64 protein-coding genes and 1 rRNA gene (1 of these 65 only partly in view) are annotated in these 54390 nt (G+C 67.0%); 22 read left to right on the forward strand and 43 right to left on the reverse strand.

Annotated elements, in window-relative coordinates; all coding sequences use genetic code 11:
- The 6 genes from E7773_RS10645 to hisS form a co-directional block, all read right to left on the reverse strand.
- Positions 1–360, reverse strand: a 16S ribosomal RNA gene (locus tag E7773_RS10645); the annotation flags it as partial.
- A 579-nt stretch (positions 361–939) separates the two neighbouring features.
- A complete protein-coding gene (locus tag E7773_RS10650) occupies positions 940–1368 on the reverse strand; it encodes a CBS domain-containing protein (RefSeq protein WP_293990978.1) in 429 nt (142 codons plus the stop codon).
- A gap of 129 nt (positions 1369–1497) precedes the next feature.
- Positions 1498–2223 (reverse strand): DUF4167 domain-containing protein, encoded by a 726-nt coding sequence (locus E7773_RS10655; protein WP_363130270.1) that lies wholly within the window; start codon positions 2221–2223, stop codon positions 1498–1500.
- 262 nt (positions 2224–2485) lie between these two features.
- Complete coding sequence (gene prmC / locus E7773_RS10660) at positions 2486–3307, reverse strand: peptide chain release factor N(5)-glutamine methyltransferase (RefSeq protein WP_293990980.1); 822 nt, start codon at positions 3305–3307, stop codon at positions 2486–2488.
- Positions 3300–4382 carry a peptide chain release factor 1 gene (gene prfA, locus E7773_RS10665; protein WP_293990982.1) on the reverse strand — a complete coding sequence of 361 codons (1083 nt, stop codon included), beginning with the start codon at positions 4380–4382 and terminating at the stop codon, positions 3300–3302. Before prfA ends, prmC begins: the two co-directional genes overlap by 8 nt.
- The gene (hisS, locus tag E7773_RS10670) at positions 4379–5698 is read right to left on the reverse strand and encodes a histidine--tRNA ligase (RefSeq protein ID WP_293990984.1); all 1320 of its coding nucleotides are present in this window, start codon (positions 5696–5698) and stop codon (positions 4379–4381) included. Before hisS ends, prfA begins: the two co-directional genes overlap by 4 nt.
- Positions 5699–5750: 52 nt before the next feature.
- Here hisS and E7773_RS10675 point away from each other — a divergent pair, with 52 nt between their 5' ends.
- From E7773_RS10675 to E7773_RS10690, 4 genes are all read left to right on the forward strand, one after another.
- Positions 5751–6407: a DUF1345 domain-containing protein gene (locus E7773_RS10675; protein ID WP_293990986.1), complete on the forward strand. Its 657-nt coding sequence runs from the start codon at positions 5751–5753 to the stop codon at positions 6405–6407.
- 69 nt (positions 6408–6476) lie between these two features.
- Positions 6477–8393: a peptidase M61 gene (locus E7773_RS10680; protein ID WP_293990988.1), complete on the forward strand. Its 1917-nt coding sequence runs from the start codon at positions 6477–6479 to the stop codon at positions 8391–8393.
- Positions 8394–8445: 52 nt separating this feature from the next.
- A complete protein-coding gene (gene ppa, locus E7773_RS10685; protein ID WP_293990990.1) occupies positions 8446–8976 on the forward strand; it encodes an inorganic diphosphatase in 531 nt (176 codons plus the stop codon).
- 120 nt (positions 8977–9096) lie between these two features.
- Entirely contained in the window at positions 9097–10500 is a 1404-nt protein-coding gene (locus tag E7773_RS10690) for a peroxidase family protein (protein WP_293990993.1), read from the forward strand.
- Between the two features lie 22 nt (positions 10501–10522).
- Here the strand turns inward: E7773_RS10690 and E7773_RS10695 are convergent, their stop codons facing one another.
- From E7773_RS10695 to ispG, 8 genes are all read right to left on the reverse strand, one after another.
- Positions 10523–10966: a hypothetical protein gene (locus E7773_RS10695; protein WP_293990995.1), complete on the reverse strand. Its 444-nt coding sequence runs from the start codon at positions 10964–10966 to the stop codon at positions 10523–10525.
- Between the two features lie 40 nt (positions 10967–11006).
- Entirely contained in the window at positions 11007–12143 is a 1137-nt protein-coding gene (locus tag E7773_RS10700) for a radical SAM protein (protein ID WP_293990997.1), read from the reverse strand.
- 202 nt (positions 12144–12345) lie between these two features.
- Positions 12346–12702 (reverse strand): TfoX/Sxy family protein, encoded by a 357-nt coding sequence (locus E7773_RS10705; RefSeq protein ID WP_293991000.1) that lies wholly within the window; start codon positions 12700–12702, stop codon positions 12346–12348.
- A complete protein-coding gene (locus E7773_RS10710) occupies positions 12702–13181 on the reverse strand; it encodes a GNAT family N-acetyltransferase (RefSeq protein WP_293991002.1) in 480 nt (159 codons plus the stop codon). Before E7773_RS10710 ends, E7773_RS10705 begins: the two co-directional genes overlap by 1 nt.
- On the reverse strand, positions 13178–14071 hold the full coding sequence (locus E7773_RS10715; RefSeq protein ID WP_293991004.1) for a DMT family transporter: 894 nt from the start codon (positions 14069–14071) through the stop codon (positions 13178–13180). The genes E7773_RS10710 and E7773_RS10715 overlap by 4 nt, the downstream gene beginning before the upstream one ends.
- A 79-nt stretch (positions 14072–14150) precedes the next feature.
- Positions 14151–14624, reverse strand: coding sequence for a TIGR02281 family clan AA aspartic protease (locus E7773_RS10720; RefSeq protein WP_293991006.1), 474 nt, complete (start codon positions 14622–14624; stop codon positions 14151–14153).
- A gap of 59 nt (positions 14625–14683) precedes the next feature.
- Positions 14684–15190: a thioredoxin family protein gene (locus tag E7773_RS10725; protein WP_293991008.1), complete on the reverse strand. Its 507-nt coding sequence runs from the start codon at positions 15188–15190 to the stop codon at positions 14684–14686.
- Between the two features lie 14 nt (positions 15191–15204).
- On the reverse strand, positions 15205–16320 hold the full coding sequence (gene ispG, locus E7773_RS10730) for a flavodoxin-dependent (E)-4-hydroxy-3-methylbut-2-enyl-diphosphate synthase (protein WP_293991010.1): 1116 nt from the start codon (positions 16318–16320) through the stop codon (positions 15205–15207).
- An 85-nt stretch (positions 16321–16405) separates the two neighbouring features.
- Between ispG and E7773_RS10735 the strand changes: the two genes are divergently transcribed.
- Genes E7773_RS10735 through E7773_RS10755 form a run of 5 tightly spaced genes read left to right on the forward strand, consistent with a single transcriptional unit; the run spans position 16406 to position 21331 of the window.
- Complete coding sequence (locus tag E7773_RS10735) at positions 16406–17587, forward strand: acyltransferase family protein (RefSeq protein WP_293991012.1); 1182 nt, start codon at positions 16406–16408, stop codon at positions 17585–17587.
- Between the two features lie 42 nt (positions 17588–17629).
- Positions 17630–18850 (forward strand): acyltransferase, encoded by a 1221-nt coding sequence (locus tag E7773_RS10740; RefSeq protein ID WP_293991014.1) that lies wholly within the window; start codon positions 17630–17632, stop codon positions 18848–18850.
- Entirely contained in the window at positions 18771–19703 is a 933-nt protein-coding gene (locus tag E7773_RS10745; RefSeq protein ID WP_293991016.1) for an isoaspartyl peptidase/L-asparaginase, read from the forward strand. The genes E7773_RS10740 and E7773_RS10745 overlap by 80 nt, the downstream gene beginning before the upstream one ends.
- A 31-nt stretch (positions 19704–19734) precedes the next feature.
- A complete protein-coding gene (locus tag E7773_RS10750; protein ID WP_293991017.1) occupies positions 19735–20595 on the forward strand; it encodes a S1/P1 nuclease in 861 nt (286 codons plus the stop codon).
- Position 20596: 1 nt separating this feature from the next.
- Positions 20597–21331 carry a Stf0 family sulfotransferase gene (locus E7773_RS10755; RefSeq protein WP_293991019.1) on the forward strand — a complete coding sequence of 245 codons (735 nt, stop codon included), beginning with the start codon at positions 20597–20599 and terminating at the stop codon, positions 21329–21331.
- Here E7773_RS10755 and E7773_RS10760 read toward each other — a convergent pair.
- The 10 genes from E7773_RS10760 to ybgC form a co-directional block, all read right to left on the reverse strand.
- Positions 21328–21576, reverse strand: coding sequence for a hypothetical protein (locus tag E7773_RS10760; protein ID WP_293991021.1), 249 nt, complete (start codon positions 21574–21576; stop codon positions 21328–21330). The two genes, E7773_RS10755 and E7773_RS10760, sit on opposite strands and share 4 nt — an antisense overlap.
- Positions 21573–22520, reverse strand: a complete 948-nt coding sequence (locus tag E7773_RS10765; protein ID WP_293991023.1) for an alpha/beta fold hydrolase — start codon at positions 22518–22520, stop codon at positions 21573–21575. The genes E7773_RS10760 and E7773_RS10765 overlap by 4 nt, the downstream gene beginning before the upstream one ends.
- Entirely contained in the window at positions 22517–22726 is a 210-nt protein-coding gene (locus E7773_RS10770; protein ID WP_293991025.1) for a toxin-antitoxin system HicB family antitoxin, read from the reverse strand. The genes E7773_RS10765 and E7773_RS10770 overlap by 4 nt, the downstream gene beginning before the upstream one ends.
- Positions 22727–22736: 10 nt before the next feature.
- A complete protein-coding gene (locus E7773_RS10775; protein WP_293991028.1) occupies positions 22737–23651 on the reverse strand; it encodes an SPFH domain-containing protein in 915 nt (304 codons plus the stop codon).
- Between the two features lie 200 nt (positions 23652–23851).
- Positions 23852–24373: a peptidoglycan-associated lipoprotein Pal gene (gene pal / locus E7773_RS10780; protein WP_293991030.1), complete on the reverse strand. Its 522-nt coding sequence runs from the start codon at positions 24371–24373 to the stop codon at positions 23852–23854.
- Between the two features lie 29 nt (positions 24374–24402).
- Complete coding sequence (gene tolB / locus E7773_RS10785; RefSeq protein ID WP_293991032.1) at positions 24403–25770, reverse strand: Tol-Pal system beta propeller repeat protein TolB; 1368 nt, start codon at positions 25768–25770, stop codon at positions 24403–24405.
- Positions 25771–25775: 5 nt separating this feature from the next.
- Positions 25776–26669 carry a cell envelope biogenesis protein TolA gene (locus E7773_RS10790; protein WP_293991034.1) on the reverse strand — a complete coding sequence of 298 codons (894 nt, stop codon included), beginning with the start codon at positions 26667–26669 and terminating at the stop codon, positions 25776–25778.
- On the reverse strand, positions 26666–27106 hold the full coding sequence (gene tolR / locus E7773_RS10795) for a protein TolR (RefSeq protein ID WP_293991036.1): 441 nt from the start codon (positions 27104–27106) through the stop codon (positions 26666–26668). Before tolR ends, E7773_RS10790 begins: the two co-directional genes overlap by 4 nt.
- Positions 27107–27108: 2 nt before the next feature.
- Positions 27109–27801: a protein TolQ gene (tolQ, locus tag E7773_RS10800; RefSeq protein WP_293991038.1), complete on the reverse strand. Its 693-nt coding sequence runs from the start codon at positions 27799–27801 to the stop codon at positions 27109–27111.
- A 19-nt stretch (positions 27802–27820) separates the two neighbouring features.
- Positions 27821–28279 (reverse strand): tol-pal system-associated acyl-CoA thioesterase, encoded by a 459-nt coding sequence (gene ybgC, locus E7773_RS10805; RefSeq protein ID WP_293991040.1) that lies wholly within the window; start codon positions 28277–28279, stop codon positions 27821–27823.
- A 124-nt stretch (positions 28280–28403) separates the two neighbouring features.
- Here ybgC and E7773_RS10810 point away from each other — a divergent pair, with 124 nt between their 5' ends.
- Genes E7773_RS10810 through E7773_RS10830 form a run of 5 tightly spaced genes read left to right on the forward strand, consistent with a single transcriptional unit; the run spans position 28404 to position 31686 of the window.
- On the forward strand, positions 28404–28853 hold the full coding sequence (locus E7773_RS10810) for a hypothetical protein (RefSeq protein ID WP_293991042.1): 450 nt from the start codon (positions 28404–28406) through the stop codon (positions 28851–28853).
- Entirely contained in the window at positions 28846–29058 is a 213-nt protein-coding gene (locus tag E7773_RS10815; protein ID WP_293991044.1) for a helix-turn-helix transcriptional regulator, read from the forward strand. The genes E7773_RS10810 and E7773_RS10815 overlap by 8 nt, the downstream gene beginning before the upstream one ends.
- Complete coding sequence (locus tag E7773_RS10820; RefSeq protein WP_293991046.1) at positions 29055–29477, forward strand: hypothetical protein; 423 nt, start codon at positions 29055–29057, stop codon at positions 29475–29477. The genes E7773_RS10815 and E7773_RS10820 overlap by 4 nt, the downstream gene beginning before the upstream one ends.
- A 47-nt stretch (positions 29478–29524) precedes the next feature.
- A complete protein-coding gene (locus E7773_RS10825; RefSeq protein WP_293991048.1) occupies positions 29525–30256 on the forward strand; it encodes an ABC transporter ATP-binding protein in 732 nt (243 codons plus the stop codon).
- Positions 30253–31686, forward strand: a complete 1434-nt coding sequence (locus E7773_RS10830; protein WP_293991050.1) for a hypothetical protein — start codon at positions 30253–30255, stop codon at positions 31684–31686. The genes E7773_RS10825 and E7773_RS10830 overlap by 4 nt, the downstream gene beginning before the upstream one ends.
- Here the strand turns inward: E7773_RS10830 and ruvB are convergent.
- The 9 genes from ruvB to E7773_RS10875 all read right to left on the reverse strand — a co-directional run bounded on the left by ruvB (position 31668) and on the right by E7773_RS10875 (position 37737).
- Positions 31668–32705 carry a Holliday junction branch migration DNA helicase RuvB gene (gene ruvB / locus E7773_RS10835; protein ID WP_293991052.1) on the reverse strand — a complete coding sequence of 346 codons (1038 nt, stop codon included), beginning with the start codon at positions 32703–32705 and terminating at the stop codon, positions 31668–31670. The genes E7773_RS10830 and ruvB overlap by 19 nt on opposite strands.
- Positions 32705–33103, reverse strand: a complete 399-nt coding sequence (locus tag E7773_RS10840) for a GFA family protein (RefSeq protein ID WP_293991054.1) — start codon at positions 33101–33103, stop codon at positions 32705–32707. Before E7773_RS10840 ends, ruvB begins: the two co-directional genes overlap by 1 nt.
- The gene (locus E7773_RS10845) at positions 33100–33699 is read right to left on the reverse strand and encodes a hypothetical protein (protein ID WP_293991056.1); all 600 of its coding nucleotides are present in this window, start codon (positions 33697–33699) and stop codon (positions 33100–33102) included. The genes E7773_RS10840 and E7773_RS10845 overlap by 4 nt, the downstream gene beginning before the upstream one ends.
- On the reverse strand, positions 33696–34289 hold the full coding sequence (gene ruvA, locus E7773_RS10850; protein ID WP_293991058.1) for a Holliday junction branch migration protein RuvA: 594 nt from the start codon (positions 34287–34289) through the stop codon (positions 33696–33698). Before ruvA ends, E7773_RS10845 begins: the two co-directional genes overlap by 4 nt.
- Before the next feature lie 159 nt (positions 34290–34448).
- The gene (ruvC, locus tag E7773_RS10855; protein WP_293991060.1) at positions 34449–34934 is read right to left on the reverse strand and encodes a crossover junction endodeoxyribonuclease RuvC; all 486 of its coding nucleotides are present in this window, start codon (positions 34932–34934) and stop codon (positions 34449–34451) included.
- A gap of 139 nt (positions 34935–35073) precedes the next feature.
- Positions 35074–35817: a YebC/PmpR family DNA-binding transcriptional regulator gene (locus E7773_RS10860; protein ID WP_293991062.1), complete on the reverse strand. Its 744-nt coding sequence runs from the start codon at positions 35815–35817 to the stop codon at positions 35074–35076.
- Positions 35818–35868: 51 nt separating this feature from the next.
- Complete coding sequence (locus E7773_RS10865) at positions 35869–37050, reverse strand: NAD(P)/FAD-dependent oxidoreductase (protein WP_293991220.1); 1182 nt, start codon at positions 37048–37050, stop codon at positions 35869–35871.
- Positions 37051–37146: 96 nt separating this feature from the next.
- Positions 37147–37386: a DUF2312 domain-containing protein gene (locus E7773_RS10870; protein ID WP_293991064.1), complete on the reverse strand. Its 240-nt coding sequence runs from the start codon at positions 37384–37386 to the stop codon at positions 37147–37149.
- 60 nt (positions 37387–37446) lie between these two features.
- Positions 37447–37737 carry a DUF1244 domain-containing protein gene (locus E7773_RS10875; protein WP_293991066.1) on the reverse strand — a complete coding sequence of 97 codons (291 nt, stop codon included), beginning with the start codon at positions 37735–37737 and terminating at the stop codon, positions 37447–37449.
- A gap of 69 nt (positions 37738–37806) precedes the next feature.
- Here E7773_RS10875 and pyk point away from each other — a divergent pair, with 69 nt between their 5' ends.
- Positions 37807–39261, forward strand: coding sequence for a pyruvate kinase (gene pyk, locus E7773_RS10880; protein ID WP_293991069.1), 1455 nt, complete (start codon positions 37807–37809; stop codon positions 39259–39261).
- On the opposite strand, the gene E7773_RS10885 is transcribed toward pyk, so the two are convergent.
- The 4 genes from E7773_RS10885 to ykgO all read right to left on the reverse strand — a co-directional run bounded on the left by E7773_RS10885 (position 39252) and on the right by ykgO (position 40797).
- On the reverse strand, positions 39252–39647 hold the full coding sequence (locus E7773_RS10885; RefSeq protein ID WP_363130286.1) for a type II toxin-antitoxin system VapC family toxin: 396 nt from the start codon (positions 39645–39647) through the stop codon (positions 39252–39254). The two genes, pyk and E7773_RS10885, sit on opposite strands and share 10 nt — an antisense overlap.
- Positions 39644–39901, reverse strand: a complete 258-nt coding sequence (locus tag E7773_RS10890) for a type II toxin-antitoxin system prevent-host-death family antitoxin (RefSeq protein WP_293991073.1) — start codon at positions 39899–39901, stop codon at positions 39644–39646. The genes E7773_RS10885 and E7773_RS10890 overlap by 4 nt, the downstream gene beginning before the upstream one ends.
- A gap of 42 nt (positions 39902–39943) precedes the next feature.
- A complete protein-coding gene (locus tag E7773_RS10895) occupies positions 39944–40558 on the reverse strand; it encodes an HAD family phosphatase (RefSeq protein ID WP_293991075.1) in 615 nt (204 codons plus the stop codon).
- A gap of 113 nt (positions 40559–40671) precedes the next feature.
- Positions 40672–40797: a type B 50S ribosomal protein L36 gene (gene ykgO, locus E7773_RS10900; protein WP_003046794.1), complete on the reverse strand. Its 126-nt coding sequence runs from the start codon at positions 40795–40797 to the stop codon at positions 40672–40674.
- Between the two features lie 142 nt (positions 40798–40939).
- Between ykgO and E7773_RS10905 the strand changes: the two genes are divergently transcribed.
- The 3 genes from E7773_RS10905 to E7773_RS10915 are packed head-to-tail and all read left to right on the forward strand — an operon-like array spanning position 40940 to position 43821.
- Positions 40940–41527, forward strand: coding sequence for a hypothetical protein (locus E7773_RS10905; protein WP_293991077.1), 588 nt, complete (start codon positions 40940–40942; stop codon positions 41525–41527).
- A complete protein-coding gene (locus E7773_RS10910) occupies positions 41524–42636 on the forward strand; it encodes a M14-type cytosolic carboxypeptidase (protein ID WP_293991079.1) in 1113 nt (370 codons plus the stop codon). The genes E7773_RS10905 and E7773_RS10910 overlap by 4 nt, the downstream gene beginning before the upstream one ends.
- 21 nt (positions 42637–42657) lie before the next feature.
- A complete protein-coding gene (locus E7773_RS10915) occupies positions 42658–43821 on the forward strand; it encodes a cytochrome c peroxidase (RefSeq protein ID WP_293991081.1) in 1164 nt (387 codons plus the stop codon).
- A gap of 3 nt (positions 43822–43824) precedes the next feature.
- Here the strand turns inward: E7773_RS10915 and E7773_RS10920 are convergent, their stop codons facing one another.
- Positions 43825–45450 carry a hypothetical protein gene (locus E7773_RS10920; protein ID WP_293991083.1) on the reverse strand — a complete coding sequence of 542 codons (1626 nt, stop codon included), beginning with the start codon at positions 45448–45450 and terminating at the stop codon, positions 43825–43827.
- 108 nt (positions 45451–45558) lie between these two features.
- Positions 45559–46290, reverse strand: coding sequence for a dienelactone hydrolase family protein (locus E7773_RS10925; protein WP_293991085.1), 732 nt, complete (start codon positions 46288–46290; stop codon positions 45559–45561).
- A gap of 74 nt (positions 46291–46364) precedes the next feature.
- On the opposite strand from E7773_RS10925, the gene gpmA reads away from it, so the two are divergent.
- Positions 46365–47051, forward strand: a complete 687-nt coding sequence (gene gpmA / locus E7773_RS10930) for a 2,3-diphosphoglycerate-dependent phosphoglycerate mutase (RefSeq protein ID WP_293991087.1) — start codon at positions 46365–46367, stop codon at positions 47049–47051.
- Positions 47052–47111: 60 nt separating this feature from the next.
- Positions 47112–47384 (forward strand): DUF4242 domain-containing protein, encoded by a 273-nt coding sequence (locus E7773_RS10935; protein ID WP_293991089.1) that lies wholly within the window; start codon positions 47112–47114, stop codon positions 47382–47384.
- A 4-nt stretch (positions 47385–47388) separates the two neighbouring features.
- On the opposite strand, the gene E7773_RS10940 is transcribed toward E7773_RS10935, so the two are convergent.
- Positions 47389–48351, reverse strand: coding sequence for an alpha/beta hydrolase (locus tag E7773_RS10940; RefSeq protein WP_293991091.1), 963 nt, complete (start codon positions 48349–48351; stop codon positions 47389–47391).
- A gap of 73 nt (positions 48352–48424) precedes the next feature.
- On the opposite strand from E7773_RS10940, the gene purE reads away from it, so the two are divergent.
- The gene (gene purE, locus E7773_RS10945; RefSeq protein WP_293991093.1) at positions 48425–48904 is read left to right on the forward strand and encodes a 5-(carboxyamino)imidazole ribonucleotide mutase; all 480 of its coding nucleotides are present in this window, start codon (positions 48425–48427) and stop codon (positions 48902–48904) included.
- Positions 48901–49971, forward strand: a complete 1071-nt coding sequence (locus tag E7773_RS10950) for a 5-(carboxyamino)imidazole ribonucleotide synthase (RefSeq protein ID WP_293991095.1) — start codon at positions 48901–48903, stop codon at positions 49969–49971. The genes purE and E7773_RS10950 overlap by 4 nt, the downstream gene beginning before the upstream one ends.
- A 132-nt stretch (positions 49972–50103) precedes the next feature.
- Here E7773_RS10950 and E7773_RS10955 read toward each other — a convergent pair whose 3' ends face one another.
- The 3 genes in view from E7773_RS10955 to E7773_RS10965 are tightly spaced (at most 59 nt apart) and all read right to left on the reverse strand, a layout consistent with a single transcriptional unit that may run on beyond the window.
- Positions 50104–50403 (reverse strand): hypothetical protein, encoded by a 300-nt coding sequence (locus tag E7773_RS10955; protein ID WP_293991097.1) that lies wholly within the window; start codon positions 50401–50403, stop codon positions 50104–50106.
- A 21-nt stretch (positions 50404–50424) separates the two neighbouring features.
- The gene (locus tag E7773_RS10960) at positions 50425–53244 is read right to left on the reverse strand and encodes a pitrilysin family protein (RefSeq protein WP_293991099.1); all 2820 of its coding nucleotides are present in this window, start codon (positions 53242–53244) and stop codon (positions 50425–50427) included.
- 59 nt (positions 53245–53303) lie between these two features.
- Positions 53304–54390, reverse strand: the 3' portion of a protein-coding gene (locus E7773_RS10965) for a penicillin acylase family protein (RefSeq protein WP_293991101.1). 1058 nt of this gene lie beyond the right edge of the window; only the last 1087 of its 2145 coding nucleotides appear in the window; the start codon falls outside the window, past its right edge — the gene reads right to left on this strand; the stop codon is at positions 53304–53306.

Raw genomic sequence — 54390 nt, forward strand, 5'->3', positions numbered from 1 at the left:
GGATCAGGCTTTCGCCCATTGTCCAATATTCCCCACTGCTGCCTCCCGTAGGAGTCTGGGCCGTGTCTCAGTCCCAGTGTGGCTGATCATCCTCTCAGACCAGCTAAGGATCGTCGCCTTGGTGCGCCTTTACCACACCAACTAGCTAATCCTACGCGGGCTCATCCCTGGGCGATAAATCTTTGGTCTTACGACATCATTCGGTATTAGCAGTCATTTCTAACTGTTATTCCGAACCCAAGGGCAGATTCCCACGCGTTACGCACCCGTGCGCCACTAAGCCCGAAGGCTTCGTTCGACTTGCATGTGTTAGGCATGCCGCCAGCGTTCATTCTGAGCCATGATCAAACTCTCAAGTTTATGTTCCATTCCGGCGCCGGTGGAATGACCGACGTCAGAACAGGCATTTCAAGGAGCCGGTCTGCACAAAAACGAACACATGTCCGACCGAAGCCGGACAGGCGTTCATATTCCAATTACGTATGGATACGTGAAAAGGACTTGTGAGATCGGCTTGGCTTTTACCGAGCACCCGACGCCTTGAAACGTCGGACCCGGGGCCGCCGCCCACATGTCCCTTCATCTTGAACTAACAATGTCAAAGAGCGCAAAAGACCGACGCCTTGGCTTACCCTCTTTTTGGAGGGCGACCATTGCGCCGAGATTTTGATGACCGCAACTGGCTGACCGTGTGGCCCGTCGCTGCGGTGGAGCCCATCTATGCGGGGTGTTGGATTAGGTCAACGCCTTTTTGCATTTTTATTTCAAAAGGCCCAAAAAACGGCGGAAATCCGCGGTTTTGGGGGAGGTTGGGCAAGGGAACAAAAAGCTCCGACCGCCGAACGCCTGGTGTAAATTCCCCGAATCGTGCACGGAATCGTCGGTTGGCATCGCGCGACGGCGCGTAGGTGCGCAGCTCCGCCAACGAGATTCGCGAGGTCAAGCGGTCTGAATGTAGTTGCGCATCGCCTCGGCGTCGGCCTCGATCCGGTCGATCCGGTATTTGACCAGGTCGCCGATCGACACGAAACCGATCAACGCCTCGCCTTCGACCACCGGCAAGTGCCGCACGCGCCGCCGCGTCATCAGCGTCAGCGCGCCCAATGCCGCCTCGTCGCGACCGATTGTGATCGCCGGCGCGGTCATCGCGTCGCCGACGCTGCGGTTGAGCCCGGCCGACCCGTACTCCGCCAGACAATGGATCACGTCGCGTTCGGAAAAGATGCCAGCGACCCGTCCGTCCTGCATCACCGGCACCGCGCCGATGCGGCGATCAGCCAGCAGCTTAATCGCATCGGCCACCTTATGGTCAGCGGTGATCGTCACCGTGTCGCCGCTTTTGCCCGCCAGGATCGTCGCGACCGTCATGGCACTCTCCTCTTTGGTGCGGCCCTCAGGATTCCACTTTTCGCGTCAAATAGAAAGCATGCGCGAGCCCAAAACGAAAAGAGGCGCCGGTTTCCCGACGCCCCTTTTGCTCGATCAATCGGCAGAAGATTATTCGGCGGCTTCCGCGTCCGGCGAGCGGCGCGGGCGGCCGCGGCGCGGCTTGGGGGTCTCCTCGCCCTCGTCGCCGACCCCGATGCCGAGCGACGGCGGCAGCAACGCGGCGTCGAAAGTCTCGCCTTCGTTCGCCGCTACCGGCCGGGCCTCGCGGCGCGGGCGCAAGCGTGGCGCGGGCCGATGCTCGTCGCGACTATCGTTCGACGACGCTTCCTCGCCGTCATTGGCGGGGTAAGCGTTGCCGTTGACGCGATTGCCGCGATCCTCGCGATCACCACGCCCATTTCGTTGCTCCCGATTACCGCGATCCTCGCGATTGCCTGCTTCCTGCTGGCGATCGTCGCGCGACTGCTGGCGGCGCGGTTCGGCGTCGGCGGCCTCGTTGCCGTCGTCCTCGAATCCCTCGTCGCCATCCTCGTCAAAGCCGTCCTCGCGACCGCGGCGCTGGTTCTGGTTGGGGTTCTGCTCCTCGAAGCGGCTGCGGCTTTCGGCGAGGACGCGGAAATAATGATCCGCGAACTGCAGATAATATTCGGCGTTGACGCGGTCGCCCTGGCGTTGCGCGTCGGACGCGAGCGCCTTGTACTTCTCGAGCAGCTGGGCGGCGTTGCCGCGCGCGCGATTGTCGATGCGGTTGCCGTTCCCGGCGGGATTGCCGCCACCTTGGCGCTGTCCACCCCGACCGCGACGGCGGCCGGCCTGACGATTATTATTGATCAAAGTCCTGTGGTCCTTGTCTACAAAACAAACCCGGCCTTGCTCCAAACAGGAGTCAAACCCCACGCGGCGTCCGCGCCTGCCAAATCAATTGGCTGCGACGCGAAGACCTGTCATGGCCGCCGGACAAGCGGCCTGATGACGAAGGAGTGGGCAACGTCCCGATTTCAACGATGTATCGATTGAGATCGCGTGCCCCTGCGCGCTCAATAGCGGGTGCCGGGCAATCTTCCAAGCGGAAAGATGGGGTTGCGGTTGCGACGGATCAAGGTGTGGCGATCAGGCATCGGTCGCGCCCGGCCAGATCGCGGCGGACGGTGACATGAAGACCCTGTGCGGTGAGGAGCGTGGCGACCGCGGCGGCTTGCGTCGCGCCGATCTCGATCGCCGCCATGCCGCCGGGCGTGATCAAGGTGCGTAATTGCGCGGCGATGACGCGGTAATCGTCGAGCCCGTCGGACCCGGCGAACAGCGCGGCGGCCGGTTCGTGGTCGCGCACCTCGGCGGGGAGCGCTTCGCCGGCCCCGACATAGGGCGGGTTGCACAGGACGAGGTCGAAGCGCCGGTCGATCGCGGTGGCCCAATCGCCTTCGATGAACCCGGCCCGCCCGCTCATTCCGAGGCGCTCGGCATTGCCGCGGGCATAGTCGAGCGCCGCCGCCGACGTATCGACCCCCACGCCCGCAGCATCGGGCCACTCGGCGAGCGCCGCAAGCAGCAAGGTGCCTGGCCCGGTGCCAAGATCGAGTACCGTCATCGGCGCGCGACTTGCGAAATGCTCGACCGCGGCCTCGATCAGCGTCTCGCTGTCGGGCCGTGGAATCAGCGCGCCGGGGCCGACCGCGAGGCTGATCGTCCAGAAATCGCGGCAGCCGGTGATGTAGGCGACCGGCTCGTGCGCGAGGCGGCGATCGAGAAGCGCGGCGAAGTTGGCGGGCGCGGGATCGTCGAGGTGGCGGAGCAGCAGCTGCTCGCGACCCACGCCGAGCGCGTGCGCCAGCAGCAATTCGGCGTCGAGCCGCGGCGTGTCCGAAAAGGCCAGGCGCGTCGCGGCGGCGGCGATCGCCTGCCGCGCGGTCTCAGCCATCGAGCGTGGCGAGCCGTTCCGCCTCGTCCTCGGCGATCAGCGCGCCTACCAGCTCGTCCATGTCACCTTCGAGGATTTCAGGCAGGCGGTGCAGCGTGAGGTTGATGCGGTGGTCGGTCACCCGTCCCTGCGGGAAATTGTACGTGCGGATGCGCTCGGACCGGTCCCCCGACCCGACCATCGCCTTGCGCGTGCCCGAACGCTCGTTCGCCAGCCGCTCGCGCTCGGCCTCGTACAACCGCGTCCTGAGTACCTTGAGCGCCTTGGCCTTGTTCTTGTGTTGCGATTTTTCGTCCTGCTGGATCACCACCAGCCCGGTCGGCAAGTGCGTGATGCGCACCGCGCTATCGGTCGTGTTGACCGACTGGCCCCCGGGGCCCGACGAGCGATAGACGTCGATCCGCAAGTCGCGCGCCTCGTCGATCTGAACGTCGACCTCCTCGGCCTCGGGCAGCACCGCGACGGTCGCCGCGGAGGTGTGGATGCGCCCGCCGCTCTCGGTCACCGGCACGCGCTGGACGCGGTGGACGCCGCTTTCGAACTTGAGCTTGGCGAAAACGCCCTTACCCTCGACTGAGGCGACGACTTCCTTGAATCCGCCGGCATCGGAGGTCGAGGCGGAGATCAGCTCGACGCGCCAGCCCTGCCCCTCGGCATAGCGCTGGTACATGCGGAACAGGTCGCCGGCGAACAGGCTGGCCTCGTCGCCCCCGGTCCCGGCGCGGATTTCGAGCATCGCCGCGCGTTCGTCAGCGGCGTCGCGCGGGAGGAGCGCGAGCGCCAGCGCACGTTCCGCCTCGGGCAGCGCCGCGGCGATCTCCTCGATCTCCTCGCGCGCCATCGCCTTGAGTTCGCCGTCGGCGCTGTCGTCATCGGCCATGTGCCCGAGCGTCGCGAGCTCGGCGCGCAGCCGCCGCACCTCGCCCGCCGCCTTCGCCACCGGCTCGAGCTCGGCATATTCCTTCGACACCTGGACGAAGCGCTCACCTGACAAGTCGCCGGTCGCCATCAACGCGCCAAGCTCGTCTCGCCGCGCCTCGATCTGCGCGATCCGCTGAGGGGAGATGGACGTCATTGGGCCAGCAAATCCGCCGGCTCGAAAATCGTCATTCCTTCCATCACGCCGCGGCCGTGCCGTGCCAAACCGCCATGGATGTGATCTTGGATGTCTTGGATCGGCACCTCACACTGAGTGCCATCGATCAAATCCTTGATCGATCCGACTCCCTTGGCGAGTTCGTCGTCGCCGACAATGACGGCGAACGCGGCGTCCATCGCATTGGCCTTGGCCAGCCGCCGCTTCATGTTTCCTTTGTAGGCCATATCCACGGCTAAACCGAACCGACGCAAATCAGTCAGCACGCACAGCGCGACTTGCTCGGCAGCGTTGCCCATCGGCACGATAACCGCGTCGATGCGCTCCGGCTTCGGCTCCTCCAACAACATCGCGAGCCGTTCGACCCCCGCCGCCCATCCGACCCCCGGCGTGTGCGGCCCGCCCAGCGCCTCGATCAGCCCGTCATAGCGACCGCCCGCCAGCACCGTCCCCTGTGCACCGAGCCGGTCGGTGACGAACTCGAACGCGGTGTGGCGGTAGTAATCGAGCCCGCGCACAAGGCGGCTGTTGCGCGTCCATTTCACCCCCGCCGCATCGAGCCCCTTGGTCACCGCCTCGAAGAACGCGCCCGCGTCGCTCGACAGATGCGCGTCGATATCGGGCGCGGCGTCGGCGATCGGGCGGTCGCGCGGGTCCTTGCTGTCGAGGATGCGCATCGGGTTCTTGTCGAGCCGGACCAGACTGTCCTCGCTCAGCTCGCCGCGATGCTGCTCGAAATGCGCGACCAGCGCCCCGCGCCAGGCGTCACGCGTCTCGGCGTCGCCCAGCGTGTTGAGCTGGAGCGTCACGCCCTCGGCGATGCCCAGCTCGTTGAGCAGCTGATCGGCGAAGGCGAGCAGCTCGATGTCCGCCGCCGGCTCGGCCGCGCCGATCACCTCGGCGTCGATCTGGTGGAACTGGCGGTAGCGGCCCTTTTGCGGGCGCTCATACCGGAATACTGCGCCCGACGTGACCAGCTTGAGCGGCGCATATTGCTGCCACCCCTCCGTCAGATACGCGCGACAAATGCCCGCAGTGAACTCGGGGCGCAGCGTGATCGAATCGCCGCCGCGATCCTCGAAAGAATACATCTCCTTCGACACGACGTCCGTGGTCTCGCCGATCGAGCGTGCGAACACCTGCGTGTCCTCGAACATCGGAATATCGACGCGCTGGAACGCGTAGAGCCGCCGTACCTTCTCGAACGCTTCCAGCACGCGCGCGAAGCGGCGCTGGTCGTCGCCGAAGATGTCCTGCGTCCCGCGGACTCTTTTGGGGGTTTCGATGCGCGCCATATTGGCGGCGCTCTCTAGTAGAGCGAGCGGCGACGCGCTAGCCTCTCGTCCCATGGACCTCAATCTCGGCAACCGGATCGCCCCGCCGCGCTTCCTCGCCTATGCCATCGCGCTGATCGCGGTCGCTGTATGGGTGGCCATGCACACTCGCGGCGCTGCCCACGACCTGCCACTCGCGCATTTCCTGATCGGGTTCGACGTAGCGACCTTCCTGTTCCTCGCCTCGCTGATGCCGATGCTCCGCACGCACGACGCGAAGCGGATTGCCGAGCACGCCGCGCGCAACGACGCCAACCGCGCCGTGTTGCTCGGCATCACAGTTGCGATCAGCATCGTCGTGCTGGGCGCGGTGACGCTGGTGGTGGCGGGGGGCGGACCGGATTATTCGAAACCGCTGGTAATCGCGACGCTGGCGCTGGCCTGGCTCTTCGCCAACACCGTGTATGCGCTGCACTATGCGCATATCTATTACAGTACAGGGGAATCGCGTGGGGGCTATGCCGGCGGGCTCGACATCCCGAGCACGAGGGAACCCGATTATTTCGACTTCCTCCATTTCTCGCTGATCCTAGGGATGACGTTCCAGACCGCCGACATCGACATCACCTGTCCCGCCATCCGGCGCGTATCCACCGGCCAATGTCTCGCCGCGTTCGTCTTCAACATCGGCATCCTGTCGTTTTCGATCAATATGATCGCAGGGAAGTGAGTGCTGGACGGGGGTGTGTCGCCGTCCTAGGACAGCGCCCCTGACCGCAACAGGAAGGCCCCCTCCCCGATGATCCGTCGCGCCGCTTTCGCCCTGCTCCTCGCCACCGCAGCCACCGCCGCTTTCGCCCAGACCAACAATTCGAAGCCGCAGCCGGTGCCGGTGATCGACACGATCCCTGCGGCGGTCGACAAGCCCTATCCCGGCACGCTGACGCTCGACATCGACGCGACAGACGTCGCGCGCGGCATCTATACCGTGCACGAGACGATCCCCGTTACCGGCAGCGGCGAGATGGTGCTGCTTTATCCCAAATGGATCCCGGGCGGGCATACCCCGCGCAATGAGGTCGACAAGGTCGTCGGTCTGCACATCTCGGCGGGCGGCAAGGCGATCCCGTGGACGCGCGACACGGTCGACGTATACGCATTCCACATCAACGTGCCGGCAGGCGCGAAGTCGGTGCAGGTCGATTTCCAGTTCGTGACCTCGACCAAGGGCGACCAGGGCCGCATCATGGTGACGCGCAACCTGATGAGCCTCGAGCCGATCACGACGAGCTTCTATCCCGCCGGCTATTTCGTGCGCCAGATTCCGGTGCGCATGGCGGTCAAATATCCCGAGGGCTGGTCGGCGGCGTCGGCGCTCAATGCCAAGATAGTGGGGTCGACCTACACCTACGAGCCGACCAATTACGAGATCCTGCTCGATTCGCCGATCCTCGCCGGGCGCTATTACAAGAAGTGGGCGCTGAGCGACCGCGTCAACCTCAATGTCTTCGCCGACAACCCGCAGGAACTGGCCGCCGCGACGCCCGAGATGATCGACGCGCACAAGCGGCTGGTCGAGCAGGCGGTCCGCACCTTCGGCGCGCAGCATTACGACCATTACGAGTTCCTGCTGTCGGTCTCGAACGAGCTCGGCGGGATCGGGCTCGAGCATCACCGCAGTTCGGAGGATGGGACGCGGCTCGGCTATTTCAGCGAGTGGAGCCAGAATGCCGGCGCGCGCAACCTGCTGCCGCACGAATTCACGCACAGCTGGGACGGCAAGTTCCGCCGCGGCGCGGACCTGTGGACCCCCGACTACCGCTATCCGATGCGCGACAGCCTGCTCTGGGTCTATGAAGGGCAGACGCAATTCTGGGGCTATGTGCTCCAGGCGCGCGCGAACCTGGTGTCGAAGGCCGACACGCTCGACGCCTATGCCGCGATCATGGCGAACCTCGACTACACCACCGGCCGCCAGTGGCGCCCGATGGTCGACACGACCAACGATCCGATCATCTCCAACCGCCGGCCCAAGGGTTGGACCAGCTATCAGCGGTCGGAGGATTATTACAACGAGGGTCTGTTGATCTGGATGGAGGTCGATTCGATCCTGCGCGAGCAGTCGAAGGGCACCAAGTCGATCGACGATTTCGCGCGTGCCTTCTTCGGGATCAACGACGGCGACTGGGGTGAAGTTACCTATACGTTCGACGACGTCGTCGCGACGCTCGACAAGATCCAGCCGTACGACTGGCGCGGGCTCCTCACCAAGCGGCTGACCGAGGTCGGGCAGCCCGCCCCGCTCGGCGGGTTCGAACGGAACGGCTACAAGCTGGTCTATACCGACCAGCAGACCCCGACCGGCAAGCAGGCGGAGCGCGCGCGCAAGGTGGCCGACTTGAGCTACTCGCTAGGCGTCCAGGTCGGGAGCGACGCGAGCCTCGGCCAGGTACGTTGGGGCAGCCCCGCGTTCGATGCCGGGCTCACGGTCGGCGACACGATCGTGGCGGTCGACGGGCTAGCTTATTCGGACGACCGCATCCGCGCCGCCGTCACCGACGCCAAGGGAACGAAGGCGCCGATCGTGCTGCTGGTCAAGGCGGGCGAGGAAGTGCGGACGGTCAGCATCGACTATCACGGGGGCTTGCGCTATCCGCACCTCGTCAAGACTGGCACGGGGGAAACCGGGCTGGATCGGTTGCTGACCCCGCGCTGACGGGGCGGCGGCCGGGAGGGGATGCCGCCAACATCCAAGGAACGACCGCACAATGAACATCGACCTGATCCCGGTCGGGGATAACCCGCCCGAGAGCCTGAACGTCATCATCGAAGTGCCGACCGGCGGCGAGCCGGTGAAGTACGAATTCGACAAGAAATCGGGCGCACTGTTCGTCGATCGCATCCTGCACACGCCGATGCGCTACCCGGCGAATTACGGCTTCGTGCCGCACACGCTGAGCCCCGACGGCGACCCGCTCGATGCGCTGGTGATCGCGCGCAGTCCGTTCGTCCCCGGCTGCGTCGTGCGCGCACGGCCGATCGGCGTGCTCAACCTCGAGGACGAAGCGGGCGGCGACGAGAAGCTGATCTGCGTGCCGGTCGACACGACCTTTCCCTATTATTCGGACATCGGCGAGCGGCAGGACCTGCCGTCGATCGTGCTCCAGCAGATCGAGCATTTCTTCAAACACTATAAGGATCTCGAGTCCGAAAAGTGGGTCCGCGTCGGCAAATGGGGCGACGCCGCCGAGGCGCGGCGGATCGTGACCGAGGCGATCGAGCGCGCGAAGGGCGCGTGACGGGCGAGCGCCGCCCAACCGCGAGCGATTAGAACCCATACGGTCCAAGATGCGATACCGGCGCTGCGTCGGTCGCGTTACCATCTCGCCGGCCGTCGAGGACGGCCGAGGAGGATGGCCATGGCTCATGCGGTTGTTCGTCACGCCACGCTGAATTCGAAGGCGTATTCCAGGCTCTTTCCCGACCTGCCCGCGTGGCGCGGGTCAGCGGCCGATATCGAAAAGCTGGCCGCGGCGTGTTTCGTCGGCGACGAGATCGACAATCCCGCGATACCTGCGGGGTACACCTATTTCGGCCAGTTCATGGTCCACGACCTGAGCTTCGACGCCCGACCGCTGGAGGGCGACCAAACACTCGACGACCCCAACCAGCGCACCCCGCAATTCGACCTCGACTGCGTCTATGCCGGCGGGCCGGTGGTATCACCGGCGATGTACGATCTGGATGCGTACGGCCGCTTCCTGCTGCGCGCATATCCCGGCGGCCACGCCGATATTACACGCAACAGCCAACGCGTGGGGATCGTGGGCGATCCGCGCAACGACGAGAATCTGATCACCTGCCAAATCCATACGGCGGCCTTGCTGCGCCATAACCGGACGCTCGCGATCCTGGCCGCGACTCGTCCCGAGCTGACCGCGGAGGAGCGTTTCACCAAAGCGGCGCAAGCGGTGCGCTGGGCGTATCATTGGGCGTTGATCAACGACTTCCTGCCGCGCATGGCCGGGCACGATCAGGTCGACGCCTTGCTGACGCTGGACCGTGCTGCGGGGCAATACGCCTACACGCCGCGGCTGTTCGACGCTGCCGCTCCCGCCGCGCTGCCGCTCGAGTTCAGCGGCGCGGCGCTGCGGTTCGGGCACGCCATGGTGCGCGGCACCTATCGATTGCGCAACGCACGCGGCACGACACCGGCGGTCGACGTGCCGCTGTTCGCGCTGGAGGGTCCCAGCCTGCGCGGCGGCCAACATTGCACGCCCGCGCTCGCGATCGACTGGCCGCTGTTCTTCGACGTCGACGGCCAGCCGCCGGCGCAGCGCGCGCAGCGCATCGCACCGCATCTGGCGGGCCCGCTCGCCTGGGTGCCGGGCCAGTCGCCCGCCAATCTGGCGCTGCGCAACCTGATCCGCGGCACCGATTATGCGCTCCCCGCCGGACAGGACGTCGCGCGCGCGATCGGCGCGACGCCGGTGCGGCCGAAACGAAGCGACCCGTTATGGTTTTATATCCTGGCGGAGGCGAACGAGCAGCAGGCCGGCCAGCGGCTCGGCGAGGTCGGCGCGGCGATCGTCGCGGGCACGATCATCGATATTCTGGTGAAGGACCCCACCACCGCGCTCAACGTGGCGGAGGCCTGGTCGCAAGAAGCGGCGCAGATGACGGCGCCGATGTTCGTCACCGGGCAGCACGGCGTGATCGACCAGGCGATGCCCCGCGAACCCGGCTGGGCAACGATCGCCGCCTTGCTGCACGATACGCCGGGCACCAGCGAGATCGCGATGGAGCGGGCGGCGACCGAATGACCGCCGCCCGATCGTCAGCCGGTCACCATTCCTTCTGGGCGCCGGCCGCGATCTCGACCGGCGGGCGGATCGCGAAGCGTTTCACGAACTGTTCGTTGTCGGGGAGCATGTCCTCGCCCTGGTATTGCAACCACTGGCACCACACCCATTGGACGAACAGGTCGCCGTCGTCGGCCATGCCGTAATTGCCCAGCGCCCCCTTGATGACGCTGTCGAGGATGCGCGTGTGGCGGGCATTGTCGAACACCTTGGCGCGCAACGCATCGATCGCGTCATCGTCGAGCCCCTTGGTCTTGATCGACAGCGATGTCTCGATCGTCCCCTTGTCGGCCGGCGTGACACGCAGGCTGCCCGCGCCCGGCTGAACGACCGCGACACCCGCCTGCCGCGCCGCCTCGGTAAGTCGTTGACGGGCCTGCTCGTCGAGCGAGCCGGCGTCGAATTCGATCGTTGGCTTCTTCGCCATCCTTCGTCTCCTTTTTGTCGAGGTGAATGGCAGGATCCAGCTAGACCAGCACGTCTGCCATGCCGTGCTCGTTCATATAGGCCGCGACCGCTTCGCCGAGCGGGCGCATCGCGTCGCAATAGGCGCTGCGATGCGCGTAGCTGCCGTCGCTACCGTAGCGCGAGCCGGGGTGGGACCCGCGACAGATGGTGGCAACATGGCAATCGGCACAGGCCGCGGGCATCTCGTCCATCCGCGCCGCCTTCATCCGCGTGCGGATCGCATCGAACGCCGCGTCGAACGAAAAGCCGGGATCGGTGACGCGCAGGCCGGTCGAATATTCGGCGCCCAGCCCGTTCCGGTCGATCTCGCTGAATTCGGCGTCGAAGCAGATCTCGCCATCGGTTTCGACGATCGCATAGGCGCCGAGCGCCTCGTCGCGCAGCCCAGCGTTGGAGCAATTGTGGCGGCCCCCGATGGCGTTTGTCAGCAACGCTTCGAACAGCCGAATGTGATAGCTGTCGTCGTCGCGCGCGACCCACGACTGGAACGTATCGGTCAGCACGCGTCCCACCGCCGCCATATCGACCGCCTGGTCGGGACATTCGGCCTGCAGCGCATTGTTGGTGATCGGGATCAGCAGATCGAAATAGTGGAATTGCTCGCCGATGATCGTCTGCCACAGATCGCGGTCGGCGAGTTGCGGATCGGCAACGGTGATGACCCCGAACGGGATACGATGCGCGCGCAAGATCGCGATGCCGCGGGCGACCGCCTGCCACGATCCCTTGCCCTTGACGGTGGGGCGCAACCGGTCGTGCAGGTCTGGCGGACCGTCGATCGAAATCCCGACCGACACGTCGTGCCGGCGGAAAAAATCGGCCCAGGCGTCGTCGATCAGGACGCCGTTGGTCTGGAGGCGATTATGGACCTTGGCGTACTTGAAATAATGCGCCTGGCGTTCGATGAATCGCCCCAGCCGCCGGCGGCCGAGCAGCAACGGCTCGCCGCCATGCCAGATCAGATTGACGCTTTCGCCCGGCCAGTCGACGTGCTCGGCGTATGTTTCGTAAATCCGGTCGACCAGATCGTCGGAGAAAGACTCGCCGTAGCCGGGAGTCTTGTCATTGATGTAATAACAATAGCCGCAGCGTAAATTGCATGCGCGCACGGACTTGAGCACCAACGACCGCATCATAAGCGTCATCCATCTGATGGAAGTGCACAGTTATGATGGTTCGCTGAACGACCCGAGTCGCGAACTCTTGTCGTCTATTTACGCTTGGTCGCGGAAACACCCAACGAGGTCGCTCGATAATGCACCAATCGGCTCCGCTATATTGTCCGGTTGTTGTATCCAAAACGGATTAATGGCGGCGGAGAGGCTCCGTTGTTCCGGCTCACCGCTTCGCCCTGGTCTTTTTCGGAGGGGCGCGGCGACCCGCGTCGAGCCCGAGTAGTCCCCAGCGTCGGAGCTCTTCCTGGTCATCGTACACGTCGTCGGATGCGCGGCGATAGTTCATCGTGCCGATCTTGCCGTTCATCTCGTAGCTGAAGCGATCGCACCCGGCCGCGTCCCATACCGCGTCGCTTTCCGCGTCGGCCTTGAACCACAGTACGCCATCGTGGCTGACGATCGCGAAGATCGTGCCGTCGCAATAGAGCGTCGCGCCGCCCATCATCGCGCGCTTGGTGACACGCCCGACCGGTTCCATCGCCTCCGACACCCAGTCGATCAGGCCCTGGTCCGCCGCCATCAGCCGCGCCCCGCAAGTGTGACGAGCACGTCGCCACTGACCCGCCGCACGGTCCATTCGTCGAGGCTGTCCGCGCCCATCGCGGTATAGAAATCGACCGCGGACGTGTTCCAGTCGAGCACTGCCCATTCGAACCGCGCGCAATCGCGGTCGAGCGCGATCCCCGCGAGGTGGCGCAGCAGCGCGGTGCCGACTCCCGATCCGCGCGCTTCGGGCGTGACGTACAGGTCTTCGAGGTAGAGTCCCTTGCGCCCGGTCCAGGTCGAGAAATTATGGAAGAACAGCGCGAACCCGACCGGCGCGCCGTGTTCTTCCGCGATCACGACCTCGGCCGAGCGTTCGTCGAACAGCGCGTGGCGCAACCCCGCTTCGGTTGCGACCACCGCGTCGGGCTCGCGCTCGAACGCGGCCAGCTCTCGGACGAAGCGCAGGATCAGCGCGGCATCGTTCGGCTCGGCGGGACGGATCGTCAGCGTCAAAACGCCGCCTCCACATTCTCGACGGTGCGGCGCCGCGCGGCGATCAGGCAACCGGTGATGATCAGCGCCGCGCCCGCGAGTGTATAAGGCGCGACGGGCTCGTGGAACACCACCCAGCCCCACAGCGCCGCCCAGATGAACCCGGTATATTCGGTCGGCGCGAGATAGTTCGCCTCGCCGCGCGCATAGGCCCAGGCGAGGATGAGCAGCGACACTGTCGCCAGCGCCGCCGCGAGCAGAATCGCCGGAACATGCTCGACCGGCGGCACCTCGGCGAGGAACGGCGCGACGCAGGCGAAGATCACGCCGACGATGATCGACTGGAAGAACGCCACCTCGCTCGGCCCCGCCACCAGCGCCTGCTGGCGCATCAACACGATGTTGTACGCATAGCACGTCGCCGAGAGCAGCACCGCGATCGTGCCGCGGAACTGGTCGGGCGACGGTGCGGTTGCGGCCTGGCCTAGCATGATCACCCCGACCCCACCGAATGCGACCAGTGAAGCAAGGATGGCACTCGGCGGGATGCGCTCCTTGAGCACGAGCGCCGCGCCGAACAGCGCGAGCAGCGGCGCGATGAAGGCGAGCGCGATCGCCTGCGCCATCGGCACGCGCGCCAGCCCCCAGAAGAACGTCACCGCCATCACCGCCGACACGCACCCGCGGATCAGGTGGACGCGCATCACGGGCCACGCCGGCCAGGCCTTTCGGGTCGGCAGGTAGATCGCGCCGGTGAACACGATCCCCGCCAGCGTCCGCCAGAATAGCGTCGTAAAGGCGCCGAGCTGGAGCACCAGTCCCTTCATCACCGCGTCCATCGACGAGAAGATCGCGATGCCTGCGACGGCGACCGCGAAGACAACAGCTGGGGATGGCGCGCGGCGGGTCATGGCGGGGCGATAGCCGTGCGCGGCCGGTACGTCACCAGCGCCTTTGCTGATGCGGTGACTAGCACCGCTTATCGCCCGGCTATTTAAGCGTCATCTTGTCGCCGCTGATCGATAGGTCGACATGGCTCAGATAGTTCTGGCCAAGCAGCGAAACATCCAGACCCTCGACCACCGCGGCGCGAACGTCGCCGACCCGCTTTCCGTCGAGCACGACGTCCTTCAGCTGAACCCGCTGTCCGCGCAACACGTTGCCCGCCCCCCTGGCGACATCTTCGTACGACGCGCGATCGAACGCCACGCCGGCACGGCGCGCGTCGTCCTCCGTCAAGGCGACGGTCGTGGCACCGGTATCGACCAGGAACTTGATCGGCTCGCCGTTCACGTCGGCGACGGTGAAGAAGTGGCCGTTATCGTCGCGCTCCAGCACCGTCTCGCGCGGCTGGTCGGCCGCCGCGACGGCAAGCGCCACCGGCGCGGCCTTCGGCTTGCCGCCAGGCAACAGCAGGCCGAGAGCGATGCCCAGCATGGTCATGGCGAGGAAAGCGAATTTCATCGAGCCCGGTTAGCGCGCACGGCTTGCGGCGCGATTTAACGTGATGGTTAAGCGCGCGCTTACCGCTTCGCGAAATAGTCGAAGATCGCGTCGCTCGTCCGGGTCGAGGCGTTGCGCCAGCCCGGCGCGTCGGCGAGGTTGAGCGCCTTGCCCGCGGCATCCACGATCAGCACCGTTGGCGTTCCTGCGATCCCGTCGAGCCCAAAGCGCCGCGCGAGGTCGAGATTCTTGTCCTTCTTGCCGACGTCGATCCACACCACTTCGTATCTTGGCGCCAGCATGTCGCGGAAGCGCGGCGTCGCGAACCAGCCGGCGAGCGCGCGGCTGTCGTGACACCAGTTCGCGCCGAACACGAGGATGACGCGGTGGCCCTCGCGGGCGGCCCGCGTCAGCGCGGCGGCGACGTCGCGTTGCGCGCGGTCGGGATGCCCGAACGGTTTGGCTTGGGGATGATCTTCTCGTCCGTTCGTCCCGAGCGGCGTCGAGGGACGTGCCCCAAGCGGTTCGGTCGCAGCACGTGTCTCGACTTCGCTCGACACGAACGGAGTGAAGAGCAGGACCGCCAAAACCAAACGGGGAATCACGCCGCCTTGGCCTGATCCGCCGCCTCGATCTCCGCCGCCCTGGCCTCGACCAGCTTGACGATATGCTCGATCATGTCGGCGTCCTGGACGTGGTGATCGGTGACGCCCGACAGATAGACCATGTGCTTGCCGTTGCCGCCACCGGTGATGCCGATATCGGTCTCGCGCGCTTCGCCGGGTCCGTTGACGACGCAGCCGAGGACCGAGAGGCTCATTGGGGTGCGGATATGCTGGAGCCGCTCCTCGAGCGCTTGCACCGTGCGGATCACGTCGAACCCCTGGCGCGCGCAGCTCGGGCAGGACACGACGCGCACGCCGCGATTGCGGATGCCGAGCGCCTTCAGAATCTCGAACCCGACCCGCACTTCGTCCTCGGGCTCCGCCGACAGCGAGACGCGGATCGTGTCGCCGATGCCGTACCACAGCAGGCTACCGATCCCGATCGACGACTTGACCGTCCCGCCGACGAACCCGCCCGCCTCGGTAATGCCGAGGTGGAGCGGGCAATCGACCACTTCGGCAAGCTGCTGATACGCGGCCACCGCGAGGAACAGGTCGCTCGCCTTCACCGCGACCTTGAATTCGTGGAAGTCGCGGTCCTGGAGCAGCTTGATATGGTCGAGTGCGCTTTCGACCAGCGCCTCGGGGCACGGCTCGCCGTACTTTTCGAGCAAGTCCTTTTCGAGCGAGCCGGCATTGACCCCGATGCGGATCGCGCAGCCGTTCGCCTTGGCCGCGTTGACCACCTCGTTCACGCGCTCGGCCGACCCGATATTGCCCGGGTTGATACGCAGGCACGCCGCCCCCGCATCCGCCGCCTCGAGCGCGCGCTTGTAGTGAAAATGGATGTCGGCGACGACCGGCACGCGCGCCGCGCGGACGATCTGGCCCAGTGCTGCGGTGCTGTCGATATCGGGGCAGGACACGCGGATGATGTCGACCCCGGCATCCTCGCAGCGGCGGATCTGGTCGATCGTCGCCTTCGCATCGCTGGTCGGTGTGTTGGTCATCGTCTGGACGGTGACCGGAGCGTCGCCGCCGACGGGGACGTTGCCGACCATGATCTGGCGGCTCTGACGACGCACGATATCGCGCCACGGACGTAAGGACATGGCGGCCATATACGCTCGCCGCCGCGCGCCGCCAAGCACGCTAACGATTTGGTCAGTTGCGGCGCGCTAAACCGTCGGCGATCCGATGAGCGACAGGACCGCCTCCCCCAAGCGCCATTACGGCCTCGACTGGCTGCGCATCGGCGCGTTCGCGCTGCTGATCGTCTATCATGTCGCACAGGTATTCTCGACATGGGACTGGGTGATCAAGTCGCCCGTCACCTACCCGCAGCTGATCGTGCCGCTCGCGCTGCTCACGCCGTGGCGGCTGCCGCTGCTGTTCGCGGTGTCGGGCTATGCCAGCCGCAAACTGTTCGATAAATCGGGCGATGCGGGCGCGTTCGTCGCGTCGCGCAACCGCCGGCTGTTGATTCCCTGGGGCTTCGCGATGGTCGCGCTGATCCCGGTCGAGATGTGGGTGCGCGCGAAGGAGGTCGGCTATCCGTTCGGGCTGATCCACTATTGGCTGATCGATTACTGGCAGATCTCACCCGCCTGGGGCCATGGCTTCCCGAGCTGGGAGCATCTGTGGTTCGTCGCCTATCTGTGGGGCTACACGATGGCGCTCGCCGGGCTACTGCTCCTGCCGGGGTGGAGCGCGGCGCAGACGACGCGAATGGGGGAATGGCTGGCGAAGGGGACACGACTGGTGTGGGTGCCGATCGGGAGCCTCGCGCTGGCCAAGCTGTCGGTGATGTTCTTCGTATCGGAGAGCCAGGGGTTGTTCACCGACTGGAACGCGCACCTGCTCTATTTCCCGATCTTCCTGTTCGGCTTTGCGCTGGGCGGCAGGACCGGGCTGTGGCCGGTGATCGCGCGGTCGCAACGCACCGCGGGCGCGATCGCGATCGCGGCGGGGCTGGCCGTGACGTGGATCGAGCTCCGCTACGCCGGACACAGCGTGCCGCCGCACGCGATCATGGCGCTCGATCGCATCGCGCGGATCGCGATGGCGTGGAGCATGATCCTTGTCCTGTTCCAACTCGCCGAGCGGCATCTCAACCGCGACCACCCATGGCGCGCAACGCTCGCCGAAGCCGTGTTCCCGCTCTACATCGCGCACCACCCGGCGATCATCCTGCTGGCGTGGCTGACGCTGCCGTGGGGACTGAACCCGTTCGTCGAGTTCGCGCTGCTGCTCACCGGCACGCTCGCGTTCGCAGTCACCTTCTACCTGGTCGGTCGCGAAGTCGCATGGCTGCGCCCGCTGATCGGGCTTGCGCCGAGACGGTCGGTTCGCGGGGCAGCCGGGCCGGCGATCGCCTGACGCCTCTAGCCTTCGCGCCGCAACGCCTTACATGGCGGCGCGATGGAACGGCATTACGGCATGGACTGGTTGCGGATCGGCGCGTTCGCGGTGCTGATCCTCTACCATACCGCGATGGTGTTCACGCCGTGGGGCTTCCACGTGAAGACCGCACAGCCGGTCGAGTGGCTGTCGGTCGCGATGCTGATCAGCAATCCGTGGCGGCTGACCTTGCTGTTCGTCGTGTCGGGCTATGCCAGCCGCGCGCTGTTCGCCAAATCGGGCGGGGTCGGGCGGTTCCTGACGAGCCGCGCGAGCCGGCTGCTGGTGCCGCTGGCGTTCGGCGTCGCGCTGATCGTCCCGCCGCAAAGCTGGGTCGAGCTGGTGACTCAGCACGAGTACGACCGCGGCTTCGGCTATTTCCTCGTCCACGATTATTTCGCGTTCGCCGCGAACGACGGGGTCGGGCTGCCGACGTGGAACCATCTGTGGTTCGTCGGCTATCTGTTCGCCTACACCGCCGTACTTGGGCTGCTCCTGCTCGTGCCGCGTCCGGTGCGGCTGCAAGAATGGTTCGACCGCGCGTTCGGGGGCTGGCGCGCGCTGGTGCTGCCGGTGGCGTATCTGGTACTCAGCCAAGTCATCGTCTTCCACCGCTGGAGCGACAGCCAGGATTTGATCCACGACGGGGTCGCGCACCTCGCCTATTTCCCCGCCTTCCTGTTCGGGTTCGGGCTCGCGCGCTCGGCGCCGGTGATGGCGGCGTTCGTGCGCTGGTGGAAACCGGCGGCGCTGCTGGCGGTGGCGAGCTATGCGTTCGGCGCGGCGATCGAGGTCAATTATGCGGGCGATCATGTCCCCGACGCACTGAGCGACCCGATGCTGATCGCGCACCAGATACAATGCTGGGCCGCGGTCGCCGCCCTGATCGGCGTGGCCGAGCGCCACCTCAACCGTGACGCGGCGATCCGCCCGATGCTGACGGAAGCCGTCTTCCCGTTCTACCTGATCCACCAGACGGTGATCGTGCTCGGCGAATATGCGCTCCAGCCGTTCGGGCTGGGTGCGGCGGCGGAGTTCGCGATCCTCGTGCCGGTGACGGTCGCGGGATGCTGGGCCTTCTATCTCTTCGGGCGCGAGGTGAACTGGCTTCGCCCGCTGATCGGATTGCGGCGGCGCGTCGCGAGGGCTACCGCTCGCCGCCATGACAACATCCTCCAATCGCTGGTCGCTGGTGATCCATGGTGGCGCCGGCGCGATCGCGCGCAGCCAGACCCGGCCTGAGACCGACCGGGGCCTGCGCGCCGCGCTCAACGCCGCGCTCGATGCGGGGTCGGCGATCCTGTCGGGCGGCGGCGCGTCGCTCGACGCGGTCGAGGCGGCGGTGCGCGTGCTGGAGGACGACCCGCATTTCAACGCGGGGCGCGGATCGGCGCTCACCTATGAAGGCGCGACCGAGCTCGACGCCGCGATCATGAGCGGTGCCGATCTCCTCGCCGGATCGGTGGCCGGCGTCACGGCGACCAAGAACCCGGTGACGCTGGCGCGCGCGGTGATGGAGGAAAGCGCACACGTCCTACTCGGCCGCGAGGGCGCGGACCAGTTCAGCGTCGAGCACGGGCTGGAGCAGGCCGACGCGGAGTGGTTCGCGGTCCCGGAGCGCCGCCGCCAGCTCGAGGAATTGCTGGCGAATGGCGGCAAGTTCGACGTCGACATGAAGTATGGGACGGTCGGCGCGGTGGCGCTCGACCAAGTCGGACACATCGCCGCCGCGACATCGACCGGCGGCGTCACCGGCAAGCGCTGGGGCCGGATCGGCGATTCGCCGCTGATCGGCGCGGGGACCTACGCCGACGATCGCGGCGCGGCGGTGTCGTGCACCGGCGCGGGGGAATTCTTCATCCGCGAAAGCGTCGCGTTCCAGATCAACGCGCGGGTTCGTTTCCTGGGCGAGAGCCTGAAGCTCGCCGCCGATACGGTGATGGCCGAGGTCAAATCGCTCGGCGGCACCGGCGGGGTGATCGTCACCGACGCGGCAGGCGGACAGGCGTGGAGCTTCACCACCGCAAGCCTCTATCGCGGCCGCGCCGGATCGGACGGCGAGCGCTTCGTCGCGCTGTACGACGACGAGGATTGAGCGCCGCGCGGGACGGGCGTAGGCGGGCGCGATGAAGCGCCTCCTTCCCTTCCTCGCCGCGTTGACCGCGCTCCTCGTCACCTCGCCCGCGGGCGCCTATTGGGAGTACGGCCACCAGACCATCGCCCAGATCGCCTGGGCCAATATCAAGCCCGCGACGCGCACCCGCATCCTCGCGCTGCTCCGCCAGCAAGCGTTGCTCGGCACGCCGCAATGCAAGGCCGGGACGATCGACGACGCCGCGGTGTGGGCGGATTGCATCAAGGGGATCAAGAACCCCGACGGCACGCAGAAATACGGCAACACCAACGCCTGGCACTTTCAGGACGTCAACATCTGCACCCCGTTCGACCTGATCGAAGCGTGCAAGGGCGACAATTGCGTGTCGGCGCAGATCGTCCGCGATGCCAAGCTGCTCAAGGACCGCAGCACCCCGACCGCCGACCGGGTCCGCGCGCTCGTGTTCCTGATCCACTTCGTCGGCGACCTGCACCAGCCGCTTCACGCCGGTGAAAAGGGCGACAAGGGCGGCAACGACGTGAAAGCGGTATACGGCACCTACGCGCCGCAGCGGCTCAACCTGCACTCGATCTGGGACGGCTATCTGGCGGAGCGCGCGATCTCGACGGGCCCGAGCCTGGTGCGACGTTATCCGGCCGCCGAGCGCCGAGCGGTGGCGGCGGGCGACGTGATCGCGTGGAGCCATGAAAGCTGGCAGGTCGCGCACGACGTCACCTATGCGACCGCGATCGGTGGCGATCCGTGCGGGCCGACGCCTGCTCGCGTCAAACTCGACAATGCGACGATCGAACGGCTGGTGCCGACGGTCCGGCTCGAAGTGAAGCGCGGCGGGTTGCGGCTGGCGAAGATGCTCGACCAAGCACTCGGTTGACGTGAACCGAACCGATCCGGCGTTGCGCGGGTACGCGCTGTGCGGCGAGGCGCGCGCGGGGACGACGTTCCTCAAGGAGTTGCTCGCCTCGACCGGCCGATTGGGCGAGCCGGTCGAGTGGTTCGACCCTGTTTGGCGAGCGCGGGTCGGCCCGACCGACGACTTCATCGGCGCGATGCTGGCGCGCACCGCAACGCCGAATAGCGTCTATGGCCTCAAGATATTCTCGTCGCACGCCAAGGCGGCAGCGCGCCATCAATGGGCAACGCGACTGCCAAATCTGTCGTTCGTTCATATCCGCCGCGACGACTTGCTGGGTCAGGCGATCTCGTTCGCGCGCGCCGCGCAGACCGCGCGCTTCGTGAGCGATCAGGCGGAGCGGCGAGCGGCCGGCTATGACCGTCGCGCGATCGATTCGGCACTGATCACTCTGGCGCGTGGGCAGGCGCGCTGGGAGATTTGGTTCGCGCGCCACGGCATCGCACCGTTGCGAGTGAGTTACGAGCAAGTGATCGCCGATCCGGCGGACACCGTAGCACGCATCGCCGCGTTGGTCGGAGTCGAGGGTGCGCGGATCGACCTTGCCCAAGTGACCGCGCAGCGCATGAGCGACGACACGAGCGACGAATGGCGCCACCGCTACCGGGCCGATGCGCCATCCGCCGACCGGTTGCCCGGCCTCACCGACCGATCGCCGAAGGCGGTAACCGACGCGCTTCGCACCGCTTTACGCTAATCGTTTTCGCCCCAGCGCCAGCGCCAGCCGCCGCGCGTGTGCTGCACGCAGATGACAGTCAGCGTGATGGTCGCCAGCGCGATGATCGCCGCCCATGTCCCCCAGTGTCGCGGCAACAGTGCGAAGCCTGCAATGGTCAGCACGGCGATATAGACGCCCAGCACCGCCCAACCCTGCCACGTGATCGGGTTGCCGGTACCGTAGCCATAGCGCTTTGGCGCGAACCAGTCGCCGTCGTCGCTCATCGCGCACCCCTCCCGCCGACCGCAGCCGCGACCGCGTCGACTACGCTTGGCGCGATCGGCAGCGTGGCGTCGCCATAGCTCGCAGCATTGGCGGCGCGGTCGCCCGCTGGCACGACCTTGAGCACGTGATTGACCCCCGGCAATACGACCAGCTTCGCCTTGGGTTGCGCGGCGGCGAGCGGTTTCGCATCGTCGTCGACCGACACCTGCAGATCGTTGTCACCCTGGATGATCGTCATCGGGAGACGCACGTTCGCAGCCAGTTTGGCGGGGTCGAACTTGGCCAGTTCGATCAGATATTTCTGGACCGCTACCGGAAAGATCATTGGCAAGGGCGAGGGAAGCGTCGCGGGATCGACCGTTTTCCCTGCCTCGACCGAATCGAGCATCGCGAGCGCGGCGGGCAGGATCGGCGCGTTGGCTGCATTGGCCTTGAACTGCGCGCGCATGACCTGGATGATCGGCCGTCCCGCCGCCGACACCAGGATCACGCCGCAGATGCCGGTCGGGTTCTGCGCCGCCTGCAACGCGACCAGCCCACCCTCGCTATGCCCGACCAGCCAGGCGCATTTCGCGCCGGCGCGCTTCGCGGCGAATTGCGCCCAGCCGCGCGCGTCGGCAGCATAGCCTTCTATCGTCGCGGCGTTCGCATCGGGGATCGCTTTCGCGCTGCCGAACATACCGCGCTTGTCGATCCGGACACTGAAAACGCCGCGCGCGGCCAGCGCCTCGGCGAGCAATTTGTACGACTGGCCCTTGAGGCCCATCGGATTGTTGCCGTCGCGGTCGGTCGGGCCCGATCCGGGGATGATCACCACGACCGGCCCTCCAATCTTGTCGCTCGCCTGATAGGTCCCCGCGAGCGGCCCCTGCGGCCCCGCGATCGTCACTTCTTCGCCGGCCGGCACCGCGGCCGCCGCCATCATCATCGCGATCGCAATCATTCGTCATCCCCTTGTTTCGGCGGTCGGCCGCGTTTCGCGCGCACCGGATCCGCCAGTTTCACCCCGCGCCGTCCCAGCGCCTCGCGCAGCAGGCACTCGACCTGCGCGTTGACGCTTCTGAGGTCGCTCGCCGCCGCGCGCTCGATCGCCGCGTAGAGCGCGGGGTCGAGGCGCAGCGGGAACGCCTTCTTGGGGGGAACGGCCATTCTCGCGCGCTTACTGGTAGAGCGAGCCCGCATTGACGATCGGCTGCGTGTCGCGTTCGCCGCACAGCACGACCATCAGGTTGGAGACCATCGCCGCGCGACGCTCATCGTCGAGTTCGACCACGCCCTTCGCCGACAATTGCTCGAGCGCCATCTGGACCATCCCGACCGCGCCCTCGACCAAAGTCTGGCGCGCGGCGACCACCGCCTGCGCCTGTTGCCGGCGGAGCATCGCCCCGGCGATCTCCTGCGCATAGGCCAAGTGTGTGAAACCGCATTCATCGACCGTGATCCCGGCCATGGCGAGCCGCGCGATCAGTTCCTGGCGCAGCTCGGCGCCCACCTGGTCGTGGTTGCCGCGCAGCGTCACTTCCTGGTGCTCGAAATCGTCGTACGGATAGCGCGAGCCGATCGTGCGCACCGCGGCCTCGATCTGGACCATCACGAACGCCTTGTAATCGTCGACGTCGAATAGCGCCTGCGCGGTGTCCGTCACGCGCCACACCACCTGCGCGGCGATCTCGATCGGGTTGCCGCGCAGGTCGTTGACCTTGATCTTGTCCGAAATGATGTTGTTGGCACGGACCGACAGTTTCTTCTTGCCGTACCACGGCACGATCCAGCGCAGCCCCGTATTGCGGTCGGTGCCGCGATAGCTGCCGAACAGCGTGATCGCCGCAGCCTGGTTGGGCTGGAGCATGTAAAAGCCCGGCGTGACGAAGGCGAACGTCAGCGCGCCGAGCAGCAGCAGCGGCACGCCGATTTCCGGGGTCGGATCGATCTGGCTCGCGCCGAAGACCGCGACCAGGATCGCGACGAGCATGACGAACAGCATCAGATAGCCGCTCGAGGTCGATGCCGGCCGCTCCTGCGACAGGGTCAGCGCGGCGTGGCGATCGGCGGCAGGCGTAGCATTCGTGGCCATAGGGCCCTCCCGTTTAATGTGATATCACATTTATATCGGGATTGAGCGAGTCGCAAGCGTTATTTCCCTCTCCCTTTGGGAGAGGGAGGGAGGAGCAAAGCCACGGAAAGGTGAGGGCAGGGTCGAAAACGTTTCGACCCTGCCCTCACCCCTCGCAGCTCCGCTGCTCGACCCTCTCCCAGAGGGAGAGGGTTATTTCATTACTGCAGCACGATCGTCACCGCTCGGCGGTTTTGCGCCCAGCTCGCCTCATCGCTGCCGAGCGCGATCGGGCGTTCCTTACCGTAGCTGATCGTGGTGATTCGCGAAGGGTCGATTCCCTTCGCGGCAAGATAATTCTTCGCGGCGTTCGCGCGCCGGTCGCCCAACGCGAGATTGTATTCGCGCGTCCCGCGTTCGTCGGCATGGCCCTCGATCGTGATGCGGCGATTGGGCCATTTGGTCAGCCACGCCACCTGGCTGTCGAGGATCGAGCGCGAGGTCGCGTCGATGTCGGACATGTCGAGCGCGAAATGGATCGTGTCGCTCATCACCGAACGCTGGAAGTCCTGCGCGCTGCCGGGGACGACGACGCCGTTGCTGTCGCCGCCGTTCGCGCCGCTATTGTCGGTCACCGGCGCATCCCCGGCGCTCGGCGGCAGAATCTTGGGGCGCTTGTGCGCGCATCCCGCGGTCGCGAACAACGCGGCGAGCAGGATCAGCTTGGTACGGGTGTGGGCCATGGTCGGTCCTCCTTTTTACTCTCGGAATATCAATCGGTGCGGATCGGGCCCCAGCTGGGATCCGATCCATCGAACGGCGTGGGCAAACGGTGCACGTTGACCCCGGTCAGGTCGACCGACCACAAATCGGCGACCCCCGATCCGCCTTGGGTCGAACGGAAGAACATGATCACACGGCCGTTGGGCGACCAGCTCGGCGCCTCGTCCTGCCAGCCGTCGGTCAGGATCTTCTCGCCCGCGCCGCTGGGCGACATGATCCCCACGTGGAAGCCGCCGCCGATCTTGGTGAAGGCGATCAGGTCGCCGCGCGGGCTCCACGCCGGGGTGGCATAGCGGCCATTGCCGAAGCTGATCCGCTGCTGGTTAGAGCCATCGGCGTTCATCACATAGAGTTGCTGCGCGCCCGACCGGTCGCTTTCGAACACGATTCTGGAGCCGTCGGGCGAATAGCTGCCCCCGGTGTCGATCCCCGGCGAGGTGGTCAGCCGCTGCCACTGCCCGCCGCCCGACGGGATGCGGTAGAGGTCGGTGTTGCCACCTTGCGCCATCGAGAACAGGATCCACTGGCCATTGGGCGAGAAGCGCGGCGCGAAGGCGAGGCTGACATCGGTGACGAGCTTGCGCTGTTGCCCCGATGCGATGTCGTAGACGTAGATCGTCGGTTTTTTGTCGAGGTACGATAGATACGCGATCCGCTTCTGGTCGCGCGACAAGGTCGGGGTCAGTACGATCGTCTGGCCGTTGGTCAGGAAGCGGCCGTTGAACCCGTCCTGGTCCATCAGCGCGAGGCGCTTCACGCGCCGCCCCTTCGGTCCGGTCTCCGACACATAGACGACGCGGCTGTCGAAATACGGGCCCTCGCCCGTCAGCCGCGTATAGACCATGTCGGCGCATTTGTGCGCGGCGCGGCGCCACTCGCCGAACGGCAGGACATAGCCCTGCCGCGCCAGCTCGCGCTGCTGCGCGGTGTCGTAGAGGTAGCAGCCGACCGTCAGCGTGCCGTTGCCGTTCGAGCGGACGAAGCCCTGGACGAGCGCGGTCGCGCCGGCCGCGCTCCACGACCCGTAATTGGGCGATGTCGCTTCGACGAAGGGCACGTTGAGGAGCTGGCCAGCGGGGAGCGGCTTGAACAGCCCCGAATTCTTAAGGTCGCCGGTGATCACTTCGGCAAGCTGGCGGCCGAGCTGGTCGGTGGGGCCGGCGGCGGTCGCGGTCACTTCGGGCGTCGGCATCGGCGGGATCGCGATCCCCATCGGCGCGGAAATGCCGCCCTCGACATCGACCACCAGCCCGCCCGGGGTCGGGGTGGGCGTCGGCGCGGGCACGGTCTGGGCGTGCGCGACAGGGGCCAGCAGGGCGGCGGCCAGGGCGATCAAAGGAAGCGTTCTCGTCATCATCTCTCTCAACCCGGAAGCTTGTAGCGCATCACGAAATTGCTCCAGCCGTTCGGAACGTCGTACAGTTCCGGCGGCAAGCCACGGAGCGGCTGGCACCCCATGAAGGTCGAGACGGCGCGATCGTCGACCTGATCCACGTACCGGCGATTGCTGTCGTCGACCCCGTCGTGCCCGACGATTTGCGGCCGGGCGGCCAGCGTGCCGTCGCGGTTGATGCGCAGTTTCACGCTGACCCGAATCTGGTTGGCGCCCGGCCCTGGATTGACCTGACGGTTGGCGCAGGGCTGGACCTGCTGCGCGATCTTCTGCCGGATATCCATGATCGCCGCGCCCGTCATCGCGGCCTGCGGCGCAGTCGATTTCGATGTGGTCGGCGTGTTGCCGACCCCGACCATCACGCCGCCGAGGTTCGACCCTCGCGGCCGGACGGCCTTGGCGCCCGGCGCCGTTCCACTGCCGCGCCCGACGATCCCGGCGAGCGCGCCCGACGGCGTGCGCGTCTGCGGCTTGGCCGGTTGCGGGGGTGCGGGCTGGGGCTTCTTCGCGGGGAGCGGCTTGGCGCTTTCGGCGGGCTTGGGCGCGGGCGCGGCTTCGACCGGTTTCGGCTTGGCGGGAACCGGCTGCGGCTCGGGCGCGGGAGCAGGCGGCGCGGCTTCCTCGGGCGCGCCGAGATCGGGCGCGCGACTCTCGGCGGGTGGAGTCACCGCTTGCGGCGCGGCAGCCTGCAGCCCGACATCGTCGGCGATCGTCACGTCCATCGGCGCGGGCGGGGGTGGCGGCTTGCGCGGTACGAGCAGGACGAGCGACAGCCCCGCAAGAAGGAAAAGGTGCAACAACCCCGACACCGCGAACTCGATGCCACGGTCGGTCTTGTAGGATCGGGCGGCAATCGCCGTCACCGCTCGGCCTTGACGTTCGACACCAGCGACACGCGGTTGAGCCCGGCGCGGTTGAGGTCGCCCATCACCGCCATCACGCGCCCGTAATCGAGCCCCTTGTCGGCGCGCAGCAGCATCTGCGGCGGCTTGCCCTCGGCGTCGTGGCGCGACGCGATGCCGGCCAGCGCATCGGGCAGTGCGTCCTCGCTCACTTGCTTGTCGTCGAGATAGATCGTGCCGTCACGCTCGATCGAGATCGCCACCGGCTTTTTATCCTGCTCGAGCGCTTTGGCGCGGCTGTCTGGCAAGTTCACGGGCACGCCCGCGGTCATCAGCGGCGCAGTGACCATGAAGATGATCAGCAGCACCAGCATCACGTCGACCAGCGGGGTCACGTTGATGTCCGCCATCGGCGCGCGCCGGCCCTTGCCACGGGCGGAGGGAAGCGACATCGCCACGATCAGCGCTTCGCCTCGAGCTGGCGGCTCAGCGTCGAATGGAAACCGTCGGCGAAGCGGTTGAGCCGCGCCTCGATCTGGTTCACGCGGTGGCTGAAGCGGTTGTACGCGATCACCGCGGGGATCGCCGCGAACAGCCCGATCGCGGTCGCGAACAGCGCCTCGGCGATGCCCGGGCCGACCGTGACGAGCGACGTGTTCTGCTTGGCGGCGATGTCGGTGAAGGTGGTCATGATCCCCCACACCGTGCCGAACAGCCCGACGAACGGCGCGACCGCGCCGACGGTCGCGAGGATGTTGAGCCGGTCGGCGAGCTTGTCGGTCTCGTTCGCGACCGCCGATCCCATCGCTGTCGCCAGCCGCTCGCGCACGCCGTCGCGGTCGACGATCCCGCCCGCGGTCGACCGGCGCCATTCGGTCACCCCGGCGGCGAACACCTTGGCGACGGGCAGCTCGCTGTCGCCCTCGCGCTTGTGGAAGGCGTCGATATCGTCGGCCTTCCAGAATTCGCTCTCGAACTTGCCGATTTCCTTGCGCGTACGGCCGAGGCGACTGGCCGACCCGATGATGATCGCCCAGGTCCAGATGCTCGCGATCAGCAACCCCGCCATCACGATCTGCACCACCACATCGGCGTGGAGCAGCAAGGCGAGCGGCGAGGTCGAGTTCGGCGAAAGGTCGAAGCTCCAATGCATTATGTCGTCAGTCCCCAAATCATTCAGGCTTCCAGATCAGTTTCTCGTATGCCGCCGCCCACTCGGGCGGTTGCCGCTTCGGCCGCCCGTCGGGCGCGACGAGCGCCGCCGTCACCTCCGCTTCGGCCAATGTTTCGTCACCGCGCATGACTCGCTGATGAATGGCGACCGCCGCAGCGCGCAACCGCGTCAGCCGCGACACCACGACCAGCGCGTCGTCGAGCTTGGCCGGGCGGTGATATTTGATGGCGAGATCGGCGACCGCATAGGCGCCCCCGCCCGCCTCCATCACGCCGCGCTGATCGACCCCGACGAGGCGCAACATGTCCGACCGCGCGCGCTCCATGAAGCGCAGGTAATTGGCGTGATAGACCACCCCCGAAAGGTCGGTGTCCTCGAAATAGACGCGCACCGGAAAGCGGTGCTCGCGTCCGTCGAAGCGGCCCTCGACGGGTTGATCGGTGGCGGTCGCACTCATGGTTAAGGGCTGTAGCGGGCCGGACTCGCGAGGCAACCCATTCGGCTCTGCATTTTGCCACTTGCATCGATGTAACCCACGGGTTACATGGGTAGTATAGGTTACATCGACACGGGGATACACCATGACAGACAATGACACGGCCGACCGGCTGATGGACAAACGCGCCCGCATGATGCCCGCGCTAGCCGCGATGTTCGTCGCGCAACAGGCGGTCTATTTCACCGGCCCCCGGCTCGACGAGGGCAAGTTGCGGCTCGTCAACTATATCTCGATTGGCGGATGGCTGGCGCTGTCGACCGTCCTGCTGTTCGGGCTGGTGACCGGTGGCACCTTGTTCCGGAGCGCGAGCGTCCGTGCGCTGATGAACGACGAGGGTACCCGCGCCAACCGCGCCGACGCACTGAGCTGGGGGTTCGTCGCGACGATGATCGGAGCGATCGCGCTCTATGTCCTCTCGCTGTTCGAACGGATGACCGAACGCGAGACGATCCACGTCGTGATGACGATCGGCATCGCCGCGGCGCTCCTGCGCTTTGGCATCCTCGAACGCCGCGCGCTCAAGAATGGCTGAGGGCCTGGCCAACCGCTTGCTCGACGAGCGCACGCGGCTCGGCTGGACGCAGGCCAAGCTGGCGGAGCGCGTCGGGGTCAGCCGCAAGACGATCAACACGGTGGAGAATGGCGTGTTCGTCCCCTCCACCACGCTCGCGCTCAAGCTGGCGCGGGCACTCGGAACGACGGTGGAAGAAATCTTCCAGCTGGAGAATGGAGCATGACGACGATGGACAAGGTGGAATTGGCCGAGCGCAAGGCCGGCGCGCGGGCGGCGGTGATGGCGCTGCTGGCGGTGGTGCTGGTGGCGGGCGCGACGTTCGGGTTCGACAATCCGGCGAACGATGTCGGCGGGCGGGCGGTGGCGTGGCTGATCGAGCTCGGGCTCGCGCTGATGGTGCTGGGATCGGGCGGCGGGCTGATGCTGAGCCGCGAGCTGCGCGCGCTGATGAACGACGAATTGAGCCGCGAGAACCGCCGCCGCGCGATCGTGTTCGGCTTCTATGCCGGGCTCGCCGCGATGACGGCGCTCTACGTCGCGGCGGGGACGACGACGATCGACCTGCGCGCCGCGCTGCGCCTCGCCTCGGGCCTGACCGTCGCTGCCGCGCTCGGCCGCTACGCGATGCTCGAATGGCGCTGAGCGCGTTGGCACTGGACGAGGCGTAACGGGCGACTAAGACACTGCGCATGACCTCTGCGCTCAGGATTTGCGGCCTTTCCAAGGCGTTCGACAAACCAGTCATCACCGGCCTCGATCTCGAGATCGCGGCCGGCCAGCTCTATGCGCTGCTCGGCCCCAATGGTGCGGGCAAGACGACGACGTTGCGCATGGCGGTCGGGCTGACTCGCCCTGACGCCGGCAGCATCGAGATTTACGGCATCGATGCGCGCGCCGACCCGCTCGCCGCCAAGGCGATCACCGCGTGGCTGCCCGACGAGCCGATGCTGTACGACAAGCTCAGCCCGCTCGAATATCTCGCGTTCGTCGCCGGGCTGTGGCGGATGGACCCGCACGTCGCGGCGGAGGAAGCCGAACGGCTGCTCCACTGGCTAGACCTGTGGGACGAGCGCGACATGCGCTGCGAGGGCTTTTCGAGGGGCATGAAGCAGAAGGTCGCGCTGGCTGCCGCATTGATCCACGACCCCAAGCTCCTCATCCTCGACGAGCCGCTGACCGGGCTCGACGCGGCGATGGCCCGCGCGGTGAAGGATGCGCTGCGCGAACAGGTCGCGCGCGGCAAGACGGTGATCGTCACCACGCACATCCTCGAGGTCGCCGAGCGGATGGCCGACCGGATCGGCATCATCGGCGGCGGCAAGTTGCTCGCCGAAGGCACGCTCGACGAACTGCGCGACCGCGCGGGGACCGAGGGCATGACGCTGGAGGACACCTTCATTCGCCTGACGAGCGGCGCATGACCGCGCTGGCGGCTCCGGGCAGTTTCGCGTGGCTGGCGCGGCACGAGCTGCAGCTGGCGTGGCGCGGGCGCAGCAAGGGCCGCGCGGCGTGGTTTGGGCTCGTGCTGGGCGTGCTGTGGCTCGCCGGCGGATGCTTCGTCGCGTGGAGCGTGATGGACGTGCCGATACGCTTCACCGCCTGGGCCGGGACCGGGGTGCTGGCCGCGGCGGTCGTGATGCTGTCGTTCATGACGACACAGGCGATCCTGGGCAGCCAGCAGACGCTGTACGAGCGCCGCGACCTCGACCTGATGTTCACCGCGCCGATCGACGGGCGCACGGTGTTGCTCGCCAAGCTCGCCGGGATCGCGGGTGCGATCGTGCTGACCTACGCTTTCCTGATCCTGCCGCTGGCACTCCCGGTGGCGCTGCTCGGGCATCCGGGGTTGCTCGGCGTGGTCGGCGTGCTCGCGGCGCTCGCGATGGCCGCGTCGACGGTCGGGATCGCGATCACGCTGGTGCTGGCGAAGCTTGCCGGCCCGCGCGCGGCGCGGACGGTTGGGCAAGTCTCCGCTGCGATACTGGGCGGCGCGATCTTCCTGATCTCGCAATTGAACCGCGCCCCGCATGGCCGCGAATCGTCGATCGAGCGGACCTTCCGCGAATTCCACGAGCGCGGGCTGGGCTATACCGGGTGGAGCGGCGTCCCGGGACACGCCGCGTTCGGCGACCCGTTGTCGCTCGCCGTCATGCTGGCGATCGGCATCGTCCTGTTCGCCGGCGCCGGGATGGTGCTGCGGCGGCTGTTCCTGAGCGGGTATCAGGACGCGACGATGACGCTGTCGCGGTCGAAACCGACGGGCAAGGCGACCGCGCGGCTGTTCCATGCCGGGCTGTTCCGGCCGGTGTTGGCGAAGGAATGGCGGCTGCTCGCGCGCGACCCGGCGCTGTTGTTCCAGATGATCCTGCGGCTGGTCTATATGGCGCCGATCGTGCTGGGCGCGTTGCAGGGCGGCGGGCGGATGTTCGCGCCCGCGCTCGCTTTCGCCAGCGTGCTGGTCGCGACGCAGCTCGCGGGGAGCCTAGCCTGGCTGACCGTCTCGGCGGAGGATGCGCCCGATTTGATCACCGTCGCCCCGGTCCACAAGGAAACGGTCGATACCGCCAAGCTCTCCGCCGCGCTGCTGATGGCGGCGCCGCTCGCGGTGATCATCCCGGTGATCCTGGCGACGGTCGTCGGGCATCCGATCGGCGCGCTGGTGACGCTGGTGCTGACCGCGCTCGGCGGGGCGCTCGCCGGGTTCGTCGAACTAAAACTCGGCAAGCCGGGCCAGCGCGCGACCTTCGCCAAGCGTCGCCAGGGCGGGTTCGTGTCGGGTATTCTGGGGATCCTGATCGCGTTCCTGTTCGGCGGGACCGCGGGGCTCGCGGTCTATTTGATCGGCGGCTGATCGAACAGGCCGTCCTGGCTGCCCGCCGGCGGGTTGAGGCCGAGGTGCTTCCACCCGCTCGCGTTGAGGCAGCGCCCGCGCGCCGTGCGGGCGACCAGCCCGAGCTGGATCATATACGGCTCGATCACTTCCTCGATCGTGTCGCGCGGTTCGGATAGCCCCGCCGCCAGCGTCTCCACCCCGACCGGGCCGCCGCGATAGATGTCGGCGATCATCGTCAGGTATCGCCGGTCCATCGCGTCAAGCCCGAGATGATCGACCTCCAGCCGGTTGAGCGCGGCGTCGGCGGTCGGCGCATCGACCGTTTCGTGCCCCGCGACATTGGCGAAATCGCGCACCCGCCGCAGCAGCCGTCCGGCGATCCGCGGCGTCCCCCGCGCGCGCCGCGCGATCTCCTGCGCGCCATCGGGGGCGACATGCAGGTCGAGCAAGGTCGCCGCGCGGGTGACGACGCGCTCGAGCTCGTCGACGGTGTAGAAACTGAGCCGCACCGGGATGCCGAAGCGGTCGCGTAGCGGCGTCGTCAGCAATCCCTGCCGCGTCGTCGCGCCGACCAAAGTGAAGCGCGGCAAGTCGATCCGCACCGACCGCGCCGACGGTCCTTCGCCGATCATCAGGTCGAGCGCGCGATCCTCCATCGCCGGATAGAGCACTTCCTCGACCGCAGGCTGGAGCCGGTGGATCTCGTCGATGAACAGCACGTCGCCATCCTCGAGATTGGTCAGCAGCGCGGCGAGGTCGCCCGACTTGGCGATCACCGGGCCGGAGGTCGCGCGGAACCCCACCCCCATCTCGCGCGCGACGATCTGCGCGAGCGTCGTCTTGCCCAGCCCCGGCGGCCCGAAGAACAGCACATGGTCGAGCGCATCCCCGCGCGCCTTCGCGGCGGCGATGAACACGCGCAGATTCTCCCGCGCCGCCTTCTGCCCGACAAACTCGTCGAGCGTCTTGGGGCGCAGCGCGGCATCGGCGTCGTCGGCACGGCGCGCGGGGGTGAGGAGGCGGTCGTCGTCGGTCATCAGAAGCGGTCGATCCCCTCGCCGACGATCTTAACCCAGGCGTGCTTGCGGTTTTCGTAGACCGAATAATCGGGCGCGCGGAAGCTCGGGTCGGCGAACGCGCCGATCGCGACCGCGACGAGGTCGGGCTGCGCGGGCAAGCGGTAGAAGACGTTCGACCCGCAGGTCGGGCAGAAATACATGTCGCCCTGCCCGCCCTCGTCGCCGAACCGCGTCCAGTATTTCGCGTCGCCGGTGATGGTTACGTTCTCGACCGGGAAGCGCGCCTGCGCGGCGAACGAGCTGCCCGAGCGCCGTTGGCAATCGAGGCAATGGCACACCGACACGCGCACCGGGTCGCCGGTGCACGCGACCGCGAGCTGGCCGCATTGGCAGGTGGCGGTGCGGCTGCCGCTCATTGCAGCAGCCCCAACGGGCGCCGTTCGCCCGACAATTCGATGATCGCCCGCGCGACATCGCGCACCGCCGGCGGCGCGGTGCATTGCGCATTGGCTTCGGAAAAACGGTAGCCGGACGCGTCGCGGCGCTCGAACACCATTTGCTCGCCGTCGATGCAGATGTCGTTAGGGTTCGTGAAAACCCAATGCTCCTCCGGCCCGATCGTCCACAGTTTCGCCTGCGCGATGCGGTCGTGGAGCAGCGCCATGTCCTTCGCCGACACACGGAACTCACGATCGACATTGGCGATCAGATCCGTGCTGCGTGGCCAGACGCGGGCGCGCCGCACAACCACGACCCGACCGATCCCCGCGCCGCTCTCCGTTTCGTCGATCCGGATCAGCGCGCGGGTGAGGTTGATACCCGAGATCGACAGGCGGATGCGGCTCTTGAACCCAGCCTGCCCGCCGGGTCGCCACAAGACGGGCTCGTCGTCGATCAGGTCGGGCCACCAGATTTCCTGGATCTGGGGCGGGAACATGTTCTGCGCGGGGGCCGGTTGCGCTGGCAGGCCGAACGCGGCCAGCGCGAGCGGCAGGGCGAACAAAGCCTTCACTTCGCCGCCTTCCGCAACGCCAGCCGCACCAGCGCATCGAGCCCCGCGCCCGCGCCAAGCTCCTCTTCCGCCGCACCCACCGCGGCGTTCGCCTCGGCCGGTCGGAACCCGAGGTTGAGCAGCGCCGAGACCGCGTCCGACGCCGCGCCGCTCGCCGCCGACACCGGCGTGACGCCGCCCGGGATCACGCCGCCGGCCTTGTCCTTCAATTCGCGCACGATGCGCTCGGCGAGCTTCGGCCCGACGCCGTTCGCGCGGCCGATCATCGCCTTGTCCTGGGCCGCGATCGCGCGCGCCAGGTCGACCGGTTCGAGCACCGACAGGATCGCCAGCGCGACGCGCGCGCCGACGCCCTGCACGCCCGTCAGCAAGCGGAACCAGTCGCGCTCGTCGGGCCGCGCGAAGCCGACCAGCCGGATCGAATCCTCCGCCACCAGCATCTCGGTGAACAAAGTCGCCGCCTCCCCCACCGGCCCGATCGCCGCGAGCGTCTTGGCCGATGCGCCGACCAGATAGCCGACCCCGCCGACATCGATCACCGCATGGTCGATGCCGGTCGCTTCGAGGCGGCCTTTGAGGTGGGCGATCAAGCTGCGATCACGCGCGAATGTTCCCAATGTTCGCAGTGACCATGGGGGTCGCGCCGAACGCGCCGGTGCACGCCACCTGGCAGTGCCGCACGGACCGGGAAGATTGAGCACGCATAGTACGGAACCTAACAGGAACACCTCGTGTAGGAAAGACCTCGCTCAGCCCAGCCGCCGCGCCGACGCCACGTGATGCGCATGGCAGATCGCGACCGCGAGCGCGTCCGCCGCATCGGCGCCGGCGATCTTCGCACCCGGCAGCAACCGTGCGACCATCGCGTGGACTTGCGGCTTCTCGGCGCTCCCCACCCCGACCACCGCTTTCTTGACCATCCGCGCGGCATATTCGCCCGGCTCGATCCCCGCGCGCGCGACGCCAAGCAGCACGACGCCCCGCGCCTGCCCCAGCTTGAGCGTCGATTGCGGGTTCATGTTGACGAACACTTCCTCGACCGCCGCGGCATCGGGCGCGTGGTCGGCGATCAGCGCGGCGAGCATGGAGTCGAGGTGTGAGAGGCGGCGCGCGAGGCTCTCCTTCGCGTCGGTCTTCAATTGCCCGTTGGCGACGTGCGACAGCCGGTTGCCCTCGGCGCGGATCAGCCCCCAGCCGGTCGTGCCGAGCCCGGGGTCGAGGCCGAGGATAATCAAATTCCCTCTCCCTTTGGGAGAGGGAAGGGGCCCGCTCGCGCAGCGAGCGGGAAGGGTGAGGGCAGGAAGCAGCAATCTGCCCTCACCCTTCCGGCGCTACGCGCCTCCCTCCCTCTCCCGACGGGAGAGGGAAAGTTTATCAACCCAATTTCTCCATCACCGCGTCCGACACTTCGTAATTGCCCCACACGGTCTGGACGTCGTCGTCGTCGTCGAGCGCATCGATCAGCTTGAACAAAGTCCCGGCGTCCTTCTCGTCGACCTCGACCATCGTCTGCGGGCGCCAGGCGAGCTTCGCGCCCTCGGCCTCGCCGAGCACCGGCTCGAGCGCCTTGGCGACTTCGTGCAAGCTCCCCTGGTCGGTCCAGATTTCGTGGCCGTCCTCGCTCGACGACACGTCCTCGGCGCCGGCCTCCAGCGCCGCTTCGAACACCGTGTCGGCATCCCCCGCGCTGGCCGGGTAAGTGATCAGTCCCATCCGGTCGAAACCGTGGCTGACGGAGCCGGGCGCGCCGAGATTGCCGCCGTTCTTCGAAATCGCGGTGCGCACGTTGGTGACGGTGCGGTTGCGGTTGTCGGTCAGCGTCTCGACGATGAGGCTCACCCCGCCCGGGCCGAACGCCTCGTAGCGGATCTCCTCATAGGTATCGCCGTCGCCCTTCGACGCCTTGTCGATCGAGCGCTGGATATTGTCCTTGGGCATCGACTGCGCCTTGGCGGCGTTGACCGCGGCGCGCAGGCGCGGGTTCATGTCCGGGTCGGGCAAGCCCATCTTCGCCGCGACGGTGATTTCACGGCTGAGCTTGGAAAACAGGTTGGAGCGCTTTTTGTCCTGCGCGCCCTTGCGGTACATGATGTTCTTGAATTTAGAATGGCCGGCCATTGGGTCCTCGTTGGCGTTTGGCGGGGTCTGTAAACCGGGGCAGCTAACGCGTCAAAGCGCCTTGCCGCAGGCCACGGCGCTGGCCCAGGCCCATTGGAAATTATACCCGCCGAGCCAGCCGGTCACATCGACCGCCTCGCCGATGAAATGGAGCCCGGGCACCGCCTTCGCCTCGAACGTCGTTTGCGACAGCGCGTCGGTCGCGATGCCACCGATCGTGACTTCCGCCTTCATGAAGCCCTCGGTGCCGTTGGGGTGGAACGGCCAGGACGCTAGCCGCGCCTCGGCCTCGGCGAGCGCCTTGTCGGGCAGGTCGGCGAGGTTGCCGTCGAGCGCGATCTTCTCAGCAAGTGCTTCGGCCAGACGCGCTGGGAGTGCCTGCCCAATCGCCGAGCGCAACGTGGCGCGGGGGCGCGCGCGTTTCTCGGCGGTGAGCCAGCCGTCGCGGCGGTCGGGCAGGAAGTCGATCGCGACCGGCTCGCCGTGCCGCCAATAGGACGACGCCTGCAGGATCGCCGGGCCGGACAAGCCACGATGCGTGAACAGCGCCGCCTCGCGGAACCGCCCCTTGCCCGCACTCGCCACGACCTCGGTCGATACCCCGGACAGCTCACGAAAGAGCGTCTCGTCGCCCCCCAGCGTCAGAGGAACAAGCGCCGGGCGTGGCTCGACCACCTTGAGCCCGAATTGCCGCGCGACATCATACGCGAACCCCGTCGCCCCCATTTGCGGGATCGACGGGCCGCCGGTCGCGATCACCAGCTTGGGCGCGATCGCTGTCTGGCGGCCGATCTTCACGCGGAACTGCCCATCGGCATGATCGATCGCCTCGACCGCTTCGCCGAGCGACCAATCCACCCCGCCGCCCGCGCATTCGTTGCGCAGCATCGTCACGATCTGGCGCGCCGACCCGTCGCAGAACAATTGCCCCAGCGTCTTCTCGTGCCACGGGATGCGATAGCCGTCGACCAGCGCGATGAAATCGCCCGGCGTGTACCGCGCCAGCGCCGATCGCGCGAAATGCGGGTTGGCCGACAGGAAGCGGTCGGGCGCGGTGTGGACGTTGGTGAAGTTGCACCGCCCGCCGCCCGAAATCAGGATCTTCTTGCCCGGCTCGTCGGCGTGATCGGCGAGCAGCACGCGGGACCCGTTCTGCCCCGCGACCGCCGCCGCCATCATCCCCGCCGCACCCGCGCCGAGGACGATCGCGTCATAGGGGTGGGTAGCGGTCATCATTCACTTATCCGTTCGGTTCGAGCAAAGTCGAGAACCTCGCCCGAACGCCGAAGCGACGTGTCTCGACCTCGCTCGACACGAACGGAAGGATAATCAGGCGAGGCCCAGCGCGGCTTTGTAGGTGTCGAGCAGCGCCTCGGCCTCGTCGCGGTGGTGCTTCTCCATCTTCCGCAGCCGCACGATCGCGCGCATCGTCTTGGTGTCGTAACCGTTAGACTTCGACTCGGCATAAACGTCGCGGATGTCGTCGGCGATGGCCTTCTTCTCTTCCTCCAGCCGCTCGATGCGTTCGATGAACAGGCGAAGCTGGTCGGCGGCGATCACGTCGCTCATGGTGTGTCCCTTGGGTTGAATCGATTGAAGCGCGCGCGATGCCCGAACGCGCCCGATTCGTCACCCCGCATTCTTCGTGACGCTTTCCTCCATTCGCCGCAATTGGTCGGCCGTCGCCGCGGGCTGGCGCGCTTTCCACGCATCATATGGCTCGCCGTAGATAGCTTCGCGCGCCTCGGCCTTGGACAGACCGCCCGCCTCGCTCACCCAATCGGACAGGCAGTTGCGGCAGAACCCGGCCAGCCCCATCAGGTCGATATTCTGTGCGTCCTCGCGGTGGCGCAGGTGGTGCACCAGCCGGCGGAAGGCGGCTGCGGCGACCGCGTCGTCGATCGTGTCGAGGCTATCCATACGAATGCTCCAAGGTTGATCGCCGGGAGATAGGGGCTAGAGCCGGACGCGCACAAGCAAGAGGAATGCATGACCAAGGCCATAGCTCCGCGCTCCCGCAAGGTGCGCGTCCTCGCGACGCTTGGCCCGGCGAGCAACACGCCCGAGATGATCGCCAGGCTATACGAAGCGGGCGCCGATGCGTTCCGCGTCAACATGAGCCACGGCGACCAAGCGTCGAAGGTCGCGGTGATCGAGGCGATCCGCAGCCTCGAGAAGAAGTACAACCGCCCGACGACGATCCTTGCCGACCTGCAAGGCCCCAAGCTGCGCGTCGGCAAGTTCGCGGGCGGCAAGGTCGAGCTCGTCACCGATTCCACCTTCACGCTCGACCGCGACAAGACGCCGGGCGACGCGACTCGCGTCGAACTCCCGCACCGCGAGATTTTCGCGGCGATGGAATCGGGCGCACGGCTGCTGCTCGACGACGGCAAGCTGGTGCTGCGCGTGATCGAGCATGACGACAAGCGCATCGTGACCAATGTGGAAGTCGGCGGGCCGCTCTCCAACAACAAGGGGCTCAACGTCCCCGACGTGGTCGTGCCGATGGCGGCGCTGACCGAAAAGGACCGCAGCGACCTGGCGTTCGCGGTCGATCAGGGGGTCGACTGGATCGCGCTGTCGTTCGTCCAGCGCCCGGAAGATCTGGCCGAGGCGCGCAAGCTGATCGGCGGCAAGGCGGCGTTGCTCGCCAAGATCGAGAAACCGGCGGCGATCGACCGGCTCGAGGAGATCGTCGAGGCGTGCGACGGCGTGATGGTCGCGCGCGGCGATCTGGGCGTCGAACTCCCGCCGCAGACCGTGCCGCCCTTGCAGAAGCGCATCGTCGAAACCGCCCGGCGTCAAGGCAAGCCGGTGGTCGTCGCGACGCAGATGCTCGAATCGATGATCGAAAGCCCCTCGCCCACCCGCGCCGAAGTCTCCGACGTGGCGACCGCGATCTACGACGGCGCCGACGCGATCATGCTCTCGGCCGAATCCGCCGCGGGCAAATGGCCGATCGAATCGGTCGCGATGATGAACGCGATCGGCGAGGCGGTCGAAAGCGACCCGATGCACGGCGACCGCATCCACTTCACCGTCGTCCGCTCCGACCCGACCACCGCCGACGCACTATCCGAAGCCGCCAAGAACATCGCGGTGACGGTCGATGCCGCGGCGATCGTGTGCTTCACCAGTTCGGGCTCGACCGCGCGGCGCATCGCGCGCGAGCGGCCCGGCGTGCCGCTGCTCGTTCTCACCCCACGAATGGACACCGCGCGCCGCTCCGGGCTGTTATGGGGTGCCTACGCCGTCCACACACGCGACGTCGATTCGTTCGAGGACATGGTCGCCAAGGCCAAGCGCATGGTGCTGCGCCACAAGCTCGCCGCCGCGGGCGACCGCGTGATCGTGATGGCGGGCGTGCCGTTCAAGACGCCGGGGTCGACCAACGTGCTCCATGTGGTGCGCATCCTTGGGGACGAGTTGAAGGGCTACAGCTGAAGCGCGAGGGGGTGGTTGGCGAGCTTGGCATCGCGGGTCAGCAAGCGGCCGTCCATCTCCTGTGCCTGGATGAGCAACAACTCATCAAACGGATCGCGATGGCCCATCGGCGTGTTCAATGACGCGGCCGCGTGCTCGGGCGATAATGCGATGACCGGGATGTCGATGCGCGACAATGCCGTCAGCACCTGTGCCGGGTCGGCTGGTCCCTTGCGATCGCCGGATACGTGGAACAGATTCCACTTGATCCGCAGCTCCCACAGCGAAATCGCGGAAGCCGAGACGTCCGTTGCATCATCGCTGAGCAGCTCGGTCTCGCGCGCGGTCAGGGAACCGTCGCGCATTGTCACCCAATAAGCAAAATGCGTATCGAGGAGCAGCCTCAAGGATCGAGCCCAAGCAGCTTTCGACTGACGGCCGGATCGTCGAAGGCCGGATCGAATTCGACGGTCGCGTTCTCCCAGCCGAATTCCTTCCGCACCTCCGCCAACTTTTCCCAGTTAATCCCGCCCTTCTTCTTGGGCGGGTTAAGCTCCGCAACGGCTTTGCCATTCTTGGTGATCGTGACGCTCTCTCCGTTCTCGACCGCGGCCAAAGCCATGGCGAACTGGGCGCGCGCTTCGCGGACGGACATCTTCATCGAACGGCTCCTCGTGTACACTGTGTACACACGCTTTCGCCGTCAGTCAAGCAGATGCAGCTCGCGCAACTGATGGCGGAGAGCCTGGGCGTTCTCGAACAGCAACGCGTGAATGCCCAGTGCCTTCGCGCTCCGGACGTTCGCCGCATTGTCGTCGACGAACACCGCTTCTTCCGGCTGCAACCCGAAACGCTTCAGCGCGAGGCGGTAGATCGCCGCATCGGGCTTCACCAGTTTCTCGTCGCCCGACACGACGATGTCGCGGAACGGCGCGAAGAACGCGGCCTCGCGCGCGCGGAACGGCGGCCAAAATTCGCCCGAGAAATTGGTGATCGCGTAGAGCGGCACGCCCGCGGCATCCAACTCGCCGACCAATTCGGTCATGCCGGGCATCGCCGGTCCGATCGTCTCGTTGAAGCGCGGATGGAGTGCGGCGATCTCCGCCGCGTATTTCGGGTATCGCGCGGCCAGCTCGGCCGATGTCTCGGCAAAGGGGCGCCCGGCGTCGTGCTGGAAATGCCATTCGGGCGTGACGACGTCGCGCAGGAAAGCATCGAGCGCCTCACCCTCGGGGATGAGACGCTCGTACAGGAACCTGAGGTTCCAATCGAACAGGACACGCCCGACGTCGAAAATGACGGAATTGGGCTTGCTCATTTCGAGAAGAGCTTAGCCGACACGGGAATAAATCCCGTGTCGTCGGACGGCGCTTGTAGCGCCGCCGGCCGGGCTTCGGCGTCTAACGGACTAGCGTTGCTAATCCTCGCGCCTCAGCCCTGACGGGCCTTGAAGCGGCGATTGGTCTTGTTGATGACGTACGTGCGGCCGCGGCGGCGGATCACGCGGTTATCCCGGTGACGGTCCTTGAGCGACTTCAGTGAATTGCGGATCTTCATGATCTCGTTCGCTTTGCTTCGATTATCGGTGAATTCGGAAGCGGCGCGCCTATAGTGGGGGCCTCGCGAAGTCAACCCGCCGCGCCCACGAAACGGACTCGGCGGCGGTGCGTTGCAGGAACGCGGTGAAGAGGAAACGGTGATGCGTAAAGCTGTATTGGTACTGGCGTTGGCGATGACCGGGTGCGCGACCGCGCCGCCGAACTTTCCGACCGAAGTGACTCGTTTCCGCGCCGACGCGGTCGAGCGCGGCACGATCGGCATCGTGCCCGAGCCCGGCGTTCCCGATGGCCCCGAGTTCCAGGGCTATGTGCGCGTCGTCGCCGGCCAGCTGGCCGCGCAGGGCTACACCGTGGTCGCGCCGGGCGATGGCACCTTCGTCGCGCGGATCGGCTTTAAGCGCGACACGCGGACGGTGCGCGGACCGGCACCGGTCACGCTGGGCCTCGGCGTCGGTGGCGGCAGCTACGGGCGCGGCGGCGGGGTCGAGGGCGGCGTGAGCGGCGGCATCCCGATCGGCAAGGGCGAGTTGCGCGAGGATACCCAGGCGACGCTGTCGGTGCGGATCAATCGCCGCGCGGGCGACCTGGGCGTGTGGGAAGGCCGCGCGCAGACCCGCGCGATCTGGCGCGCGGGCACCGGTGTTCCCGGCGCGATCGAGGCAAAGCTCGCCAAAGCGCTGTTCACGGGGTTCCCCGGCGAATCGGGACGCACTATCACGGTGAAATGACCGACATCGCCATCACGTCCGCCTTCGACGGCGGCAACATTGAGCTGATCGCCATCGACGGCGACCGAATCGACCTTGAGATCGTCAAGGATAAGGATTCGGATTTCTACCAATGGTTCTCGTTCCGGCTGGCCAACGCCGCCGGGCGAAAGCTGACCTTCCGCATTCTCAACGCCGGCGGGTCGGCCTATCCGTTCGGCTGGCCGGGGTACAAGACGCGCGCCTCGACCGACCGAATCGCGTGGCGGCAGATCGAGACGCGCTACGCCGACGGCGTGCTCGAATTCGATTGGCAGAGCGACGCGGCGGTCGTGTACTTCGCCTATTTCGCGCCCTACACGATGGAGCAGCACGAAGCGCTGATCGCGAAATACGCCGCGATGCTCGGGGTTGAACACCGCGAGCTCGGCCACAGCCTCGACGGCCGCGCGATCGACATGCTGACGATCGGCAGCGGCCCCAAGCCGGTCTGGCTCTACGCGCGCCAGCACCCCGGCGAGAGCATGGCCGAATGGTGGATGGAGGGCGCGCTAGAATGGCTGACCAGCCCGGCGGCGGACGCGCTCAAGGCCAAGTGCACGTTCTACGTCGTCCCCAACATGAACCCAGACGGCACGTTCCGCGGGCATCTGCGCACCAACGCCGCGGGCATCAACCTCAATCGCGAATGGCACGAGCCGTCGATGGAGAAGTCTCCCGAGGTGAAGCTGGTCCGCGATGCGATGGACGAAACCGGGGTCAAGCTGGCGATGGACGTCCACGGCGACGAGGCGATCCCCGCCAATTTCCTCGCAGGATTCGAAGGCATCCCGAGCTGGACCGACGAGCTGGGCGAGAAATTCTACGATTTCGGCCGGCGCCTGGCGGCGCGCACGCCGGAGTTCCAGACCGAGCAGGGCTATGACAAATCGGCACCGGGCAAGGCGAACCTGACGATGTCGACCAACCAGCTCGCCGAACGCTATGGCGCGGTCGCGATGACGCTGGAGATGCCGTTCAAGGACCACGACCCGAACCCCGACGCCGAATTCGGCTGGTCGCCCGAGCGCAGCAAGAAGCTGGCGGCGGCGATGCTCGAGACGGTCGAAGAGGTGATCGACGCGGTCTGACGTCGAACCGCGGGCAAAGGGATGAAGATGCGCTTGGCGGGCACTGCAGGGCTGGTCGCGAGCGCCTTGACCCTGGCGTTGGCGGCGTGCGGCGGCGGCAACACCCCGCGATCGGCCACCCCCGCGGGCGTCGCCAAGGTCACCACGATCGATTTCGCGAACGTCGCCAATTACGCCGCGCCGACGCTCCCCGCCTATTTCGACCGGACGGTGAAGGCGCTCGACAACAGCCCGGCTTCCAACGCCGTCAACGACCGGGTAGCGACGCTCGGCCGCGTCCTGTTCTACGATTTGCGGCTAAGCACCAACAATCGGGTGTCCTGCGCGTCGTGCCATCAGCAGGCATTCGGCTTTACCGATCCGATGCGCTTCAGCAACGGGATCAGCACCGCCGCCACCACCGACTTTCACGCGATGCGGCTCGGCAATCTGCGCTATTGGCGGCCCGGCACCACCTTCTGGAACCGGCGCGCGGCCAACGCGGAGGCGCAGGCGAGCCACCCGCTCCACAGCCTGGTCGAAATGGGCTGGGGCGGGCCCGTGCACGGCTTCGACGCGCTGATCCGGAAAATGGACGCGACGGACTATTATCCCGACCTGTTCGCCTGGGCGTTCGGCAGCCGCACGATCACCGAAGCGCGTGTCCAGCAGGCGCTCGCCCAGTTCGTGCGGTCGTTGATCTCCAGTTCGAGCCGGTGGGACACGGGCTATGCCCGGGTCTTTTCGCCCGATGCGCCGAACCGCGCGCTGGACGTCGACCTGCCGAACTTCAGCCCGCAGGAAAATCGCGGCCGTCACCTGTTCATGACGGGCGTCGCGCAGGGCGGCGCGGGCTGCTCGTCGTGCCATCTGCCGCCGACCTTCGCCTTGGCGGCGAACGCGCGAAGCAACGGCCTGGACGCCGGCGAGACTCGCTTGTTCAAGGCGCCATCACTGCGCAACGTCGGGCTGACGGGGCCGTACATGCACGACGGCCGTTTCACGACGCTGGCGCAAGTCGTCGATTTCTACGACCATCGCGTCCAGGCGGGCCCGGCGCTCGACGACCGCTTGCGGCAAGGCCGCGAACCGCGGCGCCTGAACCTCGGCGCGGCGGATCGGGCGGCGCTTGTCGCCTTCCTGATGACGCTCAGCGACCGCACGCTGACGACCGACGCGCGGTTCGGCAATCCGTTTCGCCGATGAGCGCTACGCGCGGATCGAATACAGCGTCGCGTTGCTGATCGCGTACACCGCGCCGTCGGCGCCGACCGCCGTCGGCGTGTACGCCTGCCCCAGTCCGGCATTGAGCCGGATGTTCTGCGACAGCGTGTTGTTCGTCAGGTCCCAGCGGTAGAGCACGCCGTCCTCGTTGTTGGCGAGGATCGATTTGCGCGCCGGGTCCGCCGCCATCGTGTTGATGCACCACTCGCGCCGCGCCGTGGCCGAGCCCGCGTCGAGCGTCGGCCCGAGGATCGTGAGCACTTCGCGCATCACCGACACGCTCGGCACGATCGGGTCGGCCTGGCTCGCCTTCGGGTCGAGCACGGCGAGGCGGTTCAGCCCGTCGCCCGTCCCGACCCCGTTATAATTATTGTACTTCACCACCAATAGGTAGGTCGACGATCCGGTATAGGACGGCACCATCGAGGCGGGGATCACGCTGGGCGACACGTCCCAGCCGAAGCTGCCCGGCACGCCCACGGGATTGAGCAGCGCATCGAATTGCAGCAACCAGCCGCGCGCGTTGTGCGTGGGGAACGTGCCTTCGAGCACGCCGTAGAACACGCGCCCGTCCGACCCGACGACCGGCGCCGCGGTGCCGTCGTCGCTGACCCGCGCGTCGGTGTGCAGGTTCGGGTCGGTCAGCGCGACCTTTGCGCGCGTGGCGAGCGTCGTGCTGTTGAGCGCGAGCAGATAGCCCCGCTGCGTGACACCGGCGACGACATTGGTGTTCACCGCGATATAGACCGTGGCGCCGTCGGCCGAAATCGCGGGCGCGCAATTCATCGCGGGCTTCTGGATAGCGGCATCGCCGGCTGCCGCCGCGGCACCGACCCAGGTCCCCGTGCCGTCGGACGCGACCCGCGCGATCCCGCTCACCAGCCCGGCCGGGTTCGCCCCGGTGACCTGGAAGCCGAAGAAGATGTTGCCATTGGCATCGGACGTCAGCGGCGTGTTGATGAACACGCTGCCGTCGAATGCCGCGGGGTTCGCGTTGTACGCGGCGGTGCCAAAGAAGACTTGCGCCGCGAATGTCCCGCTGGCCGAGTCCCCGTCGGCGCGCATCAGCAACTTGCCCCCGGCGCCCGGCGCATACAGACGGCCCTGCGGCGTGAGCAGCAGATTGTACGGCGGTATCCAGTTGTGCGGCGGTATGGCGTAGTCGGTGGTCGCCAACCAGATGAGCGCCCCGGTCGAACCGTTGCGGCCTTCGACGCGATACGCCCCGGCGGCGGTCGTCTTGACCGGGATCACGACGGTATTGTTGATCGTCACGAGCGGCGAGCCATAGTGCGTAAGCAGACTGCCGCTCGCGGTATATTGCGGCGCGAGGTCCATCGCCGACGTCCAGCTGATCCGCCCCAGATCCTGCGTCGCGATCGCGCTCACCGCGGTGTGCTGCGCATCGTGCCCGTAACTGAACCAGGCGGGCCCCGATACCGGCGGGGGCGGAGGGGGCGGCGGTGGTGGCGGTGGTGGCGACGTCCCGGTTGAGCCACTCCCATCGCCACACGCGGCGAGCAAGGCGGACGAGGACAGCATCGCCAGCGTGCGGCGACGCGAAACGAACACGGTCGGAAGCGGAGCGGGCGGGACGCGACGGGAACTCATGACGCCAGCATACTCCTACCGTGGATCGAACGCATCACGTGCGTTTTCTGCGCGATCCATCGCCTTGTTTCAACGCCAGAAATCCTGGTCACGAGAGCGGCCATCCGGCTACCCGAACAATTCGCCCAGAAAATCCTTCGCCGCCTCCCAGCTCCGGCCGTCCGCGCGTTCTTCGTACGCCACGCCCGGACGGACCGCCGGCTGCCCCTTGCGGTCCTTGTCGGTGAAGGCATGGCCAGCGGTGCCGTAAGCGTGAATCTGCCAGTCGGCCTGCCCTTCGCTCAATTCCTTGCCCAGCGCGACCATCACGTCGGGCGGGGCGATCGGGTCTTCCCAGCCGTGGCAGACGAGCACCTTCGCCGCGATCGGCGTGACGCTGGCCCAATCGGGTTTGTCGTAGACGCCGTGGAAGCTGACCACGCCGAGCACGTCGAACCCGGCGCGCGCGATGTCGAGCGCGCACTTGCCGCCGAAACAATAGCCATAGACCGCGGTTCTTGTCGGATCGACGAACGCGAAGCCCTTGAGCGCGTCGAGCGATGCCTTGAGCCGATCGCGGAGCAAGCCGCGGTCGGCGTTGAGCTCGTTCATATATTGCGCGGGGTTCTCCGACTGAAAGTTCGTGCGCTTGCCCTGCCCGTAGACGTCCGCGACGAACCCGACATAGCCGAGCTTGGCGAGGTTCTCGGCGGTGACGCTGTCCGATTCCTTCGCGCCCAGCACGTTGGGGATCACCATCACGCCGGGGCGCGCGGTCTCGACCTCGTCGTCATAGGCGATCACGCCCTCGAACGGGCCGCCGGGGCCGTCGTACACGAGTGTCTGCCGCACGATCGCCATGGCGCTGCTCTCCCGGTTTGCCGTTGTTGCCGCAATCGCTACAGAGCGCGCGATCCGCTCGCAAGGAGTCCTCGATGCCCACGCTCGTCCTGATCCGCCACGGCCAGTCGGCGTGGAACCTGGAGAACCGCTTCACCGGCTGGTGGGACGTCGACGTGACCGCGCAAGGCGCCGCCGAGGCGAAGGCGGCGGGCGAGCTGATGGCGGCAAAGGGTCTTGATTTCGACCAATGCTTCACCTCGCTCCAGACGCGGGCGATCAAGACGCTCGACATCGCGCTCGAGGCGATGGGACGGCTGTGGCTGCCGGTCGAGAAGGACTGGCGGCTCAACGAGCGGCATTATGGCGGGCTGACCGGGCTGAACAAGGCGGAGACCGCAGCGAAGCATGGCGACGAGCAAGTCCATATCTGGCGCCGCAGTTTCGATATTCCGCCGCCGCCGCTCGAAGTGGGGAGCGAATATGATTTGTCGAAGGACCGGCGCTACGCCGGCATCGCCATCCCCGCGACCGAAAGCCTGAAGGATACGATCGCGCGCGTGCTGCCCTATTGGGAGGGCCGCATAGCTCCCGCGCTCAAGGACGGCCAGCGCGTGCTGATCTCCGCGCACGGCAATTCGCTCCGCGCGCTGGTCAAGCATCTCTCGGGGATCCCCGATGACGAGATTACCGGCCTCGAAATCCCGACCGGGCAGCCGATCGTGTACGAACTCGACGACCAGCTCAACGCGACTGACCGTTACTATCTAAGCGAGCGCTGACGCTTCCGTCCTAGACCAGTCAGCGGCATCGGCGCATGCTTGGGGCCGAGGAGACCAGCCATGCCGCAATTCGTCATCGAACGGGACATGCCGGGGATCGGCGGGGCCAGCGCCGCCGATTTGAAGGGCGCGTCGCAAACCTCGTGCAGCGTGCTGCGCGACCTCGGCCCCGACATCCAGTGGGTCCACAGCTACGTCACCGACGACAAGATCTATTGCATCTACCGCGCGCCGTCGGCCGACCTGATCCGGCAGCACGCCGAAACCGCCGGCTTCCCCGCCAATTCGGTCGCCGAAGTGCGCAACGTGATCGATCCGACCACGGCGGACTGACGCGTCAGGCGTATTGTTCGATCAGTGCGGCGACGCCTTCGGGATTGTCGGCGACGAGGTAGTGCACCGCATCGGGCACGGTCGCGCGCGTCACGCTGGTGAAGCCGCTGTCCTTGAGCGCCGCAACGATGCGGTCGGCGAGCGCCACAAACGGCGAGCCGTCGCCGGTGCCGTAGACGATCGGAACCTCGTTGAGCCCGCCCTGCTCCTGCCCGAACGCGACGTTGGCGGGGAAGGCGCGGTACATTTCGCACGCGGCGTGAAACTGCGCGGCGCTGGCATAGGCCTTGAGCGCTTCCGCCATCTGGTCGGCGTCGTGCCGGCCCATCCGCAGGAAATAGCTGAGGAACGCGTCCTGCCGCCCGCCCGCGACGAGCGTTTCGGGCAGGTCGGGTGTCTGCAGGAAACCGACATGCCAGGCGGTCGGCCCGCTCGTCGCCTCCTCCCAGCCGTCGAGCCCGGGGATGGGCACGTCGAGGATCATCGCGCCGCGCAGGTCGCTCGGATACAACCGGGCAAAGGCATGCGCGACCATCCCGCCGAGATCGTGGCCGACCGCATAAGGTCGGTCGAGCTTGAGGACCTTCGCCAGTTCGTGGACGTCCGCCGCCATCGTCGCCGCATCGTACCGCGCCGACCCGGCGGTCGACTGGCCGATCCCGCGCAGATCGACCGCCACCACCGTGAAGCGCTTCGCCAGCCGCGCCATGATCGGGCGCCACTCGCTCCAGTCCTGCGGGAAGCCGTGGAGCAGGATCAGCGCCGGCCCGCGCCCCGCCTTCGCGAAATGGAGCACCGCGCCATGAACCCGCGCGCTCCCGAACGACAGCCCCCGGTCGCGCCGTCCGCGATCGACCCTGGCGCGCACCGCGCGGGCGATCGCGACACTCGACCCCGCCACCGCGACAATCGCCGCCAGCCCGATCAGCGCGTTGTTGCGCTTCGTGTTCGGTTTCTCCTCGCTCATCGCCCGCGATTGTAGGGCCGCCGCCGCCCGCGCGCCAGTTGCTCTTGCTCCCCCCGCCCGCTAACGCGCCGCGATGGAACCGCTGGTCGGCATCATCATGGGCAGCACCTCCGATTGGGAGACGATGCGCCACGCCGCCGACGCGCTGACCGAGCTCGGCGTGCCGCACGAGACCAAGGTGGTCAGCGCACACCGCACGCCCAAGCGGCTGTACGATTATGCGACGAGCGCGGCGGACCGCGGGCTGAAGGTCATCATCGCGGGCGCGGGCGGCGCGGCGCATCTGCCCGGGATGGCGGCGTCGATGACGCATTTGCCGGTGCTAGGCGTGCCGGTCGAATCGAAGGCACTCAAGGGCGCCGACAGCCTCTATTCGATCGTCCAGATGCCCGGTGGCGTACCGGTGGGGACGCTCGCGATCGGCAAGCCCGGGGCGATCAACGCCGGGCTGCTTGCGGCGGCGATCCTGGGCACCTCGGACACCGCGCTCGCCGACCGGCTCAAGGCGTGGCGTGCCAAGCAGACCGACAGCGTCGCGACCGACCCCGAATGACGATGCTCCCGCCCGGCTCGACCATCGGCATCCTGGGCGGGGGACAGCTCGGCCGGATGCTGGCGTCGGCGGCGGCGCAGCTCGGCTATCACACGCATATCCTCGCCCCCGATGCGGAAAGCGTCGCGGCGCAATCGGCGTCGAGCTTCACGCGCGCCGATTATCACAGCCGCATCGTGCTCGACGAAATGGCGGCGAAGTGCGACGTGGTGACCTACGAGTTCGAGAATATCGCGATCGAGCCGGTCGATTATCTGTCGACCAAGGTGCCGGTGCACCCCGCCCCCGCCGCGCTCGCGATCGCGCAGGACCGCGCGAGCGAGAAGGCGTTCGTCGACGGAATCGGCGGGCGGACGGCACCGTGGCGACGCGTGGCAAGCCTCGCCGAGTTGCAGGCCGCACTGGCCGAGATCGGCGCGCCCGCGATCCTCAAGACGCTGCGGTTGGGGTATGACGGCAAGGGCCAGGTGCGGATCGCGTCGGCAGGCGAAGCTGAAGCGGCGTGGCACGACATCGGGCAGCGCCCCGCGATCCTCGAAGGATTCGTCGATTTCAGCCACGAATTTTCGATCATCCTCGCGCGAGGCGCTGACGGGGCGATGGTCAGCTATCCGCCGCCGTGGAACCAGCACGCTGACGGCATCCTCGCCACCTCGTCGCTCCCCGCGCCCGCTGAGATCGCCGGCCAATGGGGCGTCGCCGCCGCGCTGACCGGCCGGATCGCCGACGCGCTCGACTATGTCGGCGTGCTGACGTGCGAGTTCTTCGCGACGGCGCAAGGCCCGGTGCTTAACGAAATGGCGCCGCGCGTGCACAATTCGGGGCATTGGACGATCGAGGGCGCGGTGACCTCGCAGTTCGAGAACCATATCCGCGCGATTTGCGGGCTCCCCCTTGGCGACACCGCGCTGACCGCGCCGGCGGTCGAGATGGAGAATCTGATCGGCCATGACGCCGACCGTTGGGCTAGCATCCTCGCCGAACCCGGCGCGCATCTGCACCTGTACGGCAAGGGCGACGCGCGGCCGGGGCGCAAGATGGGACATGTCACGCGGCTGAAGCGCTAATCCTCCCCGTTCACGGGGAGGTGGCGGCCGAAGGCCGACGGAGGGGGCGGGCCTCACACACCGTGGCCGAGGCGATCCCCCTCCACCATCGCTTTGCGATGGTCCCCCTCCGCGTCCCGGGGAGGATTTAGATCAGCCGACGCGCGTGCCCGTCAACGGGAACGAGCCGAACGCCCCCGCCGTCACCGTTCCCGTAATCGTATCACCGTCGATCGTCGCTTCGTTGGTCAGCGTCATCGGCATCGGCACGGTGATGTTCATCGACCATTTGATCGTGTTGCCGTCGACCGTGCCGTCGGTGATTTCCGCGGTGCCCATCGCGCCGGCTTGCGTTCCGGTCCAGCTGTTACCGTCGCTCTTGACGGTCAGCGTCGCCTTCTGGTCGCCCATCGGCGACTTCACGACCGTTTCGTACGTCCCGTCGACTGCCATCGTCTCTCTCCCGTGAATCCTTCAGCGCGCGCCGAGCGACGCCGCGGGGACGACCTCGACAGGCAGGCCGATCTTGTCAAGCTGCGGGCGCACCGTCTTGGCGTCGCCGACCACGACCCAGACGATCTTCTTCGGGTCGATGCTCTGCGCGATGACGCTACGGAGTTGGGGCAAAGTCAGCGCGCGATAGCGTGCCGCGATGGTCGCGTAATAATCGTCGGGGCGCTTGAACAAAACATTCGACTGCATCGCGCCGAGCACCGCGCGCGACGTTTCGAAGCTGCCCGGGAGCGAGCGGATCGCGCCGGCGATGGCGCGGTCATACTCGACCTGGGTCATCGGCTGGGCGCCGACATAGCCGGTGATGTCGCCGATCACCGCCGCGATCGAATCGCCGGTGCGGTCGGCCTGCACGCCAGTAGAGATGATGTAAGGCGTCGCCCCCGCCGCGCGCTGGAGACGCGCACCCGCGCCGTACGACCAATGCTTGCCCTCGCGCAGATCCATGTTGATGCGGCCGAGGAAACCCCCGCCCAGCCCATCGTTGGCAGCGATCACCGGAAGCAGCTCATCGGTCCCGACCAGATTGGTCGGCACCGCGCCGACGATCACCGATTGCGGCGAGTCGGGTCGGTCAATCAGCACGATCTTCGGGGCCGACGGCGCGGTCGCGATCAGGTCGCCCTTCGTTCCGCCGGCCCCGTCCATCTTCCAGTCGCCGAACCGCGCATCGATCGCAGCCTTGATCTCGGCGATCGGCCGGTCGCTGACCACGAACACCGTCGCCTTGTCCGGGCGCAGCCACGCCTGGCGGAACGCGATCAAATCGTCTCGGGTCAGCTTGGCCACCGCGTTGCGGTCGCCTCCGCCAAACGATTTGGCGTAGGGCGACGACGGGCCATAGACCAGCGGCCCGACCGCGCGCGCGGCGAGTGCGTTGGCGTTGCTCAGCTCGGACGCGATCGCTGCGAGTTGCTGGTTCTTGAGCCGGTCGACCTCGCCCGGCGCGAACGCCGGGTTGCGCAGCACGTCAGCGAACAGCGCGAGGCCCGGGACCAGATTGGCACTGGGCACGTCGAGCGAGAACGACGTGCGGTCCGCGTCGATCCCGCCGCCGATATCCGCGCCGATCCGGTCGCGCGCCTGCGCATATTGCAGCGAATCGAGGCTGGTCGTGCCCGCGCTCATCGCCGACACCGTCAGCGATTGCGTGCCGAGCGCGGTCGGCACGTCGGCGGCGGCCCCGGCATCGAAGCTCATTACGACGCGCGTGACCGGGGTCGCGGTGCGTTGCGCGTAGACCAACGTCATGCCGTTCGCGAGTTGCGCGCGCTGCACCGTCGGGAAGGTCAGGTTGGCGATCGATCCCGACGTCGGGATGCCGCCGCGCGTGCCCTTGGCGGGCACGTCGTCGGCCGCGTTGACCGGCTTGGCGGCGGGCGTCACCGCTTCGTCATAGGCGTCGCGCGGACCGGGGACGATGTCGAGCGCATAGACCGGGCGGCTCAGCCATTTGGCGGTGACCGCCTTGACGCTCGCCGGTGTTTCGGCAGCAAGCTCGGCCATTTCCTTTTTGTAGAAACCGGGATCGTTCGAATAGAGCGCGCCCGACGCAAGCGCGACCGCCTTGCCGCCGAACCCGCCGACCGCCTCGAGCCCCTTCATGCGGGCAGCGATCGACGACACCTGATAGCGCTGCACCTCATCGGCGGTCGGGCCGGCCGCGATGAAGCCGGCGACGATCTCATCGAGCCGCTTGGCGACGACCGCCGGGTCGACGCCGGGGCGCACGTCGACGGTGATTTCGAAGATGCCGACCTGGCTGAAGGTCTGGTTGCTCGCGCGCACGCGCACCGCCAGCCGTTCCTTGCGCACCAGCGTGTCGTACAGCAGCGAGCTTGCGCCGCCGCCGAGCAACCCGGCGGACACGTCGAGCGCGATATTCTCCGGATCGTTCGACCCCGGCACCGCCCACGACCGCGTCAGCCGCGTGGTCGCGACGCGGTCCTTCATCGTCTCGTACCTCGGCGCGGCCAGCGTCGGGATGGGCGCGGCGGGCAACACCGTCTTAGGACCAGCCGGGATGCCGCCGAAATATTTCTCCGCCAGCGTCCGCGCGGTCGCGACATCGACGTCGCCGGCGAGCACCAGCACCGCGTTGTTGGGGCCGTAACGCGTCTTGAACCAGTTCTTCACGTCGGCGAGGCTCGCCGAATCGAGGTCGGCCATCGATCCGATGGTCGAGTGCGCGTACGGATGTCCGGCGGGGAACAGCCCGGCCAGCTGCCTGTATTCGACCAGCCCATAGGGCTCATTGTCGTCCTGGCGCTTCTCGTTCTGGACGACGCCGCGTTGCTCGTCGAGCACGCCCTGCGTGATCGCGCCGGTGAGATACCCCATCCGGTCGCTTTCGAGGAACAGCGCGCGCTCGAGCGCGGGGGTCGGCACCGTCTCGAAATAATTGGTGCGGTCGAAATAGGTCGTGCCGTTGAAATCGGTCGCGCCGACATCCTTCAGCGGCACGAAGAAATCGCCCGGCGCGTTTTCGCTGCCGTTGAACATCAGATGCTCGAACAGGTGCGCGAAGCCGGTCTTGCCCTTGGGCTCCATCTTCGAACCGACATTGTACCACACGCTGACCGCGACGACCGGCGCCTTGCGGTCGGTGTGGACGATGACGCGCAGGCCGTTCTTGAGCGTGAACTGGGTATAGGGGATGTCGACCGATTTCGCGAGCACGGCGACCGGCGCGGCGGCGGGCGCGGTCTGCGACAAAGCGATGCCCGGCGCGGCGATGGCGAGCAATGCGGCGCCCGACAGCGCGACGATCTTGGTGTTCATGATGACCCCCGTTTGGATAGAGTTGGTGTTGGCTAAGCCGTTGAAAAGGCGCTGGCAAGTCAGGGACGATAGAGCCGCTCGATATTGCCCTTCAGATCGCGCGAATAGAACAGGACCGGCTTCAGCCGATGCTGGACGAACCACGGCGCCTGGTCGGCGTAATGCGGCGAGTCGGGTCGGGTCGAGGCGGCGCCGTACGGCTGGATCGACTGCGAGCTGACCCCGCGGCCCTTCAGCCACGTGACGAACATCACGAAGCTGTCGCCGTGGTTGACCACCAGCCGCCCGTCGGGCGCTTCGTCCCAGGTCGAGGCCGCGCGCAGGATCTCCGGCCCGCCGTCGAGCGGCAGGTCGACCTTGCCGCGCCGCAGCCGCAATACCGTGCCGAGCGGCACGTCGATCCGCCCGAAATGCTGCTTGAGGTAGCGCGCCGCGGTCAGCAGTTCGGCGCGCGGATCGGCCTCGGGCTGGCGCTGGTAATGCCAGCGCTGGCCGACGCGCATCAGGATCGCCGCGAGCGAATCCGCCGGGCCCTTGCCGTCCTCGGTCCAGTCCCATTGGCGCAGGATCGCGAGCGCCTGCGTGAGCGTCGGGTCGCCTTTCGGATCGACCGCGAGCAGGTCGGCGAACCACTTGCCGGTCCAGCCATTGTGGCTGACGCCCGTGTCGAACTTGATCGCATGAAGCGCGGCGTCGCTTACCCTGGGCGTCGCCGCCATCAATTCGAGCGCGCGATTGTCGCGGTTGGTGGTATCGGTCTCGACCCCGAGCAGCGGCGACCAGTCCCCGGGCTTCAACTCGCTCCCCGGCCCGGCCGACAGGAACGGCGTCGAGTTGGCGTTGACCAAGAAGCCAGACGCCGGGTTCACGTTGCGCGGCACCATGCTCCACGGCACGGTGCCGGGCGCATAATCGCGCGACGTGTCGCCGGGCAACAGGCCCGAATAATCGAACCCCGGTTTGCGGTTGGGGAAGCTGGCGTTGTAGAAATAGGCGATGTTGCCCGCCGCATCGGCATAGAGGAAATTGGTCGCAGGCACGCCCTGCATCGCCAGCGCCTTCTGCCACTCGCCGAAATCGCGCGCGCGAGTCAGGCGATAATATTCCTCGACCATCCTGAGCTGGTCGGCGCCGCCGTAGCGCACC

This window comes from Sphingomonas sp. (genome assembly GCF_004799495.1).
Lineage (GTDB): Bacteria > Pseudomonadota > Alphaproteobacteria > Sphingomonadales > Sphingomonadaceae > Sphingomonas.

Coding starts and splice junctions, on each gene's coding strand:
- E7773_RS10770 (WP_293991025.1), bottom strand. CDS start 22,726: ATGGCCGTTCCCCCCAAGAAGGCGTTCCCGCTGCGCCTCGACCCCGCG.
- E7773_RS10895 (WP_293991075.1), bottom strand. CDS start 40,558: ATGAGCAAGCCCAATTCCGTCATTTTCGACGTCGGGCGTGTCCTGTTC.
- ybgC (WP_293991040.1), bottom strand. CDS start 28,279: ATGAGTGCGACCGCCACCGATCAACCCGTCGAGGGCCGCTTCGACGGA.
- E7773_RS10775 (WP_293991028.1), bottom strand. CDS start 23,651: ATGGCCACGAATGCTACGCCTGCCGCCGATCGCCACGCCGCGCTGACC.
- E7773_RS10875 (WP_293991066.1), bottom strand. CDS start 37,737: ATGGATAGCCTCGACACGATCGACGACGCGGTCGCCGCAGCCGCCTTC.
- E7773_RS10720 (WP_293991006.1), bottom strand. CDS start 14,624: ATGAAATTCGCTTTCCTCGCCATGACCATGCTGGGCATCGCTCTCGGC.
- E7773_RS10960 (WP_293991099.1), bottom strand. CDS start 53,244: ATGAACACCAAGATCGTCGCGCTGTCGGGCGCCGCATTGCTCGCCATC.
- E7773_RS10910 (WP_293991079.1), top strand. CDS start 41,524: ATGACCGACATCGCCATCACGTCCGCCTTCGACGGCGGCAACATTGAG.
- E7773_RS10925 (WP_293991085.1), bottom strand. CDS start 46,290: ATGGCGATCGTGCGGCAGACACTCGTGTACGACGGCCCCGGCGGCCCG.
- E7773_RS10865 (WP_293991220.1), bottom strand. CDS start 37,050: ATGACCGCTACCCACCCCTATGACGCGATCGTCCTCGGCGCGGGTGCG.
- E7773_RS10920 (WP_293991083.1), bottom strand. CDS start 45,450: ATGAGTTCCCGTCGCGTCCCGCCCGCTCCGCTTCCGACCGTGTTCGTT.
- prfA (WP_293990982.1), bottom strand. CDS start 4,382: ATGACGTCCATCTCCCCTCAGCGGATCGCGCAGATCGAGGCGCGGCGA.
- E7773_RS10830 (WP_293991050.1), top strand. CDS start 30,253: ATGACCGCGCTGGCGGCTCCGGGCAGTTTCGCGTGGCTGGCGCGGCAC.
- E7773_RS10890 (WP_293991073.1), bottom strand. CDS start 39,901: ATGAAGATGTCCGTCCGCGAAGCGCGCGCCCAGTTCGCCATGGCTTTG.
- E7773_RS10735 (WP_293991012.1), top strand. CDS start 16,406: ATGAGCGACAGGACCGCCTCCCCCAAGCGCCATTACGGCCTCGACTGG.
- E7773_RS10745 (WP_293991016.1), top strand. CDS start 18,771: ATGACAACATCCTCCAATCGCTGGTCGCTGGTGATCCATGGTGGCGCC.
- ispG (WP_293991010.1), bottom strand. CDS start 16,320: ATGTCCTTACGTCCGTGGCGCGATATCGTGCGTCGTCAGAGCCGCCAG.
- hisS (WP_293990984.1), bottom strand. CDS start 5,698: ATGGCGCGCATCGAAACCCCCAAAAGAGTCCGCGGGACGCAGGACATC.
- E7773_RS10860 (WP_293991062.1), bottom strand. CDS start 35,817: ATGGCCGGCCATTCTAAATTCAAGAACATCATGTACCGCAAGGGCGCG.
- E7773_RS10765 (WP_293991023.1), bottom strand. CDS start 22,520: ATGATTGCGATCGCGATGATGATGGCGGCGGCCGCGGTGCCGGCCGGC.
- E7773_RS10915 (WP_293991081.1), top strand. CDS start 42,658: ATGAAGATGCGCTTGGCGGGCACTGCAGGGCTGGTCGCGAGCGCCTTG.
- E7773_RS10955 (WP_293991097.1), bottom strand. CDS start 50,403: ATGGCAGTCGACGGGACGTACGAAACGGTCGTGAAGTCGCCGATGGGC.
- tolB (WP_293991032.1), bottom strand. CDS start 25,770: ATGATGACGAGAACGCTTCCTTTGATCGCCCTGGCCGCCGCCCTGCTG.
- E7773_RS10940 (WP_293991091.1), bottom strand. CDS start 48,351: ATGAGCGAGGAGAAACCGAACACGAAGCGCAACAACGCGCTGATCGGG.
- prmC (WP_293990980.1), bottom strand. CDS start 3,307: ATGGCTGAGACCGCGCGGCAGGCGATCGCCGCCGCCGCGACGCGCCTG.
- E7773_RS10870 (WP_293991064.1), bottom strand. CDS start 37,386: ATGAGCGACGTGATCGCCGCCGACCAGCTTCGCCTGTTCATCGAACGC.
- E7773_RS10750 (WP_293991017.1), top strand. CDS start 19,735: ATGAAGCGCCTCCTTCCCTTCCTCGCCGCGTTGACCGCGCTCCTCGTC.
- ykgO (WP_003046794.1), bottom strand. CDS start 40,797: ATGAAGATCCGCAATTCACTGAAGTCGCTCAAGGACCGTCACCGGGAT.
- E7773_RS10820 (WP_293991046.1), top strand. CDS start 29,055: ATGACGACGATGGACAAGGTGGAATTGGCCGAGCGCAAGGCCGGCGCG.
- E7773_RS10825 (WP_293991048.1), top strand. CDS start 29,525: ATGACCTCTGCGCTCAGGATTTGCGGCCTTTCCAAGGCGTTCGACAAA.
- tolQ (WP_293991038.1), bottom strand. CDS start 27,801: ATGCATTGGAGCTTCGACCTTTCGCCGAACTCGACCTCGCCGCTCGCC.
- E7773_RS10650 (WP_293990978.1), bottom strand. CDS start 1,368: ATGACGGTCGCGACGATCCTGGCGGGCAAAAGCGGCGACACGGTGACG.
- E7773_RS10810 (WP_293991042.1), top strand. CDS start 28,404: ATGACAGACAATGACACGGCCGACCGGCTGATGGACAAACGCGCCCGC.
- E7773_RS10690 (WP_293990993.1), top strand. CDS start 9,097: ATGGCTCATGCGGTTGTTCGTCACGCCACGCTGAATTCGAAGGCGTAT.
- E7773_RS10815 (WP_293991044.1), top strand. CDS start 28,846: ATGGCTGAGGGCCTGGCCAACCGCTTGCTCGACGAGCGCACGCGGCTC.
- purE (WP_293991093.1), top strand. CDS start 48,425: ATGGAACCGCTGGTCGGCATCATCATGGGCAGCACCTCCGATTGGGAG.
- ruvB (WP_293991052.1), bottom strand. CDS start 32,705: ATGACCGACGACGACCGCCTCCTCACCCCCGCGCGCCGTGCCGACGAC.
- ppa (WP_293990990.1), top strand. CDS start 8,446: ATGAACATCGACCTGATCCCGGTCGGGGATAACCCGCCCGAGAGCCTG.
- pal (WP_293991030.1), bottom strand. CDS start 24,373: ATGGCCCACACCCGTACCAAGCTGATCCTGCTCGCCGCGTTGTTCGCG.
- pyk (WP_293991069.1), top strand. CDS start 37,807: ATGACCAAGGCCATAGCTCCGCGCTCCCGCAAGGTGCGCGTCCTCGCG.
- E7773_RS10905 (WP_293991077.1), top strand. CDS start 40,940: ATGCGTAAAGCTGTATTGGTACTGGCGTTGGCGATGACCGGGTGCGCG.
- E7773_RS10675 (WP_293990986.1), top strand. CDS start 5,751: ATGGACCTCAATCTCGGCAACCGGATCGCCCCGCCGCGCTTCCTCGCC.
- gpmA (WP_293991087.1), top strand. CDS start 46,365: ATGCCCACGCTCGTCCTGATCCGCCACGGCCAGTCGGCGTGGAACCTG.
- E7773_RS10705 (WP_293991000.1), bottom strand. CDS start 12,702: ATGGCGGCGGACCAGGGCCTGATCGACTGGGTGTCGGAGGCGATGGAA.
- E7773_RS10935 (WP_293991089.1), top strand. CDS start 47,112: ATGCCGCAATTCGTCATCGAACGGGACATGCCGGGGATCGGCGGGGCC.
- E7773_RS10740 (WP_293991014.1), top strand. CDS start 17,630: ATGGAACGGCATTACGGCATGGACTGGTTGCGGATCGGCGCGTTCGCG.
- E7773_RS10715 (WP_293991004.1), bottom strand. CDS start 14,071: ATGACCCGCCGCGCGCCATCCCCAGCTGTTGTCTTCGCGGTCGCCGTC.
- E7773_RS10695 (WP_293990995.1), bottom strand. CDS start 10,966: ATGGCGAAGAAGCCAACGATCGAATTCGACGCCGGCTCGCTCGACGAG.
- E7773_RS10840 (WP_293991054.1), bottom strand. CDS start 33,103: ATGAGCGGCAGCCGCACCGCCACCTGCCAATGCGGCCAGCTCGCGGTC.
- E7773_RS10950 (WP_293991095.1), top strand. CDS start 48,901: ATGACGATGCTCCCGCCCGGCTCGACCATCGGCATCCTGGGCGGGGGA.
- E7773_RS10700 (WP_293990997.1), bottom strand. CDS start 12,143: ATGATGCGGTCGTTGGTGCTCAAGTCCGTGCGCGCATGCAATTTACGC.
- E7773_RS10760 (WP_293991021.1), bottom strand. CDS start 21,576: ATGAGCGACGACGGCGACTGGTTCGCGCCAAAGCGCTATGGCTACGGT.
- E7773_RS10680 (WP_293990988.1), top strand. CDS start 6,477: ATGATCCGTCGCGCCGCTTTCGCCCTGCTCCTCGCCACCGCAGCCACC.